51 protein-coding genes, 1 tRNA gene and 1 pseudogene (1 of these 53 only partly in view) are annotated in these 56,086 nt (G+C 66.1%); 24 read left to right on the top strand and 29 right to left on the bottom strand.

Annotated features, from left to right (window positions below; genetic code table 11):
- Both ASG77_RS20855 and ASG77_RS20850 read right to left on the bottom strand, forming a co-directional pair.
- Positions 1–517 carry the 5' portion of a sensor histidine kinase gene (locus tag ASG77_RS20855; protein WP_056349588.1) on the bottom strand. 953 nt of this gene lie to the left of the window's left edge, so the window shows 517 of its 1,470 coding nt (coding positions 1–517); the start codon lies at positions 515–517; its stop codon lies off the left edge, out of view.
- Positions 514–1,182 carry a response regulator transcription factor gene (locus tag ASG77_RS20850; RefSeq protein WP_056349585.1) on the bottom strand — a complete coding sequence of 223 codons (669 nt, stop codon included), beginning with the start codon at positions 1,180–1,182 and terminating at the stop codon, positions 514–516. Before ASG77_RS20850 ends, ASG77_RS20855 begins: the two co-directional genes overlap by 4 nt.
- Before the next feature lie 252 nt (positions 1,183–1,434).
- Here ASG77_RS20850 and ASG77_RS20845 point away from each other — a divergent pair, with 252 nt between their 5' ends.
- Together ASG77_RS20845 and ASG77_RS20840 are read left to right on the top strand one after the other, a co-directional pair.
- On the top strand, positions 1,435–2,826 hold the full coding sequence (locus ASG77_RS20845) for an MFS transporter (protein WP_056349583.1): 1,392 nt from the start codon (positions 1,435–1,437) through the stop codon (positions 2,824–2,826).
- A 300-nt stretch (positions 2,827–3,126) separates the two neighbouring features.
- Positions 3,127–4,419, top strand: a complete 1,293-nt coding sequence (locus ASG77_RS20840; protein ID WP_442854258.1) for a serpin family protein — start codon at positions 3,127–3,129, stop codon at positions 4,417–4,419.
- A 22-nt stretch (positions 4,420–4,441) separates the two neighbouring features.
- Here the strand turns inward: ASG77_RS20840 and ASG77_RS20835 are convergent, their stop codons facing one another.
- A complete protein-coding gene (locus tag ASG77_RS20835) occupies positions 4,442–4,762 on the bottom strand; it encodes a hypothetical protein (RefSeq protein WP_056349580.1) in 321 nt (106 codons plus the stop codon).
- Positions 4,763–4,860: 98 nt separating this feature from the next.
- Here ASG77_RS20835 and ASG77_RS20830 point away from each other — a divergent pair, with 98 nt between their 5' ends.
- On the top strand, positions 4,861–5,484 hold the full coding sequence (locus tag ASG77_RS20830; protein WP_056349577.1) for a TetR/AcrR family transcriptional regulator: 624 nt from the start codon (positions 4,861–4,863) through the stop codon (positions 5,482–5,484).
- Here the strand turns inward: ASG77_RS20830 and ASG77_RS20825 are convergent.
- Entirely contained in the window at positions 5,481–6,380 is a 900-nt protein-coding gene (locus ASG77_RS20825; protein WP_056349574.1) for a hydroxymethylpyrimidine/phosphomethylpyrimidine kinase, read from the bottom strand. The genes ASG77_RS20830 and ASG77_RS20825 overlap by 4 nt on opposite strands.
- A gap of 138 nt (positions 6,381–6,518) precedes the next feature.
- On the opposite strand from ASG77_RS20825, the gene ASG77_RS20820 reads away from it, so the two are divergent.
- Positions 6,519–7,235 carry a queuosine precursor transporter gene (locus ASG77_RS20820; RefSeq protein ID WP_056349572.1) on the top strand — a complete coding sequence of 239 codons (717 nt, stop codon included), beginning with the start codon at positions 6,519–6,521 and terminating at the stop codon, positions 7,233–7,235.
- Positions 7,236–7,307: 72 nt separating this feature from the next.
- On the opposite strand, the gene tgt is transcribed toward ASG77_RS20820, so the two are convergent.
- The 5 genes from tgt to ASG77_RS20795 form a co-directional block, all read right to left on the bottom strand.
- Positions 7,308–8,663 carry a tRNA guanosine(34) transglycosylase Tgt gene (gene tgt / locus ASG77_RS20815; RefSeq protein ID WP_056349569.1) on the bottom strand — a complete coding sequence of 452 codons (1,356 nt, stop codon included), beginning with the start codon at positions 8,661–8,663 and terminating at the stop codon, positions 7,308–7,310.
- A 33-nt stretch (positions 8,664–8,696) separates the two neighbouring features.
- A complete protein-coding gene (locus ASG77_RS20810; protein ID WP_056349565.1) occupies positions 8,697–9,422 on the bottom strand; it encodes a hypothetical protein in 726 nt (241 codons plus the stop codon).
- Between the two features lie 61 nt (positions 9,423–9,483).
- Positions 9,484–10,536, bottom strand: a complete 1,053-nt coding sequence (locus ASG77_RS20805; RefSeq protein ID WP_056349563.1) for a DUF6707 family protein — start codon at positions 10,534–10,536, stop codon at positions 9,484–9,486.
- Between the two features lie 86 nt (positions 10,537–10,622).
- A complete protein-coding gene (locus tag ASG77_RS20800; protein WP_056349560.1) occupies positions 10,623–11,162 on the bottom strand; it encodes an NUDIX hydrolase family protein in 540 nt (179 codons plus the stop codon).
- 110 nt (positions 11,163–11,272) lie between these two features.
- The gene (locus ASG77_RS20795) at positions 11,273–12,052 is read right to left on the bottom strand and encodes a hypothetical protein (RefSeq protein ID WP_056349557.1); all 780 of its coding nucleotides are present in this window, start codon (positions 12,050–12,052) and stop codon (positions 11,273–11,275) included.
- A gap of 77 nt (positions 12,053–12,129) precedes the next feature.
- On the opposite strand from ASG77_RS20795, the gene ASG77_RS20790 reads away from it, so the two are divergent.
- A complete protein-coding gene (locus ASG77_RS20790; protein ID WP_056349556.1) occupies positions 12,130–12,729 on the top strand; it encodes a YdeI/OmpD-associated family protein in 600 nt (199 codons plus the stop codon).
- Positions 12,730–12,773: 44 nt separating this feature from the next.
- Here ASG77_RS20790 and ASG77_RS20785 read toward each other — a convergent pair whose 3' ends face one another.
- From ASG77_RS20785 to ASG77_RS20770, 4 genes are all read right to left on the bottom strand, one after another.
- Positions 12,774–13,955, bottom strand: a complete 1,182-nt coding sequence (locus ASG77_RS20785) for an ABC transporter ATP-binding protein (RefSeq protein WP_235564720.1) — start codon at positions 13,953–13,955, stop codon at positions 12,774–12,776.
- On the bottom strand, positions 13,952–15,490 hold the full coding sequence (locus ASG77_RS20780; RefSeq protein WP_056349553.1) for an ABC transporter permease: 1,539 nt from the start codon (positions 15,488–15,490) through the stop codon (positions 13,952–13,954). Before ASG77_RS20780 ends, ASG77_RS20785 begins: the two co-directional genes overlap by 4 nt.
- 39 nt (positions 15,491–15,529) lie before the next feature.
- Positions 15,530–16,588 carry an iron ABC transporter substrate-binding protein gene (locus ASG77_RS20775; protein ID WP_056349550.1) on the bottom strand — a complete coding sequence of 353 codons (1,059 nt, stop codon included), beginning with the start codon at positions 16,586–16,588 and terminating at the stop codon, positions 15,530–15,532.
- A 168-nt stretch (positions 16,589–16,756) separates the two neighbouring features.
- Positions 16,757–17,920 carry a glycoside hydrolase family 76 protein gene (locus ASG77_RS20770; protein WP_056349546.1) on the bottom strand — a complete coding sequence of 388 codons (1,164 nt, stop codon included), beginning with the start codon at positions 17,918–17,920 and terminating at the stop codon, positions 16,757–16,759.
- A gap of 103 nt (positions 17,921–18,023) precedes the next feature.
- Here ASG77_RS20770 and ASG77_RS20765 point away from each other — a divergent pair, with 103 nt between their 5' ends.
- Positions 18,024–18,833, top strand: coding sequence for an SDR family NAD(P)-dependent oxidoreductase (locus ASG77_RS20765; protein ID WP_056349544.1), 810 nt, complete (start codon positions 18,024–18,026; stop codon positions 18,831–18,833).
- Complete coding sequence (locus ASG77_RS20760) at positions 18,830–20,080, top strand: acyl-CoA dehydrogenase family protein (RefSeq protein ID WP_056349540.1); 1,251 nt, start codon at positions 18,830–18,832, stop codon at positions 20,078–20,080. Before ASG77_RS20765 ends, ASG77_RS20760 begins: the two co-directional genes overlap by 4 nt.
- A 78-nt stretch (positions 20,081–20,158) precedes the next feature.
- Here the strand turns inward: ASG77_RS20760 and ASG77_RS20755 are convergent, their stop codons facing one another.
- The gene (locus ASG77_RS20755) at positions 20,159–20,995 is read right to left on the bottom strand and encodes a DUF1684 domain-containing protein (RefSeq protein WP_056349537.1); all 837 of its coding nucleotides are present in this window, start codon (positions 20,993–20,995) and stop codon (positions 20,159–20,161) included.
- 129 nt (positions 20,996–21,124) lie between these two features.
- On the opposite strand from ASG77_RS20755, the gene ASG77_RS20750 reads away from it, so the two are divergent.
- Positions 21,125–21,805, top strand: coding sequence for an NADPH-dependent F420 reductase (locus ASG77_RS20750; RefSeq protein WP_056349534.1), 681 nt, complete (start codon positions 21,125–21,127; stop codon positions 21,803–21,805).
- Positions 21,806–21,957: 152 nt separating this feature from the next.
- Positions 21,958–24,780 carry a phosphoenolpyruvate carboxylase gene (ppc, locus tag ASG77_RS20745; protein WP_056349532.1) on the top strand — a complete coding sequence of 941 codons (2,823 nt, stop codon included), beginning with the start codon at positions 21,958–21,960 and terminating at the stop codon, positions 24,778–24,780.
- Between the two features lie 51 nt (positions 24,781–24,831).
- On the opposite strand, the gene ASG77_RS20740 is transcribed toward ppc, so the two are convergent.
- Entirely contained in the window at positions 24,832–25,323 is a 492-nt protein-coding gene (locus ASG77_RS20740; RefSeq protein WP_056349529.1) for a hypothetical protein, read from the bottom strand.
- A 218-nt stretch (positions 25,324–25,541) separates the two neighbouring features.
- Between ASG77_RS20740 and ASG77_RS20735 the strand changes: the two genes are divergently transcribed.
- The gene (locus ASG77_RS20735; RefSeq protein ID WP_056349528.1) at positions 25,542–25,847 is read left to right on the top strand and encodes a hypothetical protein; all 306 of its coding nucleotides are present in this window, start codon (positions 25,542–25,544) and stop codon (positions 25,845–25,847) included.
- A 29-nt stretch (positions 25,848–25,876) separates the two neighbouring features.
- Here ASG77_RS20735 and ASG77_RS20730 read toward each other — a convergent pair whose 3' ends face one another.
- Both ASG77_RS20730 and ASG77_RS20725 read right to left on the bottom strand, forming a co-directional pair.
- The gene (locus tag ASG77_RS20730) at positions 25,877–26,494 is read right to left on the bottom strand and encodes a DedA family protein (protein ID WP_056349684.1); all 618 of its coding nucleotides are present in this window, start codon (positions 26,492–26,494) and stop codon (positions 25,877–25,879) included.
- Between the two features lie 87 nt (positions 26,495–26,581).
- Complete coding sequence (locus ASG77_RS20725) at positions 26,582–27,259, bottom strand: hypothetical protein (protein WP_056349525.1); 678 nt, start codon at positions 27,257–27,259, stop codon at positions 26,582–26,584.
- Positions 27,260–27,579: 320 nt separating this feature from the next.
- Here ASG77_RS20725 and ASG77_RS20720 point away from each other — a divergent pair, with 320 nt between their 5' ends.
- On the top strand, positions 27,580–28,113 hold the full coding sequence (locus ASG77_RS20720) for an O-acetyl-ADP-ribose deacetylase (protein WP_056349522.1): 534 nt from the start codon (positions 27,580–27,582) through the stop codon (positions 28,111–28,113).
- Here the strand turns inward: ASG77_RS20720 and ASG77_RS20715 are convergent.
- Positions 28,098–29,105: an RluA family pseudouridine synthase gene (locus ASG77_RS20715; protein WP_056349519.1), complete on the bottom strand. Its 1,008-nt coding sequence runs from the start codon at positions 29,103–29,105 to the stop codon at positions 28,098–28,100. The genes ASG77_RS20720 and ASG77_RS20715 overlap by 16 nt on opposite strands.
- 167 nt (positions 29,106–29,272) lie before the next feature.
- On the opposite strand from ASG77_RS20715, the gene ASG77_RS20710 reads away from it, so the two are divergent.
- The gene (locus tag ASG77_RS20710; RefSeq protein WP_056349516.1) at positions 29,273–29,965 is read left to right on the top strand and encodes a winged helix-turn-helix domain-containing protein; all 693 of its coding nucleotides are present in this window, start codon (positions 29,273–29,275) and stop codon (positions 29,963–29,965) included.
- The gene (locus ASG77_RS20705) at positions 29,958–30,650 is read left to right on the top strand and encodes an SRPBCC family protein (protein WP_056349513.1); all 693 of its coding nucleotides are present in this window, start codon (positions 29,958–29,960) and stop codon (positions 30,648–30,650) included. The genes ASG77_RS20710 and ASG77_RS20705 overlap by 8 nt, the downstream gene beginning before the upstream one ends.
- 150 nt (positions 30,651–30,800) lie before the next feature.
- On the opposite strand, the gene ASG77_RS20700 is transcribed toward ASG77_RS20705, so the two are convergent.
- Entirely contained in the window at positions 30,801–31,376 is a 576-nt protein-coding gene (locus tag ASG77_RS20700; RefSeq protein WP_235564716.1) for a TetR-like C-terminal domain-containing protein, read from the bottom strand.
- 79 nt (positions 31,377–31,455) lie between these two features.
- Here ASG77_RS20700 and ASG77_RS20695 point away from each other — a divergent pair, with 79 nt between their 5' ends.
- Entirely contained in the window at positions 31,456–31,959 is a 504-nt protein-coding gene (locus ASG77_RS20695; protein ID WP_056349507.1) for a DUF4188 domain-containing protein, read from the top strand.
- A 19-nt stretch (positions 31,960–31,978) separates the two neighbouring features.
- Here ASG77_RS20695 and yczR read toward each other — a convergent pair whose 3' ends face one another.
- On the bottom strand, positions 31,979–33,514 hold the full coding sequence (gene yczR, locus ASG77_RS20690) for a MocR-like transcription factor YczR (protein WP_056349504.1): 1,536 nt from the start codon (positions 33,512–33,514) through the stop codon (positions 31,979–31,981).
- A 61-nt stretch (positions 33,515–33,575) separates the two neighbouring features.
- Between yczR and yczE the strand changes: the two genes are divergently transcribed.
- On the top strand, positions 33,576–34,247 hold the full coding sequence (yczE, locus tag ASG77_RS20685; RefSeq protein WP_056349681.1) for a membrane protein YczE: 672 nt from the start codon (positions 33,576–33,578) through the stop codon (positions 34,245–34,247).
- A 21-nt stretch (positions 34,248–34,268) separates the two neighbouring features.
- Here the strand turns inward: yczE and ASG77_RS20680 are convergent, their stop codons facing one another.
- Genes ASG77_RS20680 through ASG77_RS20670 form a run of 3 tightly spaced genes read right to left on the bottom strand, consistent with a single transcriptional unit; the run spans position 34,269 to position 41,807 of the window.
- Positions 34,269–35,114, bottom strand: coding sequence for an Fpg/Nei family DNA glycosylase (locus tag ASG77_RS20680; protein WP_056349500.1), 846 nt, complete (start codon positions 35,112–35,114; stop codon positions 34,269–34,271).
- The gene (locus tag ASG77_RS20675) at positions 35,107–40,212 is read right to left on the bottom strand and encodes a DNA glycosylase AlkZ-like family protein (RefSeq protein WP_056349496.1); all 5,106 of its coding nucleotides are present in this window, start codon (positions 40,210–40,212) and stop codon (positions 35,107–35,109) included. The genes ASG77_RS20680 and ASG77_RS20675 overlap by 8 nt, the downstream gene beginning before the upstream one ends.
- 56 nt (positions 40,213–40,268) lie before the next feature.
- Complete coding sequence (locus ASG77_RS20670; RefSeq protein WP_056349493.1) at positions 40,269–41,807, bottom strand: FAD-dependent oxidoreductase; 1,539 nt, start codon at positions 41,805–41,807, stop codon at positions 40,269–40,271.
- 183 nt (positions 41,808–41,990) lie between these two features.
- Here ASG77_RS20670 and ASG77_RS20665 point away from each other — a divergent pair, with 183 nt between their 5' ends.
- From ASG77_RS20665 to ASG77_RS20645, 5 genes are all read left to right on the top strand, one after another.
- Complete coding sequence (locus ASG77_RS20665; RefSeq protein WP_056349490.1) at positions 41,991–43,001, top strand: LacI family DNA-binding transcriptional regulator; 1,011 nt, start codon at positions 41,991–41,993, stop codon at positions 42,999–43,001.
- The gene (locus ASG77_RS20660; protein ID WP_056349488.1) at positions 42,998–43,972 is read left to right on the top strand and encodes an ABC transporter permease; all 975 of its coding nucleotides are present in this window, start codon (positions 42,998–43,000) and stop codon (positions 43,970–43,972) included. The genes ASG77_RS20665 and ASG77_RS20660 overlap by 4 nt, the downstream gene beginning before the upstream one ends.
- A gap of 7 nt (positions 43,973–43,979) precedes the next feature.
- Entirely contained in the window at positions 43,980–44,939 is a 960-nt protein-coding gene (locus ASG77_RS20655; protein WP_082576173.1) for a carbohydrate ABC transporter permease, read from the top strand.
- Between the two features lie 74 nt (positions 44,940–45,013).
- A complete protein-coding gene (locus tag ASG77_RS20650) occupies positions 45,014–46,621 on the top strand; it encodes an ABC transporter substrate-binding protein (protein ID WP_056349483.1) in 1,608 nt (535 codons plus the stop codon).
- A 101-nt stretch (positions 46,622–46,722) separates the two neighbouring features.
- Positions 46,723–48,234 (top strand): glycoside hydrolase family 32 protein, encoded by a 1,512-nt coding sequence (locus tag ASG77_RS20645; protein WP_056349482.1) that lies wholly within the window; start codon positions 46,723–46,725, stop codon positions 48,232–48,234.
- 24 nt (positions 48,235–48,258) lie between these two features.
- On the opposite strand, the gene ASG77_RS21610 is transcribed toward ASG77_RS20645, so the two are convergent.
- The 5 genes from ASG77_RS21610 to ASG77_RS20620 all read right to left on the bottom strand — a co-directional run bounded on the left by ASG77_RS21610 (position 48,259) and on the right by ASG77_RS20620 (position 53,042).
- Positions 48,259–48,879: a DUF4232 domain-containing protein gene (locus ASG77_RS21610; protein WP_082576172.1), complete on the bottom strand. Its 621-nt coding sequence runs from the start codon at positions 48,877–48,879 to the stop codon at positions 48,259–48,261.
- 104 nt (positions 48,880–48,983) lie between these two features.
- Positions 48,984–49,745: a YcnI family copper-binding membrane protein gene (locus ASG77_RS20635; RefSeq protein WP_056349479.1), complete on the bottom strand. Its 762-nt coding sequence runs from the start codon at positions 49,743–49,745 to the stop codon at positions 48,984–48,986.
- Positions 49,746–49,833: 88 nt separating this feature from the next.
- On the bottom strand, positions 49,834–50,457 hold the full coding sequence (locus ASG77_RS20630) for a hypothetical protein (RefSeq protein WP_056349477.1): 624 nt from the start codon (positions 50,455–50,457) through the stop codon (positions 49,834–49,836).
- Between the two features lie 76 nt (positions 50,458–50,533).
- The gene (locus ASG77_RS20625) at positions 50,534–51,895 is read right to left on the bottom strand and encodes a hypothetical protein (protein ID WP_056349475.1); all 1,362 of its coding nucleotides are present in this window, start codon (positions 51,893–51,895) and stop codon (positions 50,534–50,536) included.
- Positions 51,896–51,965: 70 nt separating this feature from the next.
- Positions 51,966–53,042, bottom strand: a complete 1,077-nt coding sequence (locus ASG77_RS20620) for an NAD(P)H-dependent flavin oxidoreductase (protein ID WP_056349473.1) — start codon at positions 53,040–53,042, stop codon at positions 51,966–51,968.
- Positions 53,043–53,477: 435 nt separating this feature from the next.
- On the opposite strand from ASG77_RS20620, the gene ASG77_RS20615 reads away from it, so the two are divergent.
- Positions 53,478–53,819 carry a hypothetical protein gene (locus tag ASG77_RS20615; RefSeq protein WP_056349671.1) on the top strand — a complete coding sequence of 114 codons (342 nt, stop codon included), beginning with the start codon at positions 53,478–53,480 and terminating at the stop codon, positions 53,817–53,819.
- A 162-nt stretch (positions 53,820–53,981) separates the two neighbouring features.
- Positions 53,982–54,761, top strand: a complete 780-nt coding sequence (locus tag ASG77_RS20610) for a type 1 glutamine amidotransferase domain-containing protein (RefSeq protein WP_056349471.1) — start codon at positions 53,982–53,984, stop codon at positions 54,759–54,761.
- A gap of 236 nt (positions 54,762–54,997) precedes the next feature.
- On the opposite strand, the gene ASG77_RS20605 is transcribed toward ASG77_RS20610, so the two are convergent.
- Positions 54,998–55,087 (bottom strand) — tRNA-Ser (locus tag ASG77_RS20605).
- A gap of 173 nt (positions 55,088–55,260) precedes the next feature.
- Between ASG77_RS20605 and ASG77_RS20600 the strand changes: the two genes are divergently transcribed.
- Entirely contained in the window at positions 55,261–55,470 is a 210-nt protein-coding gene (locus ASG77_RS20600; protein WP_156380392.1) for a hypothetical protein, read from the top strand.
- A gap of 4 nt (positions 55,471–55,474) precedes the next feature.
- A pseudogene (locus ASG77_RS22770) lies at positions 55,475–56,086 on the top strand (hypothetical protein); the annotation flags it as partial.

Raw genomic sequence — 56,086 nt, 5'->3', positions numbered from 1 at the left:
GCACCGCGGCCAGGACCGCCGCCGCCAATGCCACGATGAGCCACCGTTCCCGCAGTTTCTGCCGGGCCGGGTCCAGGTTGACCTCGAGGACGGCTTCGCCCAGGACCTGGCTCGCGCTGCCGAAGGAGCGGGAGATCACCTCGGAGGAAGTCCCGAACGGCTGCAGCGGGCTGAGCGTGGTGTCGCTGAGGTTCAGGTTCGCCCTGGCCACGGCGTCCCGGACGTCAGGCCGGTCCTCGCTGAGGCCGCCGGAGCGCAGGGTGCCCTGCTGGAGGCGGATCAGGACGCCTTCTCCGTAGAGTTCGGAATACCGGTCCATCTCCGTCTGCAGTTGAGCGGTTTCGCCCGCAGAGGCGGCGTCGAAAGCTACTTGTGCCAGGCGGTTGATCGACGCGGCACGGTTGATCTGGAGTTCCTGGGTCAGTTCCCGGCCGGCGGACGTCAGGATGGCGTTGGAGGCGATGATGACGATAAGCACGGCCAGCACACTGAGGATGCCCAGGACGCGCAGTTTCACGCCGGGTCCGCCTCGACCCGGTAGCCGACGCCGCGGACGTTGATGATGAAGCCCGGCAACTGGAGCTTCGCCCGCAGCCCCGTCAGGTGCACGTCAAGGGACCGGGACGAGGCCACGAAGGCGTCGCCCCACAGCGCGTCCAGGATCTGTTCACGGGTGACCACGGAGCCGGCGTGGCTGGCCAACAGTGCCAGCAGGTCAAACTCGGTGGCCGTCAACGGGAGCACCTCGGAACGGAGGGCCGCCACGCGCCGCTCGAGGTCGATCTCAAGATCACCCAACACCACGCTCTGCTGGCGCGCACCGCCATGGCGCCCGGCACGGCGGGTGACCGCCTCGATGCGGGCAAGAAGTTCCACGAGCTTCACAGGCTTAACGAGGTAGTCATCCGCACCGGACCGCAGGCCGAGCACCACGCTGCGTTCGTCGTCGCGCGCGGTGAGAATCAGGATGGGCACCGGCGTGACCTGGCGCAGTTTCCGCAGCACGTCCAGGCCATCCATATCGGGAAGACCCAGGTCCAGGAGGATCACTTCGAACTTCCGGTGGACCAGCAGGGCGTCGGCTCCGCGGGCGACACGGGTGGGGTTGTGCCCCGCGGTCGCGACGGCGGCGGCGAGGGCGGACGCCATGGCGTCGTCGTCCTCGACGATGAGCAACTCCATGGCCTGGTTCCCTTATTCGCTGAGCGGGCAACGCAAACTGCCCGCTTTGGAGATTACCCCTTCTCCCGGCGAAACCTAAGGAAGTGTTAGGAAATGCCCTCCCACGTTGGATGTGCCTTGGATCACGCATAACTTGGATGAGGCCCCCGGCGTTTGAGGGGGGGCCCGTCAACGTCGAGGAGGAACCATGGGCAACGTAGCCATGGACAGCACGAAAGCAAGAACAGCGCCGCAACCCGGGGAGGTTCAGCGATGAGCGCCCAGCACGCGGTCCAGAGCGAGGCCGCACAGACCCGCCGGGCCGTGAGCAACATCCTCAAGGGTTCAGCGGGCAACCTCGTGGAGTGGTACGACCTCTACGTTTACACAGTCTTCGCGGCGTACTTCCAGTCGCACTTCTTCAATTCCCAAGACGACCTGCAGGCCGGGCTCGAGGCCATGGCCGTCTTCTCGACGTCGTTCCTGATGCGTCCGGTGGGCGCCTGGTTCTTCGGCCGCTATGCCGACCGCAAGGGCCGCAAGGCGGCCCTGACGCTCAGCGTGACGATCATGTCCGCCGGTTCCTTCGCCATCGCCATCCTGCCGACGACCCAGCAGATAGGCGTCTGGGCGCTGATTCTGCTGATCCTTGTGCGGCTGGTCCAGGGCTTCTCCGTGGGTGGCGAATACGGCACCAGCGCCACCTACATGTCCGAGGCCGCCACATCCAAACGCCGCGGCTTCTTCTCAAGCTTCCAGTACGTCACGCTGATCGGCGGCCAGATGCTGGCCCTGCTGGTGCTCGTCATCCTGCAGAACACCATGGACAAGGGCGCCCTGACTGAGTGGGGCTGGCGCATCCCCTTCGCGATCGGCGGCGTCGCCGCGCTCGTGGTCCTGTGGCTGCGGCGTTCCATGGAAGAAACCGTGTCCGCCGAGCAGGTCGAGGCCGCCAAGGTTCCGGCCGTGGCCGGCGTTGCACAACCCGGCACCATGAAGTTGCTGTTCACCCAGCACTGGAAGCCGCTGCTGATCTGCATCGGCGTCACCCTCGGTGGCACCGTGGCGTTCTACACGTACACCAACTTCATTCTGAAGTTCATGAACGATACCTCCGGGATCGCCAAGACCGACACCTCCGTGATCAACTTCTGGGCGCTGTTCATCTTCATGCTGCTCCAGCCGGTCTACGGGATCATCTCGGACAAGGTCGGGCGCCGGCCGCTGCTGCTTTGGTTCGGCATCACGGGTGTGTTGTTCACCTGGCCGCTGCTATCCACCCTGTCCAACACCAAGGACCCGTTCACGGCATTCCTGCTGATGCTGGGCGGCCTGCTGATCGTCGGTGGCTACACCTCGATCAACGCCCTCGTGAAGGCCGAGCTGTTCCCGGCCTCCATCCGCGCCCTCGGCGTCGGCCTGGGCTACGCGATCGCGAACTCGCTCTTCGGCGGCACCGTCCCGCTGCTTGGTGCGGCGTTCCAGAAGGCCGAGCGCGTGGACCTGTTCTTCACCTACGTCACCGTGGCCATTGCCATCTCACTGCTGGTCTACATCTTCGCCCTGAAGAACAAGAAAACCACGCACCTGGACCGCGAACAGGGCGACGCCTGGAACCGCCCGGCCAAGGACGACGACAAGGACAAGGACCTCATCAACGCCTAGCGCTGTGGGCAGCTCCAGTGGGCGTACGACGGCGGGTGGCCACCCGCCGTCGTACGCCCACCGCGCCGCCCCCGGTACCCCGGACGCTCTCTCTGATAATGCGGCAAATCCCGGGACGCTCTCTCACTTTCTTGTGGAAAGTGAGAGAGCGTCCCGGGTTTTCTTGCGTTAAGTGAGAGAGCGTTTGGGCGATGCCAAAATGAGTGCAAAGCGTGACCGTACAGGCATCGTCTCGCGCCGCCGTCACTGGTTCACTGGGAGCAGGCGGATTCCCGCCCTTGTGTGCCGGGGGAGGCGACAGTGGTGTTTCGTTTTCAGCGGGCGGTGGCCTTGGGCGCGGTGCTGGGACTGGCGGCATGTGCGGCCCCGGCGCCTCCGGAGCTCCTGACGGCCGACGGCGTGGAACGGGTTTCGGTGGACCGCGCGGCTTATGCCGCCGAACTGCGCTCCTTCCGGGCTTCCGCCCTGGGCCTCGGCGAGGCGCTGCTGGCGGACGGCGGCGACGGCGCCAACGGGAACGTCGTGTCCTCGCCCGGGAGCCTGCTGATTGCCCTCGCGATGCTTCGCTCCGGCGCGTCGGGCGAGACCGCGGCGGAGATGGACAGCGTCCTGCAGCTCCCCGCCGGGAACCGTGATGAGGCCATGAACGCGGTCCTCAGTTCGCTGGAGAAGTTCGACGGCGACCCCGGCGCAGTGGATGAGGACAACCCGCCGCGGAAACCGGTCATGCACGCCGCCAACGGGCTGTTCGTGGACACGGACGTGCCCACCGGCGAGTCGTTCCTGGACACTCTTGCCCGGCACTACGGAACCGGTGTGTATCCCGTGGACTTCAGCGATGAGGGCGCCACGAAGCCCGCCATCGATGCCTGGGTCAACAGGAACACGGGTGGCCGGATCAAGGAAGCCCCCGCAGAATACGCCCGGGACAACACCTTCAGCCTCCTCAATTCCCTGTATTTTGCCTCCGCCTGGAGCGCGCCGTTTGACCCGAATGCCACCTCGGACCTGCCGTTCACCACAGCCGCCGGCGAGGAAATCGACGCGCCTGCCATGCACAACGAGCTGGAGATGAAGTACGCGGAAGGCGCAGGCTGGCAGGGCGTGGACCTTCCCTACGCCGACGGTTTTGTTATGCGGTTGGTCCTGCCGGCGGCCGGAGCCGATGCCGGGTCCCGCCCCGCCTCAGCGGCCTTCGGCGCCGCCACGCTCACGGAAATCGCTGACGCGTTCGACACCGCCGCGCCGGAGACGGTGCAGATCCAGTTGCCACGCTGGGACCACAAGTGCAGTTTTGACCTGCGGAAGGTGTTTGGGTCACTGGGGCTCCAGAAGACGCTCGACACCACGGAGGATTTCAACAACATCCAGCCCAGGATGGCGATCACCCAGGCCGCGCAGGCCGCCAACATCACTGTGGCCGAAAAGGGCACGATTGCCGCCGCGGTGACCCAGATCAACGGAGCTGTCACCAGCGCTCCGCCGCAGCCCGAGCGGGTTATCAGGTTCGACCGGCCGTTCCACTACCAGATCGTGCATGTGGAAACGGGCCTGCCGCTGTTTATGGGGGAGGTCGCCGACCCGCGCTCGTGACCGTGGCTTCCCCGGGCTGAGCCTAACTAACTGGTCTTGCGGAATTGCGGCGGCGCAGCAGGGCGCCGTAGCCGGCAAAAAGGCGCGGGAGGACGAGGTAGACGGCAACCGGAACCACCACGAGTGTCAGGACCAGGGCACGGAGCACCAGGTGCCAGCCCTCGGTCAGGGGTGCCACCAGGATCATGCCCACGGCCACCAGCGGAAAGATGGCCAGCCACGTGATGACGGCGCGGACGTGGATGGACGGCGCAGGCGGCACCGGTCCGTGAGCAGTGACCGGAGCCTGAGCAGGGGCGGCTGGCGCGGGAGCAGTTGCTGTGGGGCCGGGGGTGCTGTTCATGGCTAACTCCAACTAGTTAGTTGCTTTTGATAAAAGCGAGACTAGTACGGGCTCCACAAAAGTGCAACTACTTAGTTGGAAACGGGTAGAATCGTGACATGGCCTGGAATACTGAGCGCACCAAAGCACTGCTGCTGACTGCCGCCACTGAGGAGTTCAGCGACAAGGGCCTTGCCGGTGCGCGGGTGGACCGCATTGCGGCGGCGGCGGGCGTCAACAAGGAACGCATCTACCAGTACTTCGGCAAGAAGGACGAGCTGTTCGACGCCGTCCTGGCCGCTGAACTGGTGCGGGTGATGTCCGAGGTCCCCATCGAAGGTCACGGCGCGGCGTCCACCGGGGAGTACGCCGGAAGGCTTTTTGACCGTCACACGAACGACGGCGCCTTGGCCCGGCTCCTGTTCTGGGAAGGCCTGGAGCGCGGGAGGAATACCGTGGACCGGGCCACACGCGCTGACCACTGTGCCGCAAAAGTGGACCAGATGCTGGCAGTTCTGCCCGGAATCGACCGCACGGATGCGGCCGACCTGGTCCTCACCATCGTTACGCTGTGCGACGGCTGGACAGTGCTGCCCCAGATCGACGCACTCTTGGCGGGCTCCGCTCCGGACCGCCTGGACCGCCGTCGGGCCTTCATTGTGCGGACGGCGACTCTGGTAGCCGACGACTTGCTTGCAGCGGCCCGGCTGGAAGAGACGCCGCTGGAAGACTCAAGAAACTAGCGCGCGCCGCCCTGCCAGAGGGCGTCGAACGGCGCGCCGGACGCGACCCGGTTGCGGATGCCCGCGGTGACAAAGTCCTTGGCGGCCCGGGCAGCCTCCAGCGGCGTGGCGCCCTTGGCCAGCTCGGCCGTAACCGCCGCGGCGAGGGAGCAGCCAGCACCGGACACGGCCACCTCGCCCACCTTGGGAGCGCTGAGGACTTCGAGTGTCTCGCCGTCGTAGTAAACGTCGACGGCGTCCGGGCCTGCCAGCCGCACGCCGCCCTTGGCCAGGACCGCGGCGCCGCTGAGTTCGTGGATGCGGACTGCTGCGGCTTTCAGGGATTCGACGTCGGTGATCGCCAGGCCGGACAGCGATTCGGCTTCGAAGTGGTTGGGTGTCACAAATGTGGCCAGCGGCAGGATCTGCGCCTTCAGGGCCTGGTCCGTGTCCAGTGCGTGGCCCGGCTCCTGGCCCTTGCAGATCAGCACCGGATCCAGCACTACATTGCGGAACCGGCCCGTTTCCAGCGCCGCGGCTACCGTGCTGATAGTGGCCGGGCTGCCCAGCATGCCGACTTTCACGGTGTCCAGGACCGGCCGGCCTGGAGCCGACGGCTCGCCCGAAGCACTCTCGGAGGCGGTGACCCCTGACGCCGGACCGTAGGCCGCCGTCGTGGCTTCCAATTGGTCCGCGATGACCTGCTGGTCCACCGGCACGAAACGGTGGTTCCAGTTGTCGCTGGGATCGAAGGAGACGATGCAGGTCAGGTTGGCGATGCCAAACACGCCCAGCTCCTGGAACGTCTTCAGGTCGGCCTGGGCTCCGGCGCCACCCGTGGCTTCGGATCCCGCGATGGTCAGGACGACGGCGGGAGCGGACACGGGGGACTGGAGGGCAGCTGAAGCTAAAGTCATGGCACTATCCTGCCATCCGGCGTCGGGGTCTATTGTTCAGTGGGAGAATGTCGTGACAGTGCTAATACAGCCGGCGTCCCGCGCAACTTTCGTTGCGGGAACCGTACGCCGAGCGAACCACTACGAATGGAATCCCCCATGCCTTCCCCCTCAGGCCCTGACGCCCAGCCCATAGCCGACTCCGCCCGGACGGCGCCGAAATTCGCATCAATCGGTTCGCCGTACTTCGGCATCATGCTGGCGTTTATGGCCGTGGTGCTGATCCTGTCCAACATCGGGGCGTCCAAGGGCGTCGCGATCGGTCCGATCATCACGGACGGCGGGTTTTTCCTGTTCCCGCTCGCCTACATCCTGGGCGACGTCATCAGCGAGGTCTACGGTTTCAAGGTGGCGCGCAAGGCCATTTTCACCACCTTCGCACTGTCCGTCTTCGCCTCTGTTTGCTACTGGGTGATCATCGCCCTGCCCGGCTTTGATGACGAGTTCGGCACGTCCAAGCAGGCCGCCCTTGAGGGGGCCCTTGGTCCGGTGCCGCAGATTGTGCTCGCCTCGCTGGTGGCGTTCCTGGCCGGCCAGACCATTAACTCGTGGATCCTGGTGAAGATGAAGGCCCGCTCCGGGGAGAAGTCACTGTGGGCGCGGCTGATGGGTTCCTCAGGCGCGGGCGAGTTCGTGGACACCCTGATTTTCTGCAGCATCGCCGCCTCCGTCATCGGCATCACGGACTTCGGCACGTTCCTGAACTACGTGGTGGTGGGCTTTGTCTACAAGACGCTCGTGGAGTTCCTGTTTGTGCCGGTGACGTCCCTGGTCATCGGCTGGATCAAGAAGCGCGAACCGAGCTACGGGGTCTGAGCGGCCACCCCCGGGCGCGGAGGACGACGGCGGGACGCAGGGAGGCGGGCGGGCAGCGAGCCGGGCCGGCGCTTAGCGGTAGTACTGCGCCAGCGTCTCGGCCTTGAACTCGAAGAAAGTGCCGGCTTCGATGGCCAGCCGGGCGTCGTCCACCATCTTCACTACGAAGCGCTCGTTGTGGATGGAGATCAGGGTGGCGGAGAGCATCTCCTTGGCCTTGAACAGGTGGTGGATGTAGGCCCGCGAGTAGTTGGCGCAGGCGTAGCAGTCGCAGCCGTCCTGGAGCGGGCCGAAGTCGCGCTTGTACTTGGCGCCGGAGAGGTTGAAGCGGCCGGTTGGCGTGTAGAACGCGGAGTTGCGGGCCACCCGGGTGGGGGAGACGCAGTCGAACGTATCCGCGCCGTTCTCGATCGCGGTGAAGATGTCGTCCGGCTCGGAGATGCCCAGCAGGTGCCGCGGCTTGTCCTCCGGCAGCTCCTCGTTGCACCAGCGCACAATCGTGCCCAGGTTTTCCTTCTCCAGAGCCCCGCCGATGCCGTAGCCGTCGAAGTCCATGGCGCCCAGGTCCCGGCAGGCCTTCCGGCGCAGGTCCTCATACTGGGCACCCTGGATCACGCCAAAGAGGGCCTGGTACGGCTTCCCCACACGGGACGTGGTCAGCCGGAAATGCTCCTCCAGGCAGCGCAGGGCCCACAGCCGCGTGCGCTCCAGCGATTCCTCCTGGTAGCCGCGGGAGTTATGCAGCGTGGTCAGCTCGTCGAAGGCGAACGTGATGTCCGCGCCGATCTTGTGCTGGACCTGCATGGAAATTTCGGGGGAGAAGCGGTGGCGGTCCCCGTTGAGATGCGATTTGAACCAGACACCGTCGTCGTCGATGTGGGCCAGGCGTTCCTTGCCCGGAGCCACGGCGCCATCCGGGACAGCCGCGTCCGCGGAAGACACGGTCTTCATGTCGATGACCTTCTTGAACCCGGACCCCAGGCTCATCACCTGGAACCCGCCGGAGTCCGTGAACGTCGGCCCGGACCAGTTCATAAAGGCGCCCAGCCCGCCGGCTTCGTCCAGGATGTCCGCCCCGGGCTGGAGGTACAGGTGGTAGGCGTTGGCCAGGAGCGCCTGCGCACCGAGGTCCGCCATGGATTCCGGCAGGACGGACTTAACCGTGGCTTTGGTCCCGACGGCGATGAACGCCGGAGTGCGGATCTCGCCGTGGGGCGTGGTCATGGTCCCCGTGCGGCCCAGGAATTCGCCGCCGTTGGCAGATACCTGCGCAGACGACGGCGCACAGCTGTCAGCAAGGCGGGTGCCAACGGTGAAGGAGAACTGCGACTGGTCGGCTGCAGCGGCGGAGCCGGCCGCCGGTGCGACGGGATCAGCTGAGGCGGCCGAAACGGAGACAGATGGAGCAGAGACGGGGTTGGCTGGCACGGTTCCAGTGTGCCAGCAAACGCCGCCGATCCCTCAGTGGGCCGCTTCCGATGTGGGGTAGTTCTCAGCCCGCCAGCTGTCCCAGAGCGAATGGATGGACTCCAGTTTGTGGGCACCCAGATCGAACGTCGAGGCTATCACCATGGCGCCGCCGTGGGGCCTCACCCCTTCAATGACGGGCTGGTCCGCCACGATCAGCAGGCCGTCGCCGTGCTCCGCATAGCTGTGGACGGTGAGCCCCACCTGGTGGTTGCTGCGGAACCAGACCTTGCCGGTAATCTCTTCCCCTGTGGACAGCGTCAGCCCGTACGTCTCACCCGGCGCAGGCACCTCCGACAATCCCAGCTTTTCGATGGCGGAAGCAGGCTCGCCGGGAAATTCGAAGAACAACGTGTGCCGCTTGCCGTGCGGGTGGTGTTCCAGCGCGAAGCGGAGTTGCTGCAGGAACGTCAGCCAACCCTGGGTGATGTCCTCATCCCAGGCCGCCCACTCAGAGTTGTGGTCCAGGGCTGCCCGCGTGACACTGACCAGCGTCCCGGCGGACACCGGTTTGAGGTCGAAGACGTCGCCGCCGTTGGTAGTCAGGCTGGTGTGGTCCGGGGCTTCAACCACGCTGCTGCTGAAGTAGATCCCGTTAATCTCATCTGCCAGTTCGTCAGCATCCCAGCCGTGCCACTGGGCCACTTTGGCCGGTTCGCGCAGCATGGTCCAGACCTGCGGCGCGTCAGCATTTATCACCACGCTCAGATTGTTCGTCATAGCCCGAATCTACAACGCGGGCGCAACCCCGGGTAGGGGGTAATTCCCCCGCCCGGACAGCTCAGGCCCGGACGGCCTCGAGTTCGTTGCTGATCCGGCGCTGGAGTTCGCCGACGCCGATCGTCTCAGACCCGCCGTGCGCCCGCAGGAACAGCAGGGATTCGAGGCGCAGCAGCCGCCACTCCCGCTCGGCCTCATGGTTCGAGTTGTCGATCGAGCGGAAGATTTCTTTGTCGTACAGGTTGGGTTCGTTCAGCGAACGCTGGCGCACCTTGGCGTTCATCCGCGCCTTGAACGGGTCCGTTTCCTGGTTTTCCGGCAAACGCAGCAGCTTCTCGTAGACTTCGGCGCGGTCCTCCTGCCGGTCCTGGCGGCAGATAAAGCTGGACAACGCCAGCGACGCCTCCACGGACGCCCACCGGCCCGGGTTGCCATCGAACGGCAGGACATTGAGCAGGTCCGCCACGGTCAGCGCCCCGTCCGGATCCTTCAGCGTGATGAAAAGTTCGTGGGCAAGGTCGCTGAGGTCCTTGAGGCAGCTGCCGGACTTGAAGTTGATGCCCTTGGCCAGCTTGTCCGCCAGCAGCAGCACACCAACGGCGTCCGGGTGGGCTTCCGCGGCAGCCTCCACCACCGCTTCGGGTGTGCCCTGCGGCGCCGGAATCCGCGCCAGTTCTTCCGCGGACGGGCCGCTCATCGCGGGCGGGATGGCCGGCACGGGAGGGACGACGACGGCGGGAGCCGCCGGGGCTATCTCCGCTTCGCGTGTGTGCTGGGGCTGTTCGGCAGGAGGTTGCGCCGCGACCGTAAGCTGCGTGACGGCGTCGGGCGTTGTGTCCTGAACGGGGGTGTCCTGAACTGTGCTGTCCGGGACCGTGATGACCGGGACTGTTGTGTCCAGGATCTTTACGGTGGAGCCGGCTGCGATGCGGAGGGTGCCGCCGCCGGTGAGGTTTGCCAGGACTACCGCAGGGGTCCCGAAATCATCCGGTTCAAACTCCACGTGCTGGATTTCGGCGGTGCGTTCACCGTCGGGGAGGAGGAGCTGATCGCCGGTGGTCAGAGATCCAGCCTGCTGTTCGCTGTAGTGCCTGGCGGCTGGGTTTTCGGTCATGGGAGTCCTTAAGTTCTCTTGCGGTCCGCCCTACAGTCTACAAAGCGGGGCCCTGGAAATCGGGGACGCCGGGGAACCCGCGGGCGTCAGTGACCCACGCCCGCAAAGGCCAGCGCCTGGCGGACCAGGGCGCCGCGGCCGCCGCTGAATTCGAGCTGGACGTCGGGGCTTAGCACTTCGGCCGGGGTCATCCAGGTCAGTTCCAGGGCGTCCTGGCGGGGTTCGCATTCGCCGGTCACGGGGATGACATACGCCAACGAGACGGCGTGTTGGCGGTCGTCGGTGAATCCGGTCTGGGACGGGGCCGGGAAGTATTCGGCCACAGTGAAGGGGACCGGGCTGATGGGGAGCTGCGGAAAGGCGAGCGGCCCCAGGTCCTTTTCCATATGGCGCAGGAGTGCGGCGCGGATGGTCTCGCGGTAGATCACGCGGCCCGAAACCAGCGACCGGATCATATTCCCGTCCTCGTCGGCCTGCAGCAGCGTGCCAACCTCGTTCACAAAACCCAGCGGATCCAGCCTTACCGGCACGGCCTCCACATAGATCATGGGGAGCCTCCCGCGGGCCTCAAAGAGGTCTTCTTCGGAGAGCCAGCCGGGATTGGGGTCAGGAGTGCGAACGTTCATGGTTAAGTTCTACCCCATCGGACGGCCGCGGACCGCTGAGGGGTGAGCTATCAGCGTAAAGCGGCGTCCAATGCGCCGGAATCTCACCCTTCGGTCGGCTCAGGGCCGGATCACTGCGCTGCGAGGCGTTGCGAGATCCAGAGGGTGGGCGGGACATGCTGGGCCGTTGTGTCGGCGGCAGTGTCGGCGGTGCCGGAACTTCTTGCGCTTCCAAAGGCGGCGTCGGGGTTGGCCACGTGCAGGGTCCGGCCGAAGGCTTCCTCGGTTTCGCTGACGTCCAGCCCGGCGGAGGTGAGCCGGTCCCGCAAGGCGCCCAGATCGCCGTCGTACTCAAATCCCAGGCCGGACCGCGGCGGCCCGGATGCCGGCCGCACCATCAGCACCCCGCCGTTCTTGGCGGTAAAGTCGGCGGTTTCGTCGGCGTCCGGGACGGGGCGGAACCTGGCGCCGATGTCCTGCAGGGTCACGGCGGCGGCGCCGGGATCCTCCGTAAACCAGACCCCGACGACGGTGAGGGCAGGATCAGCGTCAGCCGCGTTCGCCTCCCGGGCGCCTTTGTCCGCCAGGAAGCTGAAGCCGTCCCGGCCGGTGATGCGGCAGGACTCGCCGTGGTCGGCGGCGATGAGCTCGGCGACCGTGTTCCCCGATTCCTCCGCTGCCAGGGCGGTGCGCCGGGCGAATTCCGCCAGATCGCCCACCTCCACGCCCAAGGCAGTGGTGCCGTCGTCCGTGGCGCCGGCGTCGGCCACATGCAGGGCCAGCCGGCCTGAGCCGGCGTCGAACTCCCGCCATGGGCCGTCATTGACGGTCTTGGCCAGGCCGAGGGCAGCCAGGAGCTGTTCCCAACTGTCTGGCTGGGAGGTGAAATGGACGGGTCTGACACGCAGCATGGGTTCCTCCTCGAAACCAGGACAGGTCGGCTACCGCCATCATGCCACTTCCAGCTGAAGGCGGGCAGAATAGGGCCATGGCCATTGAACTCGAGGAACTGCTGGTAGCGGACGCGGCGGAGTGGCGGCTGTGGCTGGAACAGCACCATGCCACGAGCCCTGGCGTGTGGCTGGTGCTGCATAAGAAGGGCGGCAACGCCACTGAACTGGACTATGAAGCAGCGTTGCAGGAGGCGCTGTGCTTTGGGTGGATCGACGGTCAGGGCAAAAGGCGCGACGACGACAGCTCCTTCCAGCGGATGACCCGCCGCGGCCCGAAGAGCGTCTGGTCGGCGCGGAATGTGGACCGCATCGGGAAGCTCGAGGCTGCCGGCCGGATGACAGCGGCTGGCCGCGCCGCGGTCGACGCTGCCAAAGCTGACGGGCGCTGGGAAGCAGCCTATGTGGGGCAGGCGACGGCGGAAGTCCCGCCGGATCTGGCCGCCGCCATCGCTGCCGTCCCCGAGGCCCAGGCCATGTTCGACGTCCTCACCTCCGTGAACCGGTATGCCCTGATTTACCGGACGAATTCCGTGAAACAGGCGTCCACGCGGGAACGGAAAATCGCCGGCTTTGTGGAGATGCTGGCCCGGGGCGAGGCGCCGTATCCGCAGAAGAAGAAGCCCGCCGGAGATTAGTAGCGGCGGATTTCGACAGGCTCAATCACCGGTGCGCGACAGGCTTAATCACAGGCGGGGTCCAGCGGGAAGGCGACCGCTTCGCCCACCACGCGCAGGCAGAGTTCCATTCCCGGCCGGGCAATGGAGGCGTTCCAGTGCCGGATGGTGATGACTTCGCCGCCGCCGGGGTAGCGGTGGTCGGCGAGGTCGGCCAGTTCGGGTGGCACAGAGAGTTTGAGGCGCACGGTGGTTTCCGGGCCGAAGTAGTCGGTGTCCACCACCACGCCGCGGATGGGGCCATCCTCGGCAATGCGGATCTGCTCAGGACGCAGCATCAGCTGCACCCGGCCCTGGGCCGGCGGGCGGCGGACAGGAATTCCGCCCAGCGAGCACGTGGCCAACGAGCCTTCCATCCAGGCGTCCAAGATGACGGCGTCGCCCAGGAATTCAGCGGTGGCGCGGTCGGCGGGGCGGGTATAAACCACAAACGGGTTGCCGATCTGGGCCAGCTTGCCGCCGCGCATCACGGCCACCTGGTCCGCGAAGGACAGGGCCTCGGCCTGGTCGTGGGTGACCAGGATGGTGGTGACACCGGCCTTGTTGAGGACCTTGGCCACGGCCCGCCGGGTTGCCACGCGCAGGCCGGCGTCCAGGGCTGAAAAGGGCTCGTCCAGCAGCATCAGTTCGGGTTCGCGGGCCAGTGCACGGGCCAGGGCCACACGCTGCTGTTGCCCGCCGGAGAGCTGGTGCGGCCGCCGCTTGGCCATGGCGGCGTCCAGCGAGACCATGTCCAGCAGCTCGCTGATCCGGCCCGCGACCCCGCGGCGGCCACCCGCGAGCTTGGCCGTGTCCAGGCCGAACGCGATGTTCTGGCCCACCGTCAGGTGCGGGAAAAGCGCCCCGTCCTGGGCCACGTACCCCACCTGGCGTTTATGCGCAGGCAACCACACGCCGTCGCCCGCCACCTTGCTGCCGTTGAGCGAGATGCTGCCGGTGGCGGGGTGTTCGAAGCCGGCGATCAGCCGCAGGAGGGTGGTCTTTCCCGAGCCGGAGGGTCCCACTATGGCGGTGGTTCCGCCCTTGGCCACGGACAGGTTGACGCCTTTGAGGACGGCCTGGGAGCCGAAGTGCCTGGTGACATCGGTGATCTGCAGATGGCTGTTGGTGGTGGGTGCCACCGACGGTGCGATCCGCGGTTCCGGAAGCCTGGAGGGGGCATCACGCGGAGTGTAGGAATCGGTCACTGTCCGGCCACTTTCTTGGACTGCTGGAAGAGAAGGTAGGTCATGGGCGCCGAGAGCAGGATCATCAGCAGGGCATAGGGGGCTGCGCCGGCGTAGTCGATTTCGCTGCTCTTGCTCCAGAACGCGCTGGCCAGGGTTGTCGTCCCGTTGGGGGAGAGCAGGAGCGTGGCGGTCAGTTCGGTCACGACGGCGAGGAACACCAGCGCTGCGCCACCGGCGGCCGCGGGAGCCGTGAGGCGCAACGTGATCTTCAGGAAGGCATTGAACGGGGATCTGCCCAGGGCACGGGCCGCTTCGTCCAGTTCCTTGGGGGCCTGTGCCAGCCCGGCGCGGATGTTCACCAACGCGCGGGGAATGAACAGCAGCACGTACGCGGCCACCAGCAGCCCGGTGGTCTGGTAGATGCCCGGCGCCACGTTGATCGCCACGGTGACGAAGGCCAGACCCACCACAATGCCGGGCATGGAACTGGTGATGTAATTGGAGAGCTCCAAGGACTTGCTGAACCAGCCCGGATGCCGGACGGCCAGGTACGCCATGGGGAACGCGACGACGGTGGCGGCCACTGCGCCGGCAAGGCCCAGTCCCAGCGTCTGCAGCAGCGCGGGGACAACCTCCTCCACATCCCAGATCTCGGCGCCGCCGGCCACGATCCAGCGGACCACAAGCCACAGCGGCAGGCCGAACGCCAGGACAGTGAGCGCCAGGAGTCCGAACTGGGCAGGAACCTGGTAGCGGTGCAGGGGGAGCCGCAGGGGCTTGGACTGGGCACCGGAGCCGATCCGTGCGTAGCGGGCCGTGCCGCGGCTCCGGACCTCCAGCACCAGGAGGATCAGGCAGAAGAACACCAGGACGCTGGCCAGCATATTTCCCGCCGTGCCGTTGAACGTGGAAGCGTACTGCTGCATGATCGCCGTCGTAAACGTCTCAAAGCGGATCATCGCGAAGGCGCCGTACTCGGCCAGCAGGTGCAGGCCCACCAGCAGGCCACCGCCGGTGACGGCGATGCGCAGCTGGGGCAGCACCACGCGGAAGAAGACCTGCCACGGGCCCAGGCCCAGGGACGCCGCCGACTGCTCGATGGCCGGATCCAGCCGGCTGAGCGTCGCAGCGGCCGGAATGTAGACCAGCGGGAAGTAGGACAGCGTGGCGATCAGCGCGCCTGACCAGACGCCTTCCAGGGAAGGGATGGCGGACACCCAGGCGTAGCTGTTCACAAACGCGGGAATGGCCAGCGGCGCCGCCAGGAGCACGGCCCACCACTTGTGGCCACGCAGCTTGGTGCGTTCCACCAGCCACGCGCCGCCCACGCCCACCACCAGGGTTGCGGGCACCACGATGAGCATCAGCAGGAGGGTGTTGACCAGCAGTTCGCCCACCCGGGGGCGGAAGATCAGCTCAATGCTGGTATCCCAGCCGGTGACGGCTGTCATGTAGATGACATAGCCCAGCGGGATGAGTGCGAACAGAGCCAGCAGTGTGGCCAGGAGCACAACCACCAACGGCGGGCGAGGGCTGTTGCCCTTGCCCGCCATCGCCGCCTTGGCGGTTAGTTCTGGGGTTGAAACCAAAAGCTAGAGCAGACCGGCCTTGGTCATCAGTTCCGTGACCTTCTTGGAGTTCAGCTTGGAGGAGTCAACCGTCGGTGCCTGCAGTTCGGCCAACGGAACCAGCTTGTCGTTGGATGCCACGCCGGCGCCGACGGTGTACTCGAAGTCCTTGCCCGTCTGCAGCTGCTCCTGGCCTTTCTTGCCCGTGATGAAGGCGAGGAACGCGTCGGCAGCGGCCTTGTTCTTGGAGGACTTCAGCACGCCACCGCCGGATACGGAGACAAACGCGCCCGGATCCTGGTTCTTGAAGTAGTGGCTGGCCACGTTCTTGGAGTTCTCGCCGGTCTTGGCCTGGTCACCGAAGTAGTAGTAGTGGTAAATAACGCCACCTTCGATTTCACCGGCGTTGACAGCCTTCATGACCGCACCGTTGCCCTGGTAGCCCTTGAAGTTTTCCTTCATGGCCGTGAGCCACTTCTCGGTTTCGGCCTCGCCCTTAAGTTCAAGGTAGGCGGAAACGATCGCCTGGAAGTCGGCGCCGGACGGCGAAGCGCCCCAGCGGCCCTTCCACTCGGGACCGGCCAGGTCAGAGAGGGACTTGGGCAGCTTATCTTCGGTGAGCTTTTCCTTGTTGTACACGAACACGGTGGAGCGGGCTGCGACGCCGGTCCACTTGTTGGTGGACGGGCGGTACTCGGCCGGAACCTGCTTCTTGACCTCGTCGGTGAGGTCGGCGAACAGGCCTGCGTTTTCCACCTGGGTCATGGCGGGGGAGTTCTCGGTGATGAAGACGTCAGCCGGGGACTTGTCGCCCTCCTGGATGATCTGGTTGGACATCTCGGTGTCCTTGCCCTGGCGCAGGGTCACCTTGATGCCGGTCTCCTTGGTGAACTCTTCCACCCAGGCCTTGGTCATGGATTCGTGCTGAGCGTTGTAGACCGTGATGCCATCGCCGGAAACCTGGCCGTCTGCGGACGGGGAGACGGTGGCTGCCGGGGACGTGCTGCCGCCACAGGCGGTCAGTCCAAGGGCTGCGGTGGCGGCGAGTGCGATGCCGGCCAGGGCGCTGTTGCGGATCTTCATCGGGGCTACTTTCTGGGAAAAAGTCTGGCGGACCGTCGGTCCCGGCGAGCCCGGAGTTAGGGTTGGCTCACTCGTGAAACTGTAGGTTAGCCATACCTAAGACACCAAGCGGCATCACCCTTAAGTGATAAGGATCACATGCATTACGGAACTGTTGCGTGCCCTAATTCATTCATGGCTTTTGTGGATGGCCGCTGCGGCCTCCAGCGCCATCCAGGCCTGCAGCTGGGTGGAAAGTTCGACGGCGGCACCTGGCGGGTAGGTTGTGTCCGCCGGTTGTGCCGCGTGGATGGAGAACAGGACGTTACCAGCCGCGGCTGATGCCGCTCCGCGGCCGGCCGGCCGGCGGCCTGCCCAGAACGCTTCGGCGGTAGCTGTCACGAGCTCCTTCGCCGCGTTCCGGGCGGACCCCGGGAGCCGGGCATCAACGGCCGCGAGTGCCAGGTACCGGCAGAGAATCCCGGTGAAGAGTCCGCCGTCGCCCGTTCCATCGCAGCGGAGGATGCGCTGCCCCGGTACGGTGAGCCGGTTGGCGACCGCGTCCACCAGTGCCGCGGCCCTGGCGAGGTTGGTGTCGCCGCCGAGCTCCAGCAAGGCTCCCAGTACGGGGCCTTGGTTGTAGGTGTAGAGGGTGTTCTCCACCATCACCTCGCCGGCCGGGCTGAGCCGCGCCCCGTCAACGTAGAGGCCCCGGGCCTCATCAAACAGCACGGCATTGAGCCAGTCCACCAACCGCTGCGCCTTGGCCTGCTGGCCTGTCCGGGCGTAGTAGAGCGCCACGGGGGCGGTGGCCGGCGTGTTCTTGAAGTCGCGCTTCTTGCTCCAGAAGGTCCCGCCGCCCAGGTCATCGGTTGAGGCGGAATCGAACTGCAGGGTCAGTGTCTTGCGGACCCTGGCGTTGCGGCGGCGTCCGGGTTTGCGCGTCTCCTCGGCCAGGCTTTGCAGGCGGTGCGTCGCCAGCGCCAGCCAGGCCATGTCGTCGTAGTAGTTGTTGACGAGGGTGTTGGCGTTGCGCAGACGGATGCCCGTGACCAGCCTGGACGCGAGCCTGCCGGCGCTGGGGTGGTGCGGGCCGTTGAATCTTGCCGCGGGGGTGGCTCCGTTGCCCAGCTCGCGGCGCCCGGCATCCACCAGGCAGTCCACGTAGTGCGCCTGCCACCAGTAGTGCCAGGGGTGGACGAGGTTCTTCAGGTGTTTTGACGGCCATTGCACGGCGGCCAGGTGGGTTCCCGGCAGGAACAGCAGCCGCCGGCCGAAGAGCTCTGTGACGGACCGGGCCGCCACGTTGGCCCGGTCCTGCCAGTGGGCAGGTTCGGCATCCGGCATGGTCATCCGTTCAGCCTAGTGGGTGCGGCCCGCAGGATTTTCAGTTAACATGCACTAACTAATGTTCCGCGCCGGTCTTATGGTGTTGGGGCAGCATCAAGGAGGATGTATGGACGTCTTGGGTACTGTCGCGCTGATTACGGGGGGGGCTTCCGGGCTGGGCGCTGCCACAGCGAAGCGCCTGTTCGACGCCGGCGCCTCGGTGGTGCTGATCGACCTGCCGTCCTCTGCCGGGGCGGCCTACGCCGCCGAGCTCAACGCCTCGGCGCTGAACGCCGCCAGCGGTTCGGGGGCACAAGCGGCCTTTGTCCCCGCGGACGTCACCAACGAGGCTGAAGTGCAGGCCGCCGTCGACACGGCCATGGCGCTGGGACCGCTGCGCATTGTTGTGAACTGCGCCGGCGTCGCCACGCCGGGCAAAGTCCTGGGCAGGGACGGCGTCCTTCCGCTGGACACGTTCAACCGCGTCATCCAGGTCAACCTCATCGGGACGTTCAACGTGCTGCGCCTGGCCGCCGCGGCCATGGTATCCACCGAACCGATCAGTACTGAGCTCGGCGGCCCCGAGCGCGGCGTCATCATCAACACCGCCTCCGTGGCAGCTTTCGACGGGCAGATCGGCCAGCCCGCCTACGCCGCTTCCAAGGGCGCCGTCGCCGCCATGACGCTGCCGCTGGCCCGTGAGCTGGCCCGCTCCCTGGTGCGGGTGGTGACCATCGCCCCGGGCATCTTCGAAACACCCATGATGGCAACGCTCCCGCAGGACACGCAGGATTCGCTGGGCCGGCAGGTCCCGCATCCGTCGCGCCTTGGCCGGCCCGCCGAATACGCCAGTCTGGTGGCCCACATCGTGGAAAATGCGATGATCAACGGCGAAACCATCCGGCTCGACGGGGCCATCCGAATGGGGCCGAAATGAGCCTGCCGCCCACCACCGAGCCCTCCACCACCGAACCGGCGACCGACGAGTTGCCCACCGCCGATTTTTTCGCGTTCGAGTCCCTCCTCAGCTCGAAGGAGCGGGCCAAACTGGCCGAGCTGCGGGAGTTTCTGGCCACGGAGATCGCCCCCTACGCGTCGGACTGGTGGAACAAGGCGGAGTTCCCGGCGCACATCCTGCCCAAGCTCGCCGCGCTGGAGCTGAGCACACCGGCGCAGCGCGGCTACAGCAACCTCTTCGCCGGACTGGTCATCGCCGAGATGACGCGCGTGGATACCTCGATCGCAACATTCTTCCTGGTCCACCACGACCTTTTTGTGGAGTCGCTCTACGGTTTCGGTTCGGCCGGCCAGAAAGAGCGGCTGCTTGCGGACGCCTCAAGCCTGCGCATCACGGGCGCCTTCGCGCTCACCGAACCCGGCCACGGTTCCGACGTTGCCGGCGGGATGGAAACGAGCGCCCGGCGCATCTCCCGCGCAACGGGAGAACCCGACGACGACGGCGACGCGTGGGTGCTCAACGGCGCCAAGCGCTGGATCGGGAACGGGACGTTCTGCGACTACATACTCGTGTGGGCCAGGGACGAGGCCGTGGCTGCCAACGGGCAGGGCACGGTCCGCGGGTTCATCGTTGATGCTTCCTTGCCGGGCGTGAGCCGGAGCCGGATCGAAAACAAGATTGCGCTCCGGACCGTGCAGAACGCGGACATTGTGCTTAAGGACGTCCAGGTCGCCGAGGCCGACCGGTTCGCCGGCATCAGCAGTTTCGAGGACACCAACCAGCTCCTGCGCGGCTCGCGGATCATGGTGGGATGGCAGGCGGTGGGGCAGCAGCTGGCGGCGTTCGACGTCGCCCGGCAGTACGCCGTCGAACGCCACCAGTTCGGCCGGCCGCTGGCGAAATTCCAGCTCATCCAGCAGCAGCTGGTCACCATGCTGGGCAACGCCGTAGCCAGCATGGCCATGATGGCGCGTATTGCCCAGCTGCAGGACGACGGCGTGGCGGACATGCCGCAGGTGGCCCTCGCCAAGTCCTACACCAGCGCCCGGATGCGCGAGACAGTGGCGCTGGGCCGGTCCCTCCTGGGCGGCAACGGCATCGTGACCGACTACCGGATGGCCAAAGTCTTCGCCGACGCCGAGGCCATCTACACCTACGAGGGCTCGTTCGAAATCAACACGCTCATTGTGGGCCGGGCGGTCACCGGCGTCTCAGCGATCGTCTGACTGCCCGGCGGTTGAGCCGGTCTGTTCCGGTGATTGAGCCTGTCGAAATCCGACAGGCTCAATCACCGGGCACGGCGTTCAATCAGCGAGGAGAGGCTGCTTTTCGCCGGCTTCGATCTTCGCGTCGAGGCTGTTGCCTTTCACGGGCATGGGGCAGGTGCCGAACGGGGTGAAGGCGCTGGGGTAGTTGATGGCGCGGTTGAAGTCCAGGACCACGGTGGCCTTCCCGGCCGCGTCAATGCGTGGCCGGGGCGTGGATACCTTCCGCCACTCATCCGTTGATTCGCCGTTGGTCCCGTCATGGAACGTGATGGTCAGCGCCCCCAATTCTTCCTCCTCGGCGTGCAGCCGGTACTCATGGTCGATCCCCGGGAGCCGGAAAACCACCTCGCCCACCGAACAATGCACGCCGTCCACCAGCGGATTGGCCGTTCCGATCGGGACGGCCACCGGTTCGGGATACGCCTCGTAGGCTGCCTGAATCACCAGGTCCGGGTTGTAGTCGAACGTGGGCACGCCGTCGAACTCGGTCAGCACGGGCGACCCGGAATCGCGGGTCCGGATCGCGTACCGGTCCGCGCGCATGGCGAGTTCCACCACAACCTGCTGCCCGTCCGCACCGCCGAACTGCACCCACATCAGGGATTCCTCGTTGGTGAGGGACGCCGTAATGGTCCCGTCCACGGGCTCGCCGGTTTCCACCAGCGTCAGGCCGTCCCGCGCCGCAGCGGTGAGCGTCGCCGTCGTTCCGTCCGTTGACCAGAGGCCGGGGACGAGGTCGACGGCGGCGGGCCGGGATTCCAGCCACTGGAAGGAGGTGAGGGTCAGCCAGCCGTGGCGGGCGGCGAGGGCTTTGTTACGGTTCGTGCGGAAACGCTGCCAGCGTTCCAGCTGCGCGGCTGCGGTGGTGTTCATGTGTCCATTCCACCACGGACTACCACGGCCGTGTTGCTGCCGCAGCCCTTGTCCTGCAGGCGGCGGAGAGTAACGTCGAAAGCGGCGGAGCATCGTTCCAGAACTCCCACGACTGAACTTGGAGGAACAATGAAAATCGCGGTCCTGGGCACGGGTTTCGCAGGCCGGACCCTCGCGGGCGCTCTGTCCGCGCTCGGACACGACGTGGTGGTGGGCACCCGCGACCCAGGAGGGACTCTCGCCCGCAGCGCGCCGGACGCCATGGGCACGCCGCCCTTCAGCGAATGGCACGTAGCCAACCAGCACATAGCCCTGGAAACGTTTGCGGACGCCGCAGCCGGGGCGGAACTGATAGTCAATGCAACGAACGGAGCGGGCGCACTCAGTGCCCTCGGTGCCGCGCGTTCGGCCAACCTGTCGGGGAAAGTGGTGGTGGACGTTTCCAACCCGCTCGACTTCTCCCAGGGCATGCCCCCGGTGCTGAACCCGGTCAACACGGACAGCAACGCCGAACGGATCCAGCACGCCTTCCCGGAGGCGCGGGTGGTCAAAACCCTGAACACCATGAACGCAGGACTGATGGTTGACCCCGGACGGCTGGGCGGCGGGGACCACTCGGTGTTTGTCTCCGGCGACGACGCCGGCGCCAAGAACACCGTGACGGCGCTCCTCCGGGAGCTGGGCCACCGCGATATTATTGACCTCGGAGACATCACCACCGCTCGCGGAGCGGAGATGATGCTCCCGGTGTGGCTGCGCCTCTGGTCGGTGTTGGGGACTCCGGATTTCAATTTCAAGATCGTCCGCTGAAGTCCGGCGCGGCAGGGGCGGAGAACGGCGCAATATCTGAGACGGATTCCGTCTTCGCAATCCCGTGCAGGTAGCATCGATAGCTAGTAACGTGGCTCACAGTATCCAGCGCAGTGTACGAGCCAAGTCCGAACCCTCGAAAGACAGTTTCCATGGCTAACACTGCAATGAACTCCTCAACCGACCTCGCCTCTGAACTGAGGGCCGACGTCCGGCGCGTCTCCACGCTGCTGGGTGAGTCCCTGGTCCGCCAGCACGGCCCCGAACTCCTTGCTCTGGTGGAGCAGGTCCGCCTACTTACCAAGGAGTCCAAGGAAGCCGCCCGCGGCGGTGCCGATGCCACCGGACCATGGAGTGCGCACGACGTCGTCGAACAGGTCCGCGAACTGCTCGGCTCCCTGCCGATCGGGCAGGCTACCGACCTGGTGCGTGCGTTCGCGTTCTACTTCCACCTTGCCAACGCGGCCGAGCAGGTCCACCGGGTCCGCGGCCTGCGGACCCGGCAGGAGAAGGACGGGTGGCTGGCCAAGGCCGTCACCGAAATCGCCGCCAAGGCGGGGCCCGAAGTCCTGCAGGAAGTGGTCAACGGGCTGGACGTCCGCCCCATCTTCACGGCCCACCCCACCGAGGCTTCGCGCCGTTCCGTACTGGACAAGATCCGCAAGCTCTCTGATGTCCTGGCCGAGCCCACGAAGGAAGGCACCTCCGCGCGCCGCCGGCAGGACCGCCAGCTTTCGGAGGTCATCGACCAGATGTGGCAGACCGACGAACTGCGCCAGGTACGCCCCACCCCGGTGGACGAGGCCCGCAACGCGATCTACTACCTCGGCGGCATCCTGACCGACGCCATGCCCGAGATGCTCTCGGACTTCTCGGAACTGCTCGGTGAGCACGGGGTCAGCCTTTCGTCCCAGGACGCACCCATCCGGTTTGGGTCCTGGATCGGCGGCGACCGGGACGGCAACCCCAACGTCACGGCGGCGGTCACCCGGGAAATCCTGCAGATCCAGAACCAGCACGCCGTCCGCATCAGCATCGCGATGATGGACGAGCTGATCTCCATCCTGTCCAACTCCACCGCCTTGTCCGGCGCGGACCAGACCCTGCTGGACTCCATCGACGCGGACCTGAAGAAGCTGCCGGGCCTGGACCGGCGCGTCCTGGAGCTTAACGCCCAGGAGCCCTACCGCCTCAAGCTCACGTGCATAAAGGCCAAGCTCATCAACACGGGCAAGCGGGTTGCCGCGGACTCCACGCACGAGCACGGCCGTGACTACAGCTCCACGGAGGAACTCCTCAACGACCTCGAACTGCTGGAGCTGTCCCTCCGCAATCACTCGGCGTCGCTCGCTGCCGACGGCGCCCTGGCCCGCGTCCGCCGCGCCGTCGCGTCCTTCGGCCTGCACCTGGCCACCCTGGACATCCGCGAGCACGCCGACCACCACCATGACGCCGTTGGCCAGCTGATGGACCGGCTGGGCGGCCCCGGCATCCGCTATGCCGAACTGAGCCGCGAGGAACGCTTCGAGGTGCTCGGGTTGGAGCTCGCCTCACGCCGGCCGCTGTCCGGCCACCCGATCAAGCTCGACGGCGTCGCCGACGGCACGTACGACGTCTTCCGTGAGATCCGCCGTGCCCTGCGCACGTACGGTCCGGACGTTATCGAGACTTACATCATTTCCATGACCCGCGGCGCGGACGACGTCCTGGCCGCGGCCGTGCTGGCCCGCGAGGCAGGCCTGATCAACCTGTTCGGCGAATCGCCCTATGCCAAGATCGGGTTCGCGCCGCTGTTGGAGACCGTGGAGGAGCTGCGTGCCTCGGCGGAGATCGTGGACCAGCTGCTGTCCGTTCCGTCCTACCGCGACCTGGTCCGGTTGCGCGGCGACGTCCAGGAAATCATGCTGGGCTACTCGGATTCCAACAAGGAATCCGGCGTGATGACCAGCCAGTGGGAGATTCACAAGACCCAGCGCAACCTGCGCGACGTGGCGGCCAAGCATGGAGTCCGCGTCCGGTTGTTCCACGGCCGCGGCGGTTCCGTGGGCCGCGGCGGCGGACCCACCTACGACGCCATCATGGCCCAGCCCAACGGCGTGCTGGAAGGCGAGATCAAGTTCACCGAACAGGGCGAGGTCATCTCGGACAAATACTCGCTGCCGGAGCTGGCCCGGGAAAACCTGGAGCTGTCCCTCGCGGCAGTGCTCCAGGGCTCGGCCCTGCACCGGGATCCGCGCACGTCGGACGACCAGCGCGAACGGTACGGGCATGTTATGGAAATCATCTCCGACGGCGCCTTCGACCGGTACCGGAACCTGATCGACCATCCTGACCTGCCGGCGTATTTCCTGGCCTCCACTCCGGTGGAGCAGCTGGGCTCGCTTAACATCGGCTCCCGCCCGTCCAAACGCCCGGATTCCGGGGCGGGGCTTGGCGGCCTGCGTGCCATCCCCTGGGTGTTCGGCTGGACCCAGTCCCGGCAGATCGTGCCGGGCTGGTTCGGTGTGGGCTCTGGCCTGAAGGCAGCCCGCGAGGCAGGAAACTCCGCGCAGCTGGTGGAGATGATGGAGAACTGGCACTTCTTCCGGTCGGTTGTCTCCAACGTGGAGATGACGCTGGCCAAGACGGACATGGACATTGCCGGGTACTACGTGGCCACCCTGGTTCCCGAGGACCTGCACCACATTTTCCGGGCCATCCGCGAAGAGTACGAACTCACGGTCACCGAGATCCAGAACCTGACCGGCGAGAACGTGCTCCTCGACGCACAGCCGACGCTCAAGCGGTCGCTGGAGATCCGTGACCAGTACCTGGACCCCATCAGCTACCTGCAGGTGGAGTTGCTTCGCCGCGTGCGGGCTGCCCAGAACGCCGACGGCGGGAGCATCAGCGGCGCCGAGATCGACGAACGCCTCCAGCGGGCCATGCTGATCACCGTCAACGGGGTGGCGGCCGGCCTGCGCAACACGGGGTAGAACCCATGTTGCACAGCCAGCGGCCCGCTGACCTCTCGGAACGGATCGCTCTTACGGTTCGGGGCAGTGAACATTCGGGTTGTAGGTTGCCAGGACGCCGTCCGGATTACCTTGCCACAGGTAAGCATGGAGGTCGTAGTGGATCGGCATGCCGGGAGCGTGCCCGAGCATGGGTCCGTCGAATGCCTTGCCGAACATGCTCGGCCGGTCTGTGTCGGTCGCCAGGTCCTGGTCGGCGTCGACCTTAAACCACTCCGCTGCGACCAGTCTGAGCTGGCCCTTTTTGTTCGCTGCATACGTCAGCGCGTCCGGGACCAATGGCTCCATCTGACCGAACTGACTGAAGTTGACGTAGTGAAAGCCCATGCCTGGAACGCACTCACCCACGGGCTGGTAGCCCGCGGCAATGGCCGCACTAACGTCGTGATATTGGGTTGTGGCCTGTCGCACTTCGGCCAGGTCACTCCGGCCGTCGGCGGAAGCGACGCCGATCCCTAACATTGATGCCAACATGCCTGCCGATACCGCCGCAATCACTCGCATTGTGGTCCGTCTCATGTTCAGTCTTCTTTCTTGATGATTGTCAGGTGTGACTATGAGACCGCGGCCAAATTCTAGTCCTGTCCCGCTCGGAAAACCATGGTGGTGCGGTTCCTGACGGACCTCGGCAGCTACTTTGGGGTTCTTTGCCTGCCGCTGGCGCTGTCCCGCTGTCCCACCACAGGGAAGGGACCAGGAACACCCCGTATTAGGGTTGACTCATGCCTTCGTTCCAGACCCGCCTGAAAATCACCGGGCTGAAGCCTGGCAACCCGCCGGAAGCCGTGATGGCCGCCGCGGTCGAGGCAATGGAGACCCGTCACCATGTGGAATCCAACCAGATCGAACTTGCCGCAGGTGTCCCCCAACTGAACCTCCGCTTCCTCGTGGAGGCGACCGAATACCGCGGTGAGAACCAGCAGGCGCGCGAATCGGCAGCAATGATGCGCGACGCCGTCGAACGCGTTGCGCTCACCGGTTCACTGACGGTGCTCCGCCGCAACCGCGGCCGCTGGGCGCCGGTTTAGTTCACACGCCCTAGCTCACTCGCCCTAGCTCACTCGCCGGGGGCGGGCTCATCCACGGGTGAGCGGGTGCCGCGCCGGCGGGTGACAATGATGCCGACGACGGCGCCGATCACCAAGCCCAGCAGCACGCCGATCAGCGAACTCGCCCAGAAGGGCAGCTTGGTTGCCGATCCGGTGAAGTAGCCCAGGCCCACCAGCCAACTGGCCCAGAGGACCGCGCCGAGGCCGGCGCACAGGCTGAAACCCCCGGCCGAAACGTCGGCGATGCCCGAAGCCGCCGACGTCGCCAGCCGCCCGCCCGGGATGAAGCGGGCGCCGATGATGGTTCCGTAGGTGGAGGAGCGGCCGGCCTTGGCGATGGCCGCATGGATGCCGTGGTGGACTTTCCGTCCCCAGCGCCAGCGGTCCAGGACATGGCTGAGCCGGCGCTTGAAGAGCTGGAACACCACCATATCGCCTACCCAGGACGCTACCGCGGACAGCGCCCCCACCAGGAAGACGTTGGCCCGGCCGTCGGCCGAGAGGGCGCCGCCGGTGATCACCACCATCTCTGAGGGGATGGGCGGGAAGATGGCATCGCCGAGGACCACGGGGATGATCCAGAAGTAGATCGCCGCCCCCCAGCTGTCGGCGTTGCCAAAGTCCATGGCCACAAAGTACCGCACTTTGCGCGGCAGTACGGCCTGAGCCGGCCGGCGGCACGGACTTGCCGGGCGCTGGGTTCAGCGGGTGCCTCAGTACCCGGTGCCGATGTTCCGACGGCGTGGACCCGGGGCTCCGCCGGGAACTTCCCTGGGGGCGTGGCTGAGGTGCCGGGCCGCGAGGAAATACCAGTACGGCCAGGCGACCCACGCTGTGGCGCCAAAGGCCAGTCCCGCCCCGCCGATGCCCCAGCGGATCCAGGCCGGCGCCTGTTCCACCGCGGTCAGCGCCGCCAGGGGCAACGCCACCACCAATGCGCCGCCAATGAACTGTCCCAGCTTCGCAAGTTCCCGGGGATAGCTGCCCCTCTTGAGCAGTGCCCGGTGGGCAAGCAGGAACCAGCCGGCCTGGACCACCATTGCCCCCACCGAGATGCCAGTGGACACCGTGAAATCGAGCTTCTTCGCGACCAGGAGGAAGGAGCTTGCTGAACCTGCGCCGCTGGCCGCGATCACCAGCCATTTGGCGGCCTCGGAGCCGGGTGTGCGGCGCAGGCGCCGGTGGACCTGGACGATCACCGGGATAATCACCAACTGGAAGACGCCGCCGGTGGCATCGTTGATGGTGCCGAAGACGTAGGGTCCGTTCTTTGGCACTTCGATGGCGTACATGGCGCCCAGTGATGCCACGCCTACGACGCCCACGCCGGCGGCCGCGTAGGCGAACTTGGCTGCCGTGCGGTCTCCAGGGATTTCGATGAGGGTATCCATGATGATTCCTCGCTCACTGCAGATGCTTGATCAGTGCGGATGGAACGCCGACACAAGCTCGCTCAGCTGGCTTGAGTGCAGGACAACGAGTTCGCCCTCCAGCTGGCCGGCAAACACAACACGCGATACCCCAGATAACCATCGTGGCACTGGGGCGCATCATGTCAAGTCAATCAGCATGGCTCAATCAGCACGGCGCCGGTTGTCATTCAAGAAGGGCCCGCCGGCATCAACTCAGGCGCTCAGGAAACTGGTTGCGTGCCTCGGCTGCGGTGATGCGGGGCCTATGAGCCGCACCCCGTAGGTGGGAAACTGGCGGCATGCGGATCATCATCCTCCAAGGCGATATCACCACCCGCACGGTTGACGCGATCGTGAACGCGGCCAACTCCAGTTTGCTGGGCGGTGGCGGTGTGGACGGGGCCATCCACCGGGCCGCCGGGCCGGAACTGCTGGCCGCCTGCCGCGGACTGCGCGAAACGGACCTGCCGCACGGGCTGGCGCCCGGAGCCGCCGTCGCCACTCCTGGATTCCGGCTGCCGGCACGCTGGGTCATCCACACTGTTGGGCCCAATCGGCACGTGGGGCAGACCAACCCGGCGCTGCTGGTCTCCTGCTTCAGCGAAAGCCTGCGGTTGGCGGACTCGCTGGGCGCGGCTTCCGTCGCATTCCCGGCGGTGGGCGGGGGAGTCTACGGCTGGCACGTGCGCCAGGTGGCGGAGGCCGCGTACGACGCCGTCACAGGGTTTGGTGCCTCATATCCGGCCAGCGCGCTCGAGTTGGCAGAGTTTGTGCTGTTCAGTCCCGAGGTGGAGCAGGCCTTCAAGACCGTGTTTGATCAGCGCGGTGTTTGAGCAGCCTCGCTGAGTTTCAGCTTGCTGCGGTATTCCACGGGCTTTTTGCTGATGGGGTCGACAAAGCGGATGCCGCGTGCCAGCAGCTGCAGTGGCTTGGAGTAGTCGTCCGGGGCCTTGTCCAGCAGGTCCGGATAAAACGCGTCGTTTACGATGCCCAGCCCCAACGAGGCCATGTGCACCCTCAGCTGGTGCGTTTTTCCGGAGTGCGGCTCCAGCCGGTAGCGCGCCAGGCGGGCTGGATTGGTTTCGGCTGCGGTGCCAGCGGCATGGATGCCAGGCGCGCGGGTGCCGGCGGCACCTGCTGAAGTGCCGCCGTCGAACGTTTCCAGCCGTTCGATCCGGGTCTCCGCGTTCGGCTCGCCCTCGATCACTTCGGCCAGCAGGTAGCTGCGGGATTTGGTCATCCGGTTCCGGACCACCACGGGGAAGTCGACGGCGGGGTGTCCGGCGGCGGGCTCCGCGGCGGACACGCACTCGTATTCCTTCTGTACCTGCCGCTTCTCGAAGAGCACCTGGTAATTTCCGCGGGTTTCCGGGTTGGTGGACAGCAGCAGCACGCCGGCGGTCATCCGGTCCAGGCGGTGCATGGGGATCAGGCCTGGCAGGCTGAGCTGGTTCCGGAGCCGGACCAGGGCGGATTCCTGGATGTAGGTGCCGCCGGGCGTGGTGGGCAGGAAGTGCGGCTTGTCCACCACGAGGAGGTGGTCGTCCTGGTGCAGGATGCTGATTTCCACCGGGATACGGGTCTCCGGCGGCAATGAACGGTAGTACCAGATGAAGGTGTGGTCCTCGAGCCTGGTGGCCCTGTCCAGGGCGACGCCGCCCTCGCCGACGATGTCGCCGGCGTCGAACCTGTCCTCGATGCCCTGAGGATCGATGTGGCCCCACCGGTGCATCATGTAGTCCATCGCGGTGGTCCACGGCCCCTCGTCCGGGAGGCGCAGGCGGGTGGCGTTGACGCCTTCGCGTACGGGGAGGGGGGATTGCATCACCGGTCCATTCTACCCGCCCCCATTTTGACGGTTCCCTGCGCATTCGATGGTTGGACCCATCAATCGGGCAGGGAACCATCGAATCGGAGTGTTCCCGGCGACCCTGACAACCGACGGAAAAAAAGTTCTTGACAATAAAAGTTGTCGGTTGGCATGATGGAAGCATGTTGGACATCGAAGTGATCGAGGACCCGGCCGCGGCGGAAGCGTCGTTGGACCCGATCCGGACGCGCATCCTCCAGGAACTCGCGGAGCCGGGGTCGGCCACACAACTTGCCGCCAAGGTGGGCCTGCCGCGGCAGAAGGTCAACTACCACCTCAAAGCCCTAGAACGGCACGGGCTGGTGCAACTTGTGGAGGAGCGGCGAAAGGGGAACGTCACCGAGCGCGTCCTCCAGGCGACGGCGGCCTCCTACCTGATTTCGCCGGTGGCACTGGCGTCGGTGGCGCCGGATCCGCACCGGTTTTCGGACCGGTTCTCGGCCTTCTGGCTGCTGGCGCTCGCGGGCCGGATGGTCCAGGAAGTGGGCAAGCTGATTGCCGGCGCGGCTGCTGCCCGGCAGAAACTGGCAACGTTCGCGATCGACGGCGAGATTACCTTCCGGACGGCCGCGGACCGGGCCGCGTTTGCCGAGGAACTCGGCGTCGCCGTGACCCGCCTGGTGGACAAGTATCACGACGGCGGCGCTGGGGCCGGCGCGGGCGGCACCCCGGCGGGCGGCGCTTCCTCAAGCGGGACTCACCCAAGTGGCACTTCCGCGGGCGGCGGGCGGAAGCACAGGCTCGTCGTCGCCCTTCACCCCGTTCTCAAAACCCCCATCAAACCCCTTTCAGCGAAGGAGCAGGACAATGACTGACAACCGTGAATTTGAGATCGTGTACGACGCCGAACTGCCCGGCACGCCCGAGCGTGTCTGGGAAGCCGTGACAAGTGGAACGCCGGCGTGGATGTTCCCCACGGACCAGTGGCCGGACGTCAAGACCGTGCAGGAGCACCCCACGCATCTCGTATCCCGGATGGACGGGCCGGATGGCTGGTTCAACCAGCTGGAGCACATCCTCGAACCGCTCGACGGCGGCCGCGCCCGGCTGCACTATGTCCACAGCGGGATTTTCGCCGACAACTGGGATGAGCAGTACGACGGCGCCAGCAAGCACACGGCGTTCTACCTGCACACGCTGGGCCAATACCTGCAGCACTTCGACGGCAAGCCGGTCGTGTTTACGGACATCCAGTCTCCGGCAGCGTCGCAGACCCCGGACGGTTTCGACCGCCTGAAGAAGGCGCTCGGCGTGGATTCTGCGGCGCAGGGTTCCGCTGTGGAGCTGGAGCTCGACGGCGTGGGGCGGCTGTCCGGGGAAGTGGACTTCTCCAACGAGCACTTCCTGGGCCTGCGGACGTCGGATGCGATGTACCGGTTCTTCGGCCGCAACGCATTCGGCGCGCCGGTGGGTATGACTGTGCACGACTTCAGCGGCAGCGGTGACTCTTCAGCGACCGCCGAGGCCTGGGGCGGCTTCCTCGAAAAGGTCTATGCGTAAGGGCTCCTGAGCCCAGCACCCGATTATCGACTCGCACATTATCTGGCGCACCGGGAAATCCACCTGCGTCAGATAATTTGCGCGTCGCGGGCGGATCGGCGCGTCGGGAAAGTCCGCACGGGCGCGCGCACGCAGCGGCGTCTGGTCGCGTCAGGCCGCCCAGCCGCGGGCGACGGCGTCGAGGGCGGCACGGTAGGCCGCGGCCCAGTCTGCGTCCGGCGGGCCCACTTGGGCCAGTTCCAGGCTCACCAGGCCGTGGACCTGCCCCCAGATTGCGACGGCGACCATCTCCACGGGTGCCTGCAGTAGAGTGCCCGCGGACTGGGCGGAGGCCACTGCTTCAATCAGGGGCACCATGGCATCGGCCGCAACGTCCGGGCTGGGCTGGCAATCGACGTAGGCGGCCAGCGCGCCGCCGAACATGAGCCGGTAGAGCGCCCGATGTTCCAGCGCCCAGGTCCGGTAGGCCACGCCCAGTCCCCGAAGTCCGCCGGGGGCCGCAGCCATCTGTGAGTCATGGAATGACCGGAACCCGTCGTCCACCACAGCGGTCAGGAGCTGGGACTTTCCGCCGAACAGCGAGTAGACGGCCGTGGTGGACGTTCCGGCGGCTGCTGCCACATCCCGCAGATTCACGCGCGCGGGACCGTCGCGGTCCACCAGGTCGGCGGTGACGGCCAGCAAATCCTGCCTGACGGAATCGTTGTGCACTACGGGTCTTGCCATGGGGTTCATTGTTTCATAACCTTGTTTCGTAACAGCGTTATGAAACAAGGTTATGAAACTGACAACCTGAGGAGTTCCCATGGCGCAGAAGGTATTTCCGGGCCGGTACACCGCTGACCCGGGCCGCGAATCAGTCACTGTCTTCCTGATCGGCATGCGGGCGAACCGGTGGTGGAAGGTCGGAACCGTCGGCAAGGTGGCTGCCGCCATGCCGCGGATGCTCCAGCACCTGGCCGCCGACCCCGCGGCCGGAATGCTCGGATATGAGCAGTGGTTCGGGCGCACCACCATCCTGCTTAGCTACTGGGAGAGCCCCGAGCACCTACGGAAGTTCGCCGCGGACCGGGAGTCACCCCACCTGGAACCGTGGCGCCGATTTATGAAGGAACTCGCTGGGGCGGGGGACGTCGGCGTCTGGCATGAGACGTACCAGGTGCCGGCCGGCGGGATCGAGGTTGTCTACAACGGAATGCCGGAGTTTGGGCTGGCCAAGGCGACGGCTCATGTCCCGGTCGGGGCCGGGACCAATACGGCCAAGCAGCGGATGGGCCGGGGCGCAGGCCCTGGCGCTGGCGGCACCTGATTCCGAAAACCCACGCGCATCAGGCGATAGCCAGCGCTGGCGCGTTTTTCAGGGTGCGGCGGAGCTGCGGGGCGGCGTCGAGCCGGTCCTGGGCTGAGCGCAGGGCCAGGACTGCGGTCTCCAGCTGCTCCGGCGGCAGAGTGAATGGCACCCGGAGGTAGCGTTCGAACGCGCCGCCGATGCCAAACCGCGGCCCGGCGGCCAGCCGGATACCAAAGTCCGGAGCGATCATCGTCAGCGCAGTGCTGACCGGTGCTGGCAGCCTGCACCAGACGGACAGTCCGCCGGCCGGGCGTGCCGTTTCCCAGTCCGGCAGGTGTTCGGCTAGGAGCTCCAGAAGTGCGGTGCGGTTGTCCCGGAGGGCGCTAAGCCGTGCGGGAAGCGGCTCGTCGAGTGCGCGGACCAGGTGGGCGGCCGCCAACTGTTCCATAAGCGGTCCGCCCAGATCCAGGGACGTCCGTGCCGCCGCAAAGCGCTGGATCATGGCTTCGGAGGCGCGGATCCAGCCCGTTCGAAGGCCGGCCCAGTGGGATTTGCTGAGCGATCCGATGGTGACCACGGCGGGACTGAAGGCTGCCACGGGACTGGTTTCGGCGCCGTCGAGGTTCAGCTCGCGGAGGGTCTCATCCACCACCAGGACCGTTCCGGCCGCCACGGCCGCCCGGACCAGCTGGCGGCGCTGGACATCGGGCATCAGCTGCCCCGTGGGGTTGTGGAAGTCCGGCACCACGTACGCCATCCTGGGACGCTGCTGTGTCATGGCGGCCTGCAGGGCGTGCATGTCCCACGCCAGGGCGGGACCGCCGTCGGCCCTGTCAGTGCCGGCGCCGTGGGTTGCGGTGAACGCCACCGGAATGGCCCGGCACCCGGCCGCGCGGATGGCATCGAGGGCGTTCGGGTAGCTGGGGTGTTCCACCAGCACCCTGTCCTGCCGGGCCGCCAAAGCGCGGATGATGATATTCAGGGCGTGCTGCGCGCCCGATGTCACCAGGATCTGTTCGGCGGTGGTCGGCACGCCGGCCGCCGTATAACGCGCCGCCACCGTCTCGCGCAGGGGGAGCAGACCCATGGCGTCGTAGCCGAATCCCGGCAGCAGGGCGGGAAGTTCGGTGAGGGCTGCCGCGAACGCGCGATGTACCACCTCGCCGCTGGCCGGCAGCGATGCGTAGGCGAGGTCGATCAGGCCCTCCGGTGCCGCGAGCCCGGGAGATGTTGTTCCCGGCGTCCTCCCCGCGGTTGTAAGGCCCGGGTCCGTGAGCACCGTGGTACCCAACGCCGTCAGGCGCGGAATCCGGGTCCGGCCCCTGCTGCCCTGCCCGCTGCTGAGGAAACCCTGCTCGCGGAGGTGGCCGTAGGCGGCTGTCACGGTGGTACGGCTGACGCCCAGCGCCTCAGACAGTGCCCGCTCACTGGGCAGGGCCGTGTCCAGGGCAACCCGGCCGTCCAGGACCAGGAGGCGGACGACGTCGGACAGCTCGCGGTAGGCGGGAGCGACGCCGAGGTTCCACTCGCCCAGGAGACGGGCCAGCGCGGGCGGGTTCAGCGAAGGGGACATGAAGCCAGTATCTCAGACTGGCTATGTAATTCAATGCCAGTTATCTGTCAGAGTGGTCGTCATGTTGACTCGCAGACTACTCCAGCTCTTTACCGGCCTCGCCATGTACGGCATCTCCCTGGCCATGTTCATCCGTGCCGGACTTGGACTGGACCCGTGGGATGTCTTCCATCAGGGCGTTTCCGGCAGGACGGGGCTGAGCATCGGGGTGGTGGTCATCATTGTGAGTTTCCTGGTGCTGCTCCTCTGGATCCCGCTACGGCAGTGGCCAGGGTTCGGCACCCTCTGCAACGCCGTGCTGGTGGGCGTCTTCGCGGACATCGGCCTGGCCTTGATCCCCGCGTTCTCGCATCTGGGCGGCCAGATCGGCATGCTTGCCGGTGCCGTGCTGCTGAACGGCATTGCGTCCGCCTGCTACATCGGCGCACGGTTCGGTCCGGGGGCCAGGGATGGCCTGATGACCGGGTTGGCGCGGCGCACCGGCTGGTCCGTGCGCGTCTCGCGCACCCTGATCGAAGTGGTGGTGTTGGGAGTGGGCTGGCTGCTGGGCGGTTCCGTGGGCGTGGGCACGGTGGTTTACGCCCTCGCCATCGGGCCGCTGGTCCAGCTGTTGATGCCTTGGTTCATGGTGCCCGCAGCGCTTCCAGCCGAACCTGCAGTGCTCGAACCTGCAGCTCCCGAACCGGACGCTGGCGAGCTGGTCGCCGGCGAACGCGTGGCGAGGACTTCCTAGGACCGCCCAGGGCACGACGCTTTAGGGCAGGATCGGCTGGCACTGGGGGCAGAAGTAGATGTCCCGCTCTTCTTCACCGTTGGGCTTGCCCAGCACACCGCGGCGGATGGGGGTCCGGCATTTCAGGCACGGCTGGTGTTCCCGCCCGTAAACCCAGTAGCCCGAACGGCCCGCCATCCGCCCGACGGGCATGCCTCGCGGATTAAGGATGGTCACCCGGCGTCCCGGGCCCAGGTTGGCTTCGAGCAGCTGCTTGGCGTCCGTCATCAGGGTCCTGAGATCGAGGACGGCTGAGACCGGAGTCGCCGGGTGCACACCGGACAGGAAGCAGGCTTCGCAGCGGTAGATGTTGCCGATGCCGGCCAGGTTGCGCTGGTCCAGCAGGGCGACGCCGATAGGAACGTCGGGTGCCGCGCGGACCCGCAGCTCGGCTTCGGCCGGGTCCCAGTCCGTACCCAGCAGATCCGGGCCCAGGTGGCCCACGATGGTGTCCTCATCAGCGGTGCGGACCACTTCCACGATGCCCAGGGAGAATCCGACAGCGTCGGCGGCTGCCGTGCGCAGGACGCACCGGGCGGTGAATCCCGGCTTCCGCCAGCGTCCACCCGGCGGATAGACCTGCCAGGTGCCTTCCATCTTCAGGTGCGAATGGATGGTGAGTTTCCGCTCCTCCGGTCCATTCCCGTCCGGTCCCACCACGCGCATCAGGAGGTGCTTGCCGCGCGGGACCACCTCCGCCACGGTCCAGCCGGCCAGGTTGAGCGTGGCGAACCTCGGCACGCGGAAGTCCGACGCCGTGAGGGTCTGGCCGGCCAACGCCTCGTGCAGCTGGGCGGCGGCCCGCCAGACGGAATCACCCTCAGGCACGGATCCTCAGACCTTTGGGCGTGGAATATGCCCCGGCGGCCGCGAGTGCGGCTGCCACCGGGGTGTCCAGGATGCCGTGCCCGTTGACTTTCTCCATGATCAGCTTGTCCACCGCGCCCCGGGTGACCACACCGACCAAAGCCGCGCCGGCGGCGGACAGCACGGACGCGTCCTCGCTGAAGGCCAGCAGGGTCTTACCGCCGCGTTCCACGTACAGGACCAGGGCGCCGTCTACCATGACCACCAGCGCCCCGGCTTTCCGCCCAGGCCGGTGGCCCGTTCCGGCCTCCACGTTGAGGGCTGGCCAGGGCAGCGCCGCGCCGTAGGGGTTGGCGGGATCCGTGGCCGCAAGGGCCAGCGCCATAGGCTCGGGCTTGGCCAGTTGGGTGTCCTCGGAATAGGAGCGCAGCCGGTCCACGGTTGCGGGGACAGCGAACTGGGCGGCCCCAAGGTGCTCGATGAAATACCCGCGGCGGCAGCGTCCGGTCTCTTCCAGACGGGCCAGCACCTTGTACATCAGGCCGAACCCACCCAGGATCTGCTCCGCCATGACCGATCCCCGGGTCACCACGCCATACCGATCCAGCAACAGTTCAGCCGTGGCACGGGCGTGGATGGTGGCGTCCAGCTCGGGCGAGGGCAGGGCAGACCAACGCCCCGCGGCCAGCGGGGGTGTTGCCGCAGTGCCCGACAATGAGCCGTAGCGTCCGCCGCCCAGCGCAGGGGAGCCCAGCCCGGGCGATCCCAGGAGGCCGGTGCCGTGCGAGCGGCCGAGCCTGCTCAGCCTGGGTGCACGGGCGCGGGGCGGGCGGGCCACCTGGCGATGCGCCGTGTGGCCGCCGGCGATGAGGGCACGGACCGGGGCGAAGGTGTCGCCGGTGATGCGGCCCGCCCACGCCAGATCCCACAGCGCGGACACCACTTCCTGGTCGCTGAGCACCGCGTCCATGCCACCGGCCACGTCCTTTAGTTGGCGGAAGAAGTAACCGCCGCCGTTGTTCCTCAGGTGGTCAAGCAGGCGTTTCTGTGCGTCGCCGGGTTCATATTCGACGGCGGGATTCAGCGTCAGTTCGGCGGAATCGGCCAGGTGGAGGCTGACCCAGCCGTCGTTTCCAGGCAACGCTCCGGCCCCGGACCAGAGGAGCTCGCCGGCGGCCATGAGCTCGTCGAGCATGGCGGGCTGATAGTTCGAAACCCTGCTGGCCAGGACCAGTGGCTCCCACGCCGACGCCGGTACCGGCACGCCGGAAAGCTGGTCGATCGCGGTGACAATACCGTCCAGCCCCCGCAGGGACGGCTGCCCGCGCCCGGCGCCAGGCGTGCGGACATGCTGCCATGCCGGCAGGAAACGCCCATAGGCGGCGGCGTCCACCGGTTCCACTTCGGCGCGCAATGCTGCGAGTGAACGACGCCGGAGCTTGCGGAGCACTTCGGCGTCGCACCATTCGCTGGTGGTGGGGGCGGGAAGATGCGTCTGCGTGGGCGGGAGCGGCTGACCCGTTTGGACATCCTCAACCGGTGTTTCGTCCGATGGCCCATAGCTGGCCGCCTGTTCCGCTGGAGCGGCGTGCGGCCGGAACTCGCCTTCCACCACCCGGCCGTCCGCGGCGAGCCGTTTCAGTGCGGTGCTGACCACGGCGACGCCGAGCCCCAACCGGGCCGCGGCTTCCGCCGACGTGAACGGTCCGTGCGTGCGCGCGTACCGGGAAACCAGGTCGCCCAGGGGGTCTGCCACCGGTTCGATGAAGGCCAGCGGAACGCCCATGGGCAGCGGAACGCCGATGGCATCACGGAGCCGGGCGGCATCCTCAACGGCGGCGTAGCGCTCGGCCCCGCCAATGTTGACTTTGATGGCCCGGTTAGCGCGTTGCAGCGCGACGAGGTGGGCAGTGGCCTGGGAGGTCTCGGCGTGCCGGGTTTCGACAGGCTCAACCACAGGCGTTTCGGTGGGCTCCGGGGTTTCGGCAGGCTCAACCGCCGGCAGCGGCTCCACCACCGGCGCAGCCTCCAGCCGGGCGGCGACCTCTTCCGGGGTCAGCGGACCCAGCAACCTGAGCAGGTCGGCGACGCCTTCCATGCCGCGGGCCCGGCGGTCCGGCGCAAGGCGCTGGAGTTCAAGCTCGGTGGCCTCGATGACCTTGGCGTCCAGCAGTTCGCGTAGCTCAACGCGGCCGAGCAGCTCGTTCAGGAGCGTCGAGTCCAGGGCCAGGGCAGCGGCCCGGCGTTCGGCCAGGGGCGAGTCCCCTTCATACAGGAACTGGGCCACGTACCCGAACAGCAAGGACTTGGCGAACGGCGACGGCTGCTGCGTGGTGGTCTGCACGATCCTGAGTTCGCGGCGTTCCACCGAGGCCGCAATGTCCTTCAGAGCCGGGAGGTCGTACACGTCCTGCAGGCATTCGCGGACGGTCTCAAGCACGATCGGGAACGTAGGATATTTCCGCGCGACGTCGAGCAACTGCGCCGACCGCTGGCGCTGTTGCCAGAGCGGCTGCCGCTTGCCGGGGGTTTGCCGGGGAAGCAGCAAGGCACGCGCGGCACATTCCCGGAAACGCGAGGCGAACAGCGCACTGCCGCCCACCTCGGCGGTGACAATCTGCTCCAGCTCATCGGGATCAAACAGGAACAGCTCGGCACCGGGCGGCTCGTCCTCCATCATGGGGACCCGCAGCACGATGCCGTCGTCCGCCGCCATGGCAGACCCGTCCAGGCCGTACCGCTGCTGCAGGCGCTGCCCGACGGCGAGTGCCCAGGGAGCGTGCACCGGCATCCCAAACGGGCTGTGCAGGATCACCCGCCAGTCACCCAGTTCGTCGTGGAAGCGCTCCACCACCAGCGTTGTGTCGCAGGGGACCACCTCGGTGGCGAGCTTCTGTTCACTGAGGTACTGGATAAGGTTGTTCGCGGCGAATTCATCCAGCCCGCTGGCCTTGCAACGTTCGGTGGCAGGGCCGACGTCGGACGCGGACAGTTCACGCACGAAGGCGCCCAGCGCACGGCCCAGGTCAACGGGCCGCCCCAGTGAATCCCCCTTCCAGAAGGGGAGTTTGCCCGGCTGGCCGAAGGCGGGCGAGACCAGGACGCGGTCGTGGGTGATGTCCTCGATCTTCCAGCTGGTGGCGCCCAGCGCAAAAATGTCACCCACCCGGGACTCGTAGACCATTTCCTCGTCCAGCTCGCCCACGCGACGGCCGCCTTTTGCCGGTGACGCGGCCGGTTTGCCGTCCGCTCCCGGCGCACCGGAGCCTTCCACCTCCGTGCCGATGATGTAGACACCGAAAAGGCCGCGGTCCGGGATGGTGCCGCCGGATGTGACGGCAAGCCGTTGGGCCCCGGGCCTGCCTTCGATGGTGCCGGCGTTCCGGTCCCAGATAATCCGGGGACGCAATTCGGCGAATTCATCGGACGGATATCGGCCGGCCAGCAGGTCAAGGGTTGCCTCGTAGGCGGACCGGGGGAGGGACGCGAACGGGGCGGACCGCCGGACAGTGGCGAACCATTCCTCCACATCGATGCTGCCCAGGGCGGTGGCCGCGACGGTCTGCTGGGCCAGGATGTCCAACGGATTGGCCGGGACAAAGAGCCGCTCGATCTTCCCTTCGAGCATCCGCTCCACGGTGATGGCCGTGTGCACCAGGTCTGCCCGGTGCTTGGGAAAAAGCACTCCTTGCGAAATTTCCCCCACCTGGTGCCCGGCGCGGCCCACGCGTTGGAGTCCGCTGGCTACCGACGGCGGTGATTCCACCTGCACCACGAGGTCCACGGCGCCCATGTCGATGCCGAGTTCCAGGGACGAGGTGGCCACGACGCAGCGTAGGCGGCCGGACTTGAGGTCGTCCTCAATGAGTGCCCGCTGGTCCTTGGAAACGGAGCCGTGGTGGGCGCGGGCCAACAAAGGATCGGCTCCCGCCGTGCTGCCGGCCTGCGCCATCATGTGGGCCGGCGTCGCCGTGGAAGCGGGAGTGGAGGCAGGACTGAATGCAGGACTGACTGCAGGGGCGCCGGACGGAAATCCAGGACGTGCGGCACCAGCGTCAGGCGAGTCCCAACCGCCGCCGACCGCGATCAGCTGCCGTTCGGCGTAGATCTCGTTGAGCCGCGCCGTGAGCCGTTCAGCCAGGCGACGGGAGTTGGCGAAGACGATAGTGGACTGGTTGGCCAGCACCAGGTCAACGATCTTTTCCTCCACATGGGGCCAGATCGACGCCTGAGGCTGCAGGCCTGATGCCGGACCGGAGTCAAAGGCGCCCGCGGCGCCCGGGAGGTCGGACATGTCCTCCACCGGGACGGATACGGTGAGGTCCCAGTTTTTCCGTGACGGCGGGGCCACGATTTCCACCGGCGCAGCACCGGCCAGGAACTGGGCCACTAACTCGCGCGGCTCTACGGTGGCGGAGAGGCCGATCCGCTGGGCGGGCTTGGACAGCAGCGCATCCAGCCGTTCCAGGGAGACCGCCAGGTGCGCGCCACGCTTGGTTCCGGCGACGGCGTGGACCTCGTCAACGATGATGGTGTCCACCTCGGTGAGGGTTTCGCGCGCCCTGGAGGTGAGCATCAGGAACAGCGATTCGGGCGTGGTGATCAGGATGTCCGGCGGGTTGCTGAGCAGCGCGCGACGGTCCGCCGTCGTGGTGTCACCGGAACGGACCCCCACAGTGATCAGGGGCGCCGGAAGGCCCAGCCGCTTGGCCGTCTGGGTGATTCCGATCAGCGGCGAGCGGAGGTTGCGTTCCACATCCACGCCGAGGGCCTTCAGCGGCGAGATGTACAGGACACGGGTCTTGCGTTTGGGCGGGCGGGGGCGTCTTCCTTTGACCGGCGGGGTCTCCAGGCCAGGCAGTTCGGGGTCAGGGGCCGGCGCCTGAACCATCAGCCGGTCCAGGGCCCAGAGGAATGCCGCGAGCGTCTTGCCTGAACCGGTGGGCGCCACCACCAGCGCGTGGGAACCGGACGAGATGGCGTTCCAGGCGCCGGTCTGGGCAGGGGTGGGCTCCGGGAAGGCGCCGAGAAACCAGTCGCGGGTGGGCCTGCTGAAGCGGCCCATGGGAGTGCCGGGAAGGGCGTCCGGCTCCGCTCCCGGCGGTTGCTGCTCCTGCATTCCTCCATCATGCCCTACCCCACCGACAGTGTTGCCGGCCCCGCTGGAGGCGGGGATCAACCCTGCTCGAGCCGCGGGAGATCCTTGGTGGCGGGCCCTTCGAGGAGCTTGCCGTCGGGGCTGAAGCGCGAGCCGTGGAGCGGGCAGTCCCAGGTCATTTCGCTGTCGTTCCAGTGAACGATGCCGCCCAGATGCGTGCAGACGGCGGAGAGCCTGCACGTGGTGCCGTCCACTGTGGAGACCGCCGCGGGCCGGGCGCCATCGCGGTAGACTCTCCCGCCGTCGTCGGCCGGTACGGGACCTCCGGCGGTTGGGCCTGCCGAAACCCCGGTTTCGGCAGGCCCAACCACAGGCTTGCCAACCGCCAGCTTCCCCCAATCGGTGGCCAGCCGCGCAGCCACTCCCGCGTTGACGGCGACGGCGGTCATTGCCCCGCCAGGGGACGTCACCCGGCGGTGGATGGTGTTGGCCCAGCGGAGGCTGCCGCCGAGGATGTCCGCGGAGATGCCCAGGGCAGCGGCCACCGCGTTGGTCATGCCCCACTTGTTGTAACCGGTGCCGAAGAAGATATGGCCTCGGCCCCGGGGCAGCTTGCCAAAGAAGGGCATCAGGTTGGTGGCCTGGTAGTCCTGGGCCGACCACGTGTGGGTGGCTGCCGCGCCCGGGAAGTGCCCCGTAGCCCAGTCCAGCAGGCCCGACAGATGGGACCTTTCAGATTCCGTCCGCCCCACCTGATGCCCATGCCCGCCCACCAACAGGAGTGTGCGGCCGTCAACCTCATAGTCGCGCAGAGAATGGGTGGGTTCCTCGGCCGACAGGTACATTCCGGGCGGCGCAGTGACTCCCGCCGGCAGTTCCAGGGCCGCGGCGTAGGAGCGCAGGGGCTTGAGCTTGGTGAAGTAGAGCCCGCGGTCAAGGACGGGGGTTCCGGTGGCCAGCACAACGTTGTTGGCAGTGACGGTGCCCTGGTCCGTGTGGACCGCCAGCGGTCCGCTCCCGGAGACATTTCGCAGCCGGGCCCCGCCCACCACGCTCCCGCCGCGGGCGCGGACATCCCTGAGTAAGGCATCCAGGACATCCATGGGATTGATCTGGGCCTGAGCGGTCAGGAGCAGGGCGCCTTGGATGGGGAAGGGGAGGCGTGCATCGCGCACGTACTCGACGTCCAGGCCGGCGGTGGTCGCTGCGCCGAGTTCCTCAAGCAGACGCTCGGTCCCCTGGGCGGTGGTGGCGTACGTGTAGGCATTCCGGCGCTGATACGGCACGTGGTGTTCGTCGAGATAGCGGAGCAGCCAGGACTGCCCCTCCCGGTTGGCCTCAACGTAGGCGCCAACCTGCTTCTGCGCATACTGCCTGGCCAGGCCGGACAGGATGGTCCCCTGCAGCAGACTGACTTTCGCCGTTGTGTTTCCCGTGGTCACGGCCCCGGGAAACCTGGCCTCCAGGACCAGGACTCGCTGCCCGGACCGGGCCAGCAGCAGCGCGGTGACCAGCCCCGTCAGCCCTGCCCCCGCCACCACGGTGTCGTAGCTCCTGCCTGCCTCGAACGGGTCAGAGCTGAATGATTGCCCGCGGTCCAACCAGAGCGACGTCATGGAAGCTAAGTGTACTTATCATGGCCCGTCAGGCCCAGGTCTTTGGAAGGATGATGCGGCGCACTGTTGACGCCGGATGTGATGCACGATACAGTCTACGAAGTTATACGAATAACTCACGAAAGCAACTGGCCCGAGGAGGTGCCCATCATGGCTGGATCGCGGCCAAAGTCAGGACCGACAATGCACGACGTCGCTGCTGCTGCCGGTGTTTCACAGGCCACCGTGTCATTGGTGCTGAATTCAGCCTCCGGGTCGCGTTTCTCCGAGGATACGCGTAAGCGCGTTCGGGACGCCGTGAACCGGCTCGGCTACCGCACTAACGCCCACGCTAAAGTCCTACGCGAGGGCGTGGCCGGCATGATCGGGTTCATTGGCGATTCCGTGGCCACCACTCCTTTTGCGGGCGCCATCATCGAAGGCGCGCAGCAGCGGGCCTGGGAGGACGGGCTCCTCCTGCTCTCGGTAAACACCGGCGGTGATAAGCAGCTTGAGGCCGCATCTTTGGACACCATGCTCTCTTATAAGGTCGCCGGCGTGGTCTACGCCGCCATGTATCACCGGCGGCTGGAAGTTCCGGAGGCCCTGGCGGGCGTCAGGTCCGTGGTGCTGAATTCGCAGGACCGGGCCGGCCGGGTCCCGAGCGTCGCCCCGGACGAGGTCAAGGGCGGGTATGCGGCCACCAGCCGACTGCTTGAGGCAGGCCACACCAGGGTGGGGATGATCAATATCGAAACCCTGGAAAGCGGCCTTCCTGCCGCCGTCGGCCGCTATGAAGGCTACTGCGCGGCACTTGAGGACGCGGGGCTGGACGTCGATCCGTCGCTGGTCCGTTTCGGTCAAGGCGGTGAGGAAGACGGCTACAAGTACACGATGGAGCTTATGACCTCCAGCAACCCGCCTACCGCGATTTTCTGCGCGAACGACCGTGGCGCCTGGGGTGCCTACCAGGCCCTCTCTGACCTGCACCTCTCCATCCCCGGTGACGTCTCGATCGTGGGGTTTGATAATCAGGCGACTCTGGCGCCGTTTCTTCGCCCGGGATTGACCACTTTTGAATTGCCGTTCGTCGCCATGGGCCGGCGCGCGGTTGACCTGATCCTCCAGGACGCAGAACCCGAAGGCCGGGTCGAGCTCATGGACTGCCCTCTGATCGAACGGAACTCAGTGACCCACCCTAAGGAGATGCCATGAGCCGCACCATCCCGGCCCGACGCGGGCGTCCTGTTGCGGCGCCGTTGCCGCAACGAAAAAATTCTCTTTCGCTCCGCCTCAAGAGGATTTCCCGTGCCTGGCAGTTATACGTATTACTAACCCCGGCGATCATCTACATTCTGGTCTTCAAGTACTGGCCGATGTACGGCGTGCAGATCGCGTTCAAGAACTACAACCCGGTGGACGGGTTCACCGACAGCCCCTGGGTGGGCCTGACCCACTTCATCAGGTTCGTGAACTCCTACCAGTTCGGGCAAGTGGTCGGTAACACCTTGTGGATCGCCGTCCTGGGCCTGCTGCTTGCCTTCCCCATTCCGATCATCCTGGCTTTGCTGGTCAACCAGCTCCAGAGTGAAAGGTTCAAGAAGTTCACCCAGACGGTGCTGTATTCACCCGCGTTCATCTCCACCGTGGTGGTGGTGGGCATCATGTTCGTGGTCCTCTCCCCACGGTCCGGGCTGGTGAACAACGCCATCCAACTGGGCGGCGGTGAGCCAATCTTCTTTATGGGTTCGGCGGAGTGGTTCCGTCCCATCTACGTGATCTCTGATGTTTGGCAGAACGCCGGCTTCTCGATGATCGTGTACCTGGCGGCGCTGGCGGCCATCGACCCGGCGCTCCATGACGCGGCCAAGGTGGACGGTGCCTCCAAGCTGCAGCGTATCCGGCACATTGACCTCCCGGGCATCATGCCGGTGGTGACCATCCTGTTCATTCTGGCCATCGGCAACCTGCTCAACGTCGGCTTCGAGAAGGCACTGCTGATGCAGACGCCCCTGAATATCTCGACCTCGGAGATCATCCAGACCTACGTCTACCATGCGGGCCTGCAGCAGGCGCAGTTCAGCTATTCGGCCGCCATCGGCCTGTTCAACTCCCTCCTCAACCTGGCGCTGTTGCTCGTCTTCAACACGATTGCGCGCCGGGCCAACCAAGCGACCCTGTGGTGATGCCGAAATGTCTCTGACAACCAACCCCCGCGCTACCGAGAACCCGAGCCGGCCCGTCGGCCAGGTCCGGCCCAAGCGGACCCTGCGCGACAAATACGGCGACCGTGCGTTCAACATCGCCGCCACCGCTGTCCTTCTGCTCTCCATCCTGGCCGTGGTGTATCCGCTGTACTTCATCGTCATCGCTTCCATCAGCGACCCGAACGCCGTCTACGAAGGTAAGGTCTGGCTGTTTCCTTCCGGTGTGACTACCGAGGGCTACGAACGGATCTTCGCCGACAGCCGCATCTGGAACGGTCTGGGCAACACCGTCATTTACACCGTGCTCGGCACCGCCGTCAGCGTCAGCACCATCCTGTGCGGCGCCTACGCACTGTCCCGCAAGGACATGCCAGGCCGGAAGATCCTGATGCTCCTGTTCGTGATCACCATGTTCTTCGACGGCGGACTCATCACCAAGTACCTGGTGGTCCGCGACCTGGGCATGCTGGACACCGTGTGGGCAGTGGTCTTGCCGGGAGCGGTTGGCGTGTGGAACCTGATCATCGCCAGGTCCTTCTTCGAGCACACCATCCCCAACGAGCTGCGTGAAGCCGCGCAGATGGACGGGGCAACTGACTTCAAATTCTTCTTCAAGATGGTGCTCCCGCTGTCCAAGCCGCTGATCATGCTCATGATCATGGTCCACGTCGTGGCTCAGTGGAACTCGTTCTTTGACGCCCTGATCTTCCTCAACGACGACTCCAAGTACCCGCTGCAGCTCGTCCTGCGCAACATCCTCATCCAGTCAGACGTCTCATCCACCGGAACCACCGGCGGGGACATCGAATCCTATGCCGCCGCGCAACGGATAGCAGAGCTCACCAAGTACGCCATGATCGTCGTCTCGAGCCTGCCACTCATGATTGCCCTGCCATTCATGCAGAAGCACTTCACCAAGGGCGCCATGATCGGCGCCGTCAAATAGCTCCTCCCCGCATGTAGACCGCCCGGGCAACCGCCATCGGACGGCAGCACACCCACCTCAGAATAGGAATGACCATGGCATTCAGCCGTAAATTCACCGCCCTCGGCGCCGTCCTGGCCGGAACATTGATGTTCACCGCCTGCTCCGGCGGCGGCTCAGGCACCGCGGAAATCAAAGACGCTTCTGCGGACTTCGGTTTCCAGCAAACAGGCTTCCCGATCGTCAGCAAGCAGCTCGATCTGACGTTCTCCGGCACGAAGGCCGCGCTTGCTCCGGACTACAACACGATGACTGTGGTGAAGGAATGGGAAAAGGCCACCAACGTCCACATCAAATGGGAGAACCTGCCCGAGACGGTCTTCCAGGAAAAGAAGAACCTCATCCTCGCCAGCGGTGACCTGCCCGATGCTTTCTTCAACACCGGGCTGACCGACGCCGAGATCGCCACCTACTCCGCCAGCGGTACGCTCATCCCGCTCGAAGGGCTCATCGAAAAGAACGCGCCGAACCTCTCCAAGCTGCTCTCTGACCGTCCGGAGATCAAGGCAGCCATCACCTCCTCGGACGGGCACATCTACTCCCTGCCGTCGATCGAAGAACTCGGCCTGGTCCAGTTCCCCAACGAACTTGCCATCAACACGTCGTGGTTGAAGAAGCTCAACATCCCGATGCCGAAAACCATCGGCGAGTTCCACGACGCTCTGCTGGCGTTCAAGACACAGGACGCGTCCGGGACTGGAAAGACCATCCCGCTGAGCTTCATGCCCGGCTCCTGGTGCGGGGACATCGTTGACCTGATCGCGGCGCTGGGCGGAGTGCCGGACAACATGGACCACCGCATCGTCCAGGACGACAAAGTCATTTTCACCCCCACCCAGGACGGCTACAAGAAAGCCATCCAGACCCTGCACGAGTGGTACCAGGAAGGCCTGATCGACCCCGAGTCCTTCTCTCAGGACGACAAAGCGTACCTGGCCAAGGGCAAGGCGGCCACCGAAAACCTCGGCTCCTTCGTCTGGTGGGAAGTCCCCGAGATGGTCGGCGCTGACCGCGCCAACAATCACTCCCTGGTTCCTGTCCTTGAAGGCGTGGACGGCAAGCGGATCGCCAGCCAGTCCAACAACCAGGAAATCGCCCGCGGCGCCTTCGCCATCACCCGGACCAACAAATACCCGTCCGCGACCATGCGCTGGGCCGACAACCTCTACGACCCCATCCAGTCCGCACAGGCCAACTGGGGGCCCATCGGTGAAACCCTGCAAAAGGACGCCAGCGGCCTGCTGACCCAGATCCCGGCCCCGGCCGGGACCAGCGAGGGCGAACGGCGCCAAAAGGTCGCCCCGGGTGGCCCGAAGGCCAACACCGCCGAGAACTTCAGCACCGTCGTCGCTCCCGAACCACGCGCCGCCGAACGCCAGAAAACCGTCAACGAACTCTACGAGCCCTTCGCCGGAAACGACGGCTACCCGCCGGTCGCCCTCTCCAACGAAGAACTGCAGCAGATCAGCAGCATCCAGACGGACACTACTTCTTTGGTGAAGCAGAACGTTGCCAAGTGGATAGTGTCCGGCGGCATCGAGCAGGAATGGGACGGCTACGTCTCCCAGCTCAAGAACGTCGGCGTCGAGAAAATGATCGAGGTCTACCAGCAGGCCTACGACCGCTACACGAAAAACTCCTAGCTCCACAACCGGGTGGGCCGGCGCAACCGGCCCACCCCACTTCGGGGAACCCTGCAAACAAGGGTTCTGCACAGACCTGCTCAGAAACGAGAACCACCTTCATGACCGCCGCGACCGCCACCACGGCCGACACCTTCCGCCCGGCCCTGCACTTCGCCGCCCGGAACACCTGGCTCAATGACCCCAACGGCCTGATTTTCCACGGCGGCGTCTACCACCTCTACTACCAGAACAACCCGCTGGATAACGTCTGGGGCAACATGTCCTGGGGACACGCCACCTCCCCGGACCTGACCACCTGGACCGAACACCGAGTCGCGATCGCATGCGACGAGCAAGAAGACATCTTCTCCGGCAGCATCGTCTTCGACCGGGACAACACCAGCGGATTCGGCACCGACTCGGCTCCGCCCCTGGTCGCCGTCTACACCAGCGCCTTCAAATCCGGTTCCGCACACGCTGGGCTTCAGGCACAGTCCCTCGCCTACAGCCGCGACGGCGGCTACACCTGGACCAAACACACCGCCAACCCCGTCCTGAACCGCGGATCCGCCGAGTTCCGCGACCCCAAGGTCATAAAGTACGACGGCGGTGCCGGCAGTTACTGGGTCATGGTCGCCGTGGAAGCCACGGACTTCCAAGTGGTGCTCTACAAGTCCGAGGACCTGAAGAGCTGGGAGCTACTGAGCACGTTCGGCCCGGCCAACGCCACCGGAGGCGTCTGGGAATGCCCCGACCTCTTCCCCCTCCCCATCGACGGTGACCCGCAGAACCTTCAGTGGGTCCTCACCGTGAACCTCAACCCGGGTGGGCCCAACAACGGCTCTGCCGGGCAGTACTTCGTCGGAGACTTCGACGGGACCACGTTCACCTCAGCCACCACAGTGACCGAAGGCCTCCAGAACCCGGACCGGCTGGGCGAGTACCAGTGGCTGGACTGGGGCCGGGACTACTACGCCGCAGTCTCCTTCAGCGATGCCCCCGATAACCGCCGCCTCATGATCGCCTGGATGAACAACTGGGAATACGCGAACCAGATTCCCACCTCGCCCTGGCGCAGCCCCATGACGCTGGCCCGCGAAGTATCCCTCCGCACCATTGACGGAAAAGCGCGACTGATTCAAGAGGCCGCCGGAGATTTTGCCTCAATTTCCGACCCCGCCCGGACGTTCAGCCTCGCGCACACTGAAATCGCCGACGGTACACACACCCTGGACGGTGCAGCGGGCAGCGTCCAACGCATCGATGTCACCCTGAGGCCCGGAAGCGCCACGGAATTCGGACTCATCGTTCGTGGAAACGGCGCTCAGGGAACCCGCATCGGCATCAGGCCCGTTGAAGGCACCCTCGTTGTTGACCGCCGCGATTCCGGGCAGACAAGTTTCCACGAAACTTTCGCCTCCATCGACACAGCCCCTATCCGAGCCATCGACGGCGACTACAAGCTCACGATTTTCGTGGACCGCTGCTCCATTGAAATTTTCGCCCAGGACGGCCAGGTCACCATGACGGAACTGATCTTCCCCGCACCCACCAGCACCGACGTCGCGCTCTATTCCATCGGCGGCACAGCCACCATCGACAGCCTGAACGTCACGCAGTTCTGCGCGTGACTCCAATTCGTGGTCACGGCCTTTTCAGGCAGGCTGGAAGGCTCCGACGCTCAGGAGGGCGATGTTCGCATTAGTGCACGCGCTGGTGGGCTGGGGCAGGAACAATGACGCTGTGTCTTCGGGCGGGTAGATGCGGTAACCGGCCGCGTCCGTCAGTGTGCAGTCGCTGTAATTCGCGGCCTGGGTGTAGCGGAGGACAGCGGTTCCGGTCTGGCCGGGCGCCAGCAGGACGTCTGCGACGGGGGTGGATTCGTCGCGGGTTGCCGCCGCACCAATCGGTGCACCGTCGGCGTTGGCAGTCAGCGACACCCCCGGGTAGCCCTTGAGCAGGCAGGGCTCCGTGCCCGTATTCGTAAGGTTCAGCTTCATGTAGACGCTGCCCGCCGCGCCCCCGCCGGACGCATCGGTAGCCGCCGACAGTGTGGCCGCTTTGCAGAGCGCGGGACCGGCCTGGGTGTTGGTTGCCGACGGCGACGCGGACGCGTCCGGAGTTGCCGGCGCAGTGGACGGGCTGGCGGAGTTCGTCCCCGGCGTCGTCGTCCCCTGCGTCTGCGGCTGGCTCGGTCCGCAGGCGGTGAGCATCAGCGCCGCCGCCGCGACCGCCGTCGTAATAACAAACCCTTGTGAAATGCGCAGAGACGTCATGGCACCACCTTTGTTGCTGCTGTGACGGGAGTCAACGATGCCACGGGCCCGCAGGAGGATTTGATGCCCGGATTGTGATCATCCGGGCATCAAATCCCGCGATGTTACGTGGCGGATTCCTGCCGGCGCTTCGAGCCGTTGCGCGCGAAGGCCACCCCGCCCAGGGCGAGGCCGCCGAGACCGGCGGCAAGCCCCGCCCAGCTGCGGGCGTCCGCGCCGCTGTCAGTCACCACGGCTGCCTGCTCGGTGGCGTGGTTGGCGGTGGCCGGAGCCTCGGTGGTGTGCGCCGCGGAAGCAGCGCCGTGGCCGCCTGCGCTGGCCGCCGCGGTGATGGTGATGGACGGCGCCGGCGCCTTCAGGGAGTGCGGGTCCTGGCCGTCCTCGGCGATCTCCGACCAGTCAGTCTGCCCCGTTTCGCACGACTGCAGCGTGGGGAAGTAGAGCGTGGACCCGGCCGCGTCGGGCAGCTTGACCGACAGCACCAGGGCATCGCGCAGCTCGTGCTCCAGCGGAGCCTTGGCCGTGTACACAATCTGGCTGGTGCGCTTTGTGATGGACGTGCCGTCGGCCAGTTTCTTCGGCTCGGCGAGCTGTTCGGTCACCTTTTCAACGGTCCAGTTGGGGTTCACTGTGGGCTGGGCGTCGTTGAGTTCGGCTGGGAGGTTGATGGCCACCTTGGTGGTGCCGGACTCCTCGCAGCCGTGCGGGATGCCGAAGGTCAGCAGGGCATACGAGTTGGCGTCAGTCTTGTCCGGCTTGACGCCGACGTGGGCGGACGCCCCTGCTGCTGCGGTCAGGATCAGGACGGCTGCGCCGCCGGTGGCTGCCGCTGAGGCGATGGTGCGGCGAAGGAAGATGGTGGTCATGGGGTTGCCTTTCGGACGCACGCAGGGTGGGGGCGTGCGGAAGTACGGGATGGGGCCCGCGGCCTGCGGAAGTGCGGTGCGGGCGGAGTCAGGAAAGTACGACGGCGGAAGGCGGGCCGCGTCGGCTGTGTTGCCTGAGGTTCCGCCAGGGGCGGAGGGGGAGAACCGCCGGTGGGCCGGGCACCGCACGCGGCGTGCCGGCGTCGGGCGTTACTGTTTCGGGGAGCCGGACGAGGGGCCTCAGCCACGCGGCCAGTGCCCACAGTGCGGCCTCGCCCCTGGCAAGCAGGAGGGCGCACGCGCCGGTGGCGAGTGTGTGGGTCAGGAGCATCAGGATGCCCGCGGATCCTGCATCGTGGACGTGTCCGGTGGCAGTGATGACGGGCGCGGTGGCGCCGGCGAAGTGGGCGTTATGGAGCCCGGAGGCGGCCGTTCCCACAGTCGTGCCCGACGAACTGAAGGCCGTGAAGGCTTCGTGCAGGATGAACTGTCCCGCGCCGAGGACGCTGAGCATGGCCGGAAAACTGAGCCGCAGCCTCGTGGCAGTGGTGGCTGCCAGTACTGTCAGCGCGAGCACGGCCAGCAGGATGCCCGGGGCGGGAAGGTCGCCGCCGCCGGCCACGTGGGCGCCTCCGGCAAGAGTCAGGACTCCCGTGGACAGGGAGGCGGCGCGAAGGAAATGGAAGGGCGGCCGGGCGTGGTTGGTGCGCACGGATCCTCCTGATTTCAGTCGCCAGTGACGGGCAACAGCAGTGTTCTGCCAGTGTCCTTCTGCAAACGTTCAGATTCTACCGGCCGTTGGGCGGGCCGCCGGTGTGTGACGGGCCGTGCAGCGCTATCACGTTGGACGGGGATTCTGTGGCGTCGGATGGGTCGTCTGCCAACTTCAAGAAACCCATAGCCAGGTCGAGGCACTGGATGGCCACCGGGGGAATGCGGTAATCAGTCGCCGCCTCCACTAATCCCAGTTCGGCGAGCAGGGACAACTTCTGCTGTGCCTGCAGGGCTGCGTACGACGCGTAAATCTCTTCGAGTGCTGAGTCTTCGAGGCCCGCTTCGTCGAGTTCGGTGTCTTCGACGCCTGCCTCCGGAAGCAAGGCGCCCTCAAGGTCCGGCGACGCCAACTTTTCGAGGTCCGCCACGGGCATCGGTTCATCGGTGGTGCCATAGGCGAGGACGCCCAGCAGAATCGCGGCCACCGCTTCCTGGTCCCACACCTGGCCCTCCTCGGTGAGCACGCCGACCAGGAGGACCACCGAAAGCATCCGGCGGATATTCAGCCGTTCCTCGGTATCCGTGCTGTTCCAGGCGGATGCTTCCGGGCCGGGAACGGCTTTGGTGGACCCGACCCTGATCAGGTCTGCCCCCACTAGGGCTGACCAGATTTCGCGGAGAACCGGCACGTCGTGCATGGTGCCGACTTCCAACAGCGTTTCGGGCTGGTTCCCGGCAGTTTCCAGATCGAAAAGTGGCACCGCCCGACTCGCCGCCCGTTTTCCACGGGCCTGGACCCCTACGGCTGCGGCTGCCGGCTCGATGTCCTTCAGCCGCAGGGCGCCCGTGCTGGTGACTTCCTTGCCGGTTCCGATCCAGTCCAGCAGGGACGTGGCCCGCTGGATCAGCGGCATGGCATTAAACGCAGCATCCTGGTGTTCTTCGCTGAGGTCAGGTACCTGGATATCCGGCAGTTGCGGGACTGCCGCGGCGATTCCTCTTCCCAGCGCTGAATGGAGTTCCTCGAAGGCGGCGTCCGTGCCGCTCCAGCGGCCGGTCCCTTTCAGGAAGTGGATATACGAGTGCAGGGCGAAGTAGATGTCGTCGAAGGCCTCCTCCATTTCATCGGGGTCCAACGACACCGCGATTGCTCCGGCCGCCTGCTCCACGCCGTCACTGTCGATAGCGGTGGCCGAACTCGAACCGTTGACGGCGTGCTGCGCCGTGAGGAAGAGTTTGATCAGCCCCAGGCACTCGAAGGCATCGGCAGGATCAGGGGCTTCAGCCGCGTTCCACTGAATGAAATCAACAGCCATGGAATCAATCACGCGATGGTTCATCACCAGTTGCAGGGGCATCTTGGGGGTCGACGGTACGGCCTTGAGGTGCCGCCGGTCCTTGCTCCTGCCCTTGGATTTTCCGGTCTTTTTGGTCAAGGGTTGCCTCCGGTGTGAACGGGCGCTCGCCCCAGGTTCGCTGCCTGGGACAACCGCGGATGTATCGAGCTTACAAAGCCGGGCTGCCGGCGAGCAGTTCGGCCAGGACATCAGCGGCCGAGTCGTGCCGGATCAGTGAGGTAGCCTGCCCCGCCCACAGCGACATAAGTTCTGTGTTTCCCTGGGCGGCTGCCTGTGGGCGGAAGCGGCCGGTGAGCCAGTTTTGGGCGGGGAACGGGGCTATTCTTCTCTCCGTGAGTTCGGCGATGATGCGGTTGGGGATACCGCGGGCAAGCCGTCCGCTGAGGGCCCTGGTCAGCACAGTTTCCCGCGCGGCGGGGCTGTGGAGGACGGCTCTGTAGGCCGGAACGGCCGCAGATTCGCGGGTGGCCAGGAACGCAGAGCCCACCTGGACCGCGTCGGCGCCGAGGGCCCGTGCGGCAGCGTATCCGCGGCGGTCCGCAATGCCCCCGGCGGCGATGACCGGGATCGTGACGGCATCCGCCACCTGCGGCACCAACGCGAACGTTCCGATCAGGGACTCCTCCGCGGGCTTCAGGAACGAGACGCGGTGGCCGCCGGATTCCATGCCGCTGGCAACCACGGCATCGACGCCGCCGGCTTCCAGGGCAACGGCTTCCTCGGCCGTGGTGGCGGTGCCCACCACGGCAATTCCACGCCGGTGCGCCGCCTCGACCAGTTCCGGCGCGGGCACACCGAACACAAAGCTGACGACGGCGGGACCCGCCGCCAGGGTTGCCTCCACCTGCTCTTCGTAGTCGGGCAGGTAGCGGTCCGGCATGTGCGGAAGGGGAAGGCCCAGTTCGTCGAAGTAGGGCTTCAGGGTTTCGAGGTACTGGTCGAAGGCCGTCTGGGGGAGTGACGTGGCTTCGTCGCCGGTGGGAATCCAGAGGTTGAGGGCGAACGGCTTCGCCGTTGCCTTCCTCAGCTCAGCCGCCGTGTTCCGGATGGCGTCGGCGCCGTAACCGTAGAGGCCGTAGGAACCCAGCCCGCCGCCGTCGCTTACGGCTGCTGTCAGCTCCACGGAAGACACTCCGCCGAATGGGCCCAGCACCACCGGAACGTCCGTGCCGAACAGTTCGGTGATCCGGTTTGGGCTGGCTGAGGTGCTGTTCTCGGGCGTCATGCGGCGGCTCCTGGCAGGTCGACGGCGGTTCAGGACCCAGTCTTGCAGGGCTGGCGTCCGCTGCCCAACCTGTGCGCTCGGAGTCAGTCTGTCTCGGGGCCCGAGCAGTAGTGACAGTCGTCGGGGCAGGGATCGGTCACGGCTGACTCCATGGGAGTTCGGGGCCCTCGCTGACCTGGTCGCTGACCTGGAAGAGTCTGCGGCCGCCGAATAGCGCGATTCGTCATCGAAGTCACGGTTCTTCCTTAATGATCGGGTGCCGGTCAGGTGGGCCGGTCCAATTCATCCAACCCGAAGGGACCCGGTCTGCTCAATGGAGGATGTGACCACGCTTGCCGCACCCGTTTGTGCAGGCATCCAGTAGGGCCATGTACCGCGTCATGGGGCGGGGCTAGACTGCTGGCGTAAGTCGCCCACCACCTCAGGGAGCACATGATGAACTACTCAGGAACTGGCAACGAGAAAGCCACCCCGGCCAGCGAACTCAACAGGACCCACGTGGGTCAGACAGTTAGTTTTGAGCCGGACGACTTCACGCTGGTGTTCGGAAAGATCGCGGCCATTGCGCGCAAGGAAGGCAGTGTGACCATCGCCCTGCAGGGGGTGGAAGGAAGCGGCGGCCTGCAATCCAGTTACGGCATTCCCGGGAGCCAGCGCGTGTATTTGCAGCCCGACATGCTGACAAATACCGAATCCACCATTAAGGACCTCTTCGGCAAGGTCCAGGAGAACCTGCGCGGCGGGCACAAGGGAGATGACAGGACGGACAAGCTCTAACGGAGGAGCCGTCTCTCGGGTACAACAAAGGCCAGTTGACTGCGGCCGAGGAGGCCTCGTCCGGGCGATTCGAGGCGCCGACGACCGCCACCGTCCAAGACGGGGAGGGAGGGCCCGAATGGGGCTGGGCGTAGGGTGGAAGTTAGACGGAAGGAGCACTTCATGAAGAAAATCCTTATGGTACTGACCAGCGTTTCCGAGATCGGCGATACCGGAGAGAAGACCGGGTACAACGTGGCCGAGGCTGCACATCCCTGGAAGGTCTTCAAGGATTCCGGGCACTTCGTCGACTTCGCTTCCATCAAGGGCGGCCAGCCCCCGCGCGACGAGGTGGACTCAAAAGATCCCATCCAGGTCGCCTTCACGGAGGACGAGACCACGCGCGCCGGTCTCTACAACACTGCCCGCGTGGACGTCGTTGATCCCGACCAGTACGACGCCGTCTTCCTCGTGGGAGGCCATGGCACCATGTGGGACTTCCCGGACAGCGAAGGCTTGCAGAACCTCGTAGCCAGCGTCTACAACGCCGGCGGTGTGGTGGGTGCTGTCTGTCACGGGCCGGCCGGACTGCTGAAGGTCGAGTTGGCCAACGGCTTTCGGCTGGTCGAGGCCAGGAAGGTCGCTGCCTTCACCAACGACGAGGAGGTTGCCGCAGGGAAGGACAAGGTCATCCCGTTCTTTTTGGCAGACCGGCTTGAGGAACAGGGCGCGACCCACGTCTCCGCTGGTGTCTTTGAGGAAATGGTCGTAGTCGACGACCGGCTGGTGACCGGTCAGAACCCGGCCTCAGCGGCCGGCGTGGCCAAGGAGATGGAGAAGCTTCTGGCAGAGGTCATCCACCAGGAAAAAGCCGAGGAGCAGCACGTGGCGGAGGCGCTGCGCGCCGAAAAGGATGCCGAGAAGAGCGCCAAGAAGGCTGCTGCAGCAGGCGCCGAGCACTAACGCCCGCAGCGCACTGAAACTGGAGGCCGCCCCGCCGACGGGGCGGCCTCCAGTCGGCGTACGTGCGCTGGCGACCATCCTGTCCAGCGCATAGCACTGTCCAACGCATAACCGACCTGCTTCAGGTTCCGCGTTCCACGACGTACGGCCACCTCAGCAAATCAAGTGGCCAAGTTTGGGCAAAACAAAACCCCCACTTCTCTTTGTTCATAAAGGGAAGCAGGGGCCTTGCCAATTGGCGGTGACGGTGGGATTTGAACCCACGTTGGCTTTGACACCAAACAACATTTCGAGTGTTGCACCTTCGGCCGCTCGGACACGTCACCAACCTGAATAGGTTACCGGAGCATGCCGCCCATCCACAAAACGGCGCGCGTCCAGCCCACTCGTGGCGCGGTTCTATGCCCGAATTCCGACGAGAGGTCCTCCGGCCGCAGAGTTATGCACATAGCGATTCAGCTTCGCCGTTATTGTCACACCCTGCTGGGATGCTGTGGGTATGGATAGCAGAGCGGCTGTGGCGACGGCGGAGGCCCTTGCGGTGTCTTTCGCTGAGCTTGCCGTGGTGCTCCGTGGCGGGACCGATTCCTCCGGTTCCGGGGACGCTGATCCGCTGCGCCGGGTGGCGGATGGTTTCCTGGACGGGCTGGCCGAGATCTCACGGYTGGACGCGAAAAGTGCCGCCCTGAAAGTCTGGCTGGCGTGCTGATCCGCTGCGCCGGGTGGCGGATGGTTTCCTGGACGGGCTGGCCGAGATCTCACGGTTGGACGCGAAAAGTGCCGCCCTGAAAGTCTGGCTGGCCGCCGGTTACAGCAGGGCGGCACAGGCCCTGGCAGGCCCGGCAGAATCCCCGGAGGACCATACCGGGCAGGAGATGGCCGTGGTCGCCGAGGTCGCGTGYGCCCTGACGGTSAGCGAACGCASKGCCGGTAAYCTGCTCGGCGAATCGCACGTCCTGACCGCGGCCTTGCCGTTGACGTTCTCGGCGTTGCAGGCCGGCACGATCTCGTGGCAGCACGCGAGGATCATGGTCGATGAAACCGTGAACCTGGACCCTGCCGGCAAGCGCGCGTTGACGTTCTCGGCGTTGCAGGCCGGCACGATCTCGTGGCAGCACGCGAGGATCATGGTCGATGAAACCGTGAACCTGGACCCTGCCGGCAAGCACGCGTTGGAGGCGCATTTCCTGGACCCCGACGCGGTGAACAGGGCCCGGGGTGGCCCGGCCGGGGAAATGGTCCCAGGCCGGTTCCGGCATAAGGCACGGGCCTGGCGCGAACGCCACCACACGGACAGCATCGAAAAACGCCACACCCGCAGCGCC

Source organism: Arthrobacter sp. Soil762, from assembly GCF_001428335.1.
Taxonomy (GTDB): domain Bacteria; phylum Actinomycetota; class Actinomycetes; order Actinomycetales; family Micrococcaceae; genus Arthrobacter.
Note: the sequence above shows the minus strand (reverse complement) of the source record. Positions and strands in the feature narration are given on the sequence as shown.

Coding starts and splice junctions, on each gene's coding strand:
- ASG77_RS20850 (WP_056349585.1), bottom strand. CDS start 1,182: ATGGAGTTGCTCATCGTCGAGGACGACGACGCCATGGCGTCCGCCCTC.
- ASG77_RS20845 (WP_056349583.1), top strand. CDS start 1,435: ATGAGCGCCCAGCACGCGGTCCAGAGCGAGGCCGCACAGACCCGCCGG.
- ASG77_RS20835 (WP_056349580.1), bottom strand. CDS start 4,762: ATGAACAGCACCCCCGGCCCCACAGCAACTGCTCCCGCGCCAGCCGCC.
- ASG77_RS20830 (WP_056349577.1), top strand. CDS start 4,861: ATGGCCTGGAATACTGAGCGCACCAAAGCACTGCTGCTGACTGCCGCC.
- ASG77_RS20825 (WP_056349574.1), bottom strand. CDS start 6,380: ATGACTTTAGCTTCAGCTGCCCTCCAGTCCCCCGTGTCCGCTCCCGCC.
- ASG77_RS20820 (WP_056349572.1), top strand. CDS start 6,519: ATGCCTTCCCCCTCAGGCCCTGACGCCCAGCCCATAGCCGACTCCGCC.
- ASG77_RS20810 (WP_056349565.1), bottom strand. CDS start 9,422: ATGACGAACAATCTGAGCGTGGTGATAAATGCTGACGCGCCGCAGGTC.
- ASG77_RS20805 (WP_056349563.1), bottom strand. CDS start 10,536: ATGACCGAAAACCCAGCCGCCAGGCACTACAGCGAACAGCAGGCTGGA.
- ASG77_RS20800 (WP_056349560.1), bottom strand. CDS start 11,162: ATGAACGTTCGCACTCCTGACCCCAATCCCGGCTGGCTCTCCGAAGAA.
- ASG77_RS20795 (WP_056349557.1), bottom strand. CDS start 12,052: ATGCTGCGTGTCAGACCCGTCCATTTCACCTCCCAGCCAGACAGTTGG.
- ASG77_RS20790 (WP_056349556.1), top strand. CDS start 12,130: ATGGCCATTGAACTCGAGGAACTGCTGGTAGCGGACGCGGCGGAGTGG.
- ASG77_RS20780 (WP_056349553.1), bottom strand. CDS start 15,490: ATGGCGGGCAAGGGCAACAGCCCTCGCCCGCCGTTGGTGGTTGTGCTC.
- ASG77_RS20775 (WP_056349550.1), bottom strand. CDS start 16,588: ATGAAGATCCGCAACAGCGCCCTGGCCGGCATCGCACTCGCCGCCACC.
- ASG77_RS20770 (WP_056349546.1), bottom strand. CDS start 17,920: ATGACCATGCCGGATGCCGAACCTGCCCACTGGCAGGACCGGGCCAAC.
- ASG77_RS20765 (WP_056349544.1), top strand. CDS start 18,024: ATGGACGTCTTGGGTACTGTCGCGCTGATTACGGGGGGGGCTTCCGGG.
- ASG77_RS20760 (WP_056349540.1), top strand. CDS start 18,830: ATGAGCCTGCCGCCCACCACCGAGCCCTCCACCACCGAACCGGCGACC.
- ASG77_RS20755 (WP_056349537.1), bottom strand. CDS start 20,995: ATGAACACCACCGCAGCCGCGCAGCTGGAACGCTGGCAGCGTTTCCGC.
- ASG77_RS20750 (WP_056349534.1), top strand. CDS start 21,125: ATGAAAATCGCGGTCCTGGGCACGGGTTTCGCAGGCCGGACCCTCGCG.
- ppc (WP_056349532.1), top strand. CDS start 21,958: ATGGCTAACACTGCAATGAACTCCTCAACCGACCTCGCCTCTGAACTG.
- ASG77_RS20740 (WP_056349529.1), bottom strand. CDS start 25,323: ATGCGAGTGATTGCGGCGGTATCGGCAGGCATGTTGGCATCAATGTTA.
- ASG77_RS20735 (WP_056349528.1), top strand. CDS start 25,542: ATGCCTTCGTTCCAGACCCGCCTGAAAATCACCGGGCTGAAGCCTGGC.
- ASG77_RS20730 (WP_056349684.1), bottom strand. CDS start 26,494: ATGGACTTTGGCAACGCCGACAGCTGGGGGGCGGCGATCTACTTCTGG.
- ASG77_RS20725 (WP_056349525.1), bottom strand. CDS start 27,259: ATGGATACCCTCATCGAAATCCCTGGAGACCGCACGGCAGCCAAGTTC.
- ASG77_RS20720 (WP_056349522.1), top strand. CDS start 27,580: ATGCGGATCATCATCCTCCAAGGCGATATCACCACCCGCACGGTTGAC.
- ASG77_RS20715 (WP_056349519.1), bottom strand. CDS start 29,105: ATGCAATCCCCCCTCCCCGTACGCGAAGGCGTCAACGCCACCCGCCTG.
- ASG77_RS20710 (WP_056349516.1), top strand. CDS start 29,273: ATGTTGGACATCGAAGTGATCGAGGACCCGGCCGCGGCGGAAGCGTCG.
- ASG77_RS20705 (WP_056349513.1), top strand. CDS start 29,958: ATGACTGACAACCGTGAATTTGAGATCGTGTACGACGCCGAACTGCCC.
- ASG77_RS20700 (WP_235564716.1), bottom strand. CDS start 31,376: ATGGCAAGACCCGTAGTGCACAACGATTCCGTCAGGCAGGATTTGCTG.
- ASG77_RS20695 (WP_056349507.1), top strand. CDS start 31,456: ATGGCGCAGAAGGTATTTCCGGGCCGGTACACCGCTGACCCGGGCCGC.
- yczR (WP_056349504.1), bottom strand. CDS start 33,514: ATGTCCCCTTCGCTGAACCCGCCCGCGCTGGCCCGTCTCCTGGGCGAG.
- yczE (WP_056349681.1), top strand. CDS start 33,576: ATGTTGACTCGCAGACTACTCCAGCTCTTTACCGGCCTCGCCATGTAC.
- ASG77_RS20675 (WP_056349496.1), bottom strand. CDS start 40,212: ATGCAGGAGCAGCAACCGCCGGGAGCGGAGCCGGACGCCCTTCCCGGC.
- ASG77_RS20670 (WP_056349493.1), bottom strand. CDS start 41,807: ATGACGTCGCTCTGGTTGGACCGCGGGCAATCATTCAGCTCTGACCCG.
- ASG77_RS20665 (WP_056349490.1), top strand. CDS start 41,991: ATGCACGACGTCGCTGCTGCTGCCGGTGTTTCACAGGCCACCGTGTCA.
- ASG77_RS20660 (WP_056349488.1), top strand. CDS start 42,998: ATGAGCCGCACCATCCCGGCCCGACGCGGGCGTCCTGTTGCGGCGCCG.
- ASG77_RS20655 (WP_082576173.1), top strand. CDS start 43,980: ATGTCTCTGACAACCAACCCCCGCGCTACCGAGAACCCGAGCCGGCCC.
- ASG77_RS20650 (WP_056349483.1), top strand. CDS start 45,014: ATGGCATTCAGCCGTAAATTCACCGCCCTCGGCGCCGTCCTGGCCGGA.
- ASG77_RS20645 (WP_056349482.1), top strand. CDS start 46,723: ATGACCGCCGCGACCGCCACCACGGCCGACACCTTCCGCCCGGCCCTG.
- ASG77_RS21610 (WP_082576172.1), bottom strand. CDS start 48,879: ATGACGTCTCTGCGCATTTCACAAGGGTTTGTTATTACGACGGCGGTC.
- ASG77_RS20635 (WP_056349479.1), bottom strand. CDS start 49,745: ATGACCACCATCTTCCTTCGCCGCACCATCGCCTCAGCGGCAGCCACC.
- ASG77_RS20620 (WP_056349473.1), bottom strand. CDS start 53,042: ATGACGCCCGAGAACAGCACCTCAGCCAGCCCAAACCGGATCACCGAA.
- ASG77_RS20615 (WP_056349671.1), top strand. CDS start 53,478: ATGAACTACTCAGGAACTGGCAACGAGAAAGCCACCCCGGCCAGCGAA.
- ASG77_RS20610 (WP_056349471.1), top strand. CDS start 53,982: ATGAAGAAAATCCTTATGGTACTGACCAGCGTTTCCGAGATCGGCGAT.